We start from the raw sequence: 55,654 nt of genomic DNA on the forward strand, positions 1-55,654 counted from the left end.
GCCAGCGACTCCCGGCAGATCCACGAGGCCGTCCAGCGCGCGGGTGTCATCACGAGCGTCGGGTTCAACTACCGGCACGCACCCGCGATCGAGCGGGCCCGCGAACTCGTCCGCAGCGGCCGCCTCGGCCGTATCACGAACGTGCGCGGGTCGCTGCTCGCCGACTACTCGTCCGACCCCGCGGCGCCGCTGACCTGGCGCTTCGAGCGGGAGCGTGCCGGCTCGGGCGTGCTCGGCGACCTGCTCTCGCACGGCCTCGACCTGGCGCAGTACGTCGTCGGCCGGATCGCCAGCGTGAGCGCACTGGCCGAGACGTTCATCCAGGAGCGCCCGAAGCCGGCCGCGGGCATCGTCGACCGGAGCGCCGCCGCCACCGGCGAGCTCGGCCGCGTCGAGAACGAGGACTACGCAGCCCTGCTCTTCCGCTTCGAGGACGGCGCCGTCGGCACCATGGACTCGAGCCGCGTCATGCGGGGACCGCACGCCGAGTACACGCTCGAGATCTACGGCACCAAGGGTTCGGTGCGGTGGGACTTCCAGCGGCTCAACGAGCTCGAGGTGTACCTCGACGGCCAAGAGGTCGACGGCTACGCCACGCACTACGTCGCCGCGGGTGACGGTGAGTTCGCGCGCTTCCAGCCCGGCGCCGGCACGGCCATGGGCTACGACGACCTGAAGACGATCGAGGCCGCCCAGTTCATCGCGAGCGTCCGCCGCGGGGAGCAGCTCGCCCCGTCCGTCGCCGACGGCCTGGCCGCTGCGTCGATCGTCGAGGCGGCGGAGGCGTCCCTCGCCGACGGCGCGTGGCACGACGTCGCGCGCGTCGACGGCCCGCTCACCTACGCGGCGGCGACCCCGTGCTCTAGGCGGTCGCCGACGACGGACGGGAGGCGCGGTGCCAGCTGGCACCGCGCCTCCCGTCCGTCTGTTCCCGGGTCTCGATCCATGTTAGTTTGTCAGGACAAAGTCCCGAACTGCAGGAGGCACCATGCCGCTCGTCCGTATCGACCTCGCCACCGGCCGCACGCCGCAGGCGGTGCGCGCCATCGCCGACGCGATCCACCAGGCCATCGTCGACGTGTACGCGATCCCCGTGCGCGACCGGTTCCAGGTGATCACCGAACACCCGGCGCAGCAGATCATCGCCGAGGACGCCGGCCTGGGGTTCGAGCGCACCGAGGGCGTCGTCGTGATCCAGGTCTTCACGCAGCGCGGGCGCACCGACGAGGCGAAGACGACGCTGTACGCGGCGATCCACGACGCCCTGGCGGCGATCGGTGTCGCGTCCGAGGACGTCTTCATCGGCTACGTCGAGAACGGCCCGCAGGACTGGTCGTTCGGCTTCGGCCGCGCCCAGTACGTGACCGGCGAGCTCGGCGTGCCCGCCCTCGCCTGAGCGCCCGTGCCAGCCCGCCCGTCCCGTCTGTCTCGTCTGTCCCGAGGTTCCGAAATCTCGGCATCTCGAGGCGTTCGGCGGCCATCCGTGGAACCTCGGCGTCAATCGTGCGGCAGTTCGTGGAACCTCGACGTCAGGCGGACAGCGCGAACCGCCTACTTGTCGACGAGGGTGACCTCGAACGAGTAGCGGTCGGGGCGGTAGCAGTGCACGCCGTACTCGACTGCGCGGCCCGAGGCGTCGTACGCGGTGCGGCTCATGGTGAGCACGGGGTCGCCGTCCTCGATCTCGAGCAGACCGGCCTCTTCGTCGGTCACCGCGCGGGCACCGATCCGCTGCTTCGCCACCCGCATGGTCACTCCACGGCCCCGGAGCAGCTGGTAGAGCCCGTGGTCCTGCAGGTCCTGGTCGGTGATCTCGAGGAACTCCGGCGGCAGGTAGTTCTCGAGGATCGCCATCGGGACGTCCTCGGCGAACCGCACGCGGCGGATGTGCGCCACGGTCGTGCCGGGCTCGATGCTCAGAGCTGCGGCGACCTCGTCCGAGGCAGGGACGTCGTTGCGCTCGAGGAGCTTCGTCGCCGGTGCCTGTGACCCCTGCGCCAGATCGTCGTACAGGCTCGTGAGCTCGACCTTGCGGGTCACCGGGCCGTGCACGACCTGTGTGCCGATGCCGCGGCGGCGGACGAGCAGTCCCTTGTCGACGAGGTCCTGGATCGCCCGGCGGATCGTCGGGCGGGACAGCCCGAGGCGCTCGCCGAGCGCGATCTCGTTCTCGAGACGGGCGCCGGGCGGCATCACACCGGAGCGGATCGACTCCTCGATGCGCGAGGCCACCTGGAAGTAGAGGGGCATGGGACCCGACCGGTCCAGGTCCATGAACAGGTCGGACGGCAGCTGGCCTTTGTTGGTCATCGCGGTCCTTCGGGGGAATTGCGGGTTCGGCAGCGATGCCGAGGGATTGTCGTGACAATACCACCGGGTGCTCTGCTCCCCGGTGTGCCACTCCCGTCAGTGCTCGACCGCGGCCTTGAGCTTGGCGAGGCCCTTCTCGAAGTCGCCGCCGAGGAACTTGTCCATGTTGACGAACACGCCCATCACGCGCGACATGAGGTTCTGCGGGCTCGTCATCGACCAGACGACCCGCGTGCCGCCTGTTCGCTCGAGCTCGTCGAGCTCGTCGAGCTCGTCGAGCTCGTCGAGCCGGAACGCGACCGCGCTCGACGACCGGAACGGTGCGGTGAACTGCAGGTCGACGTCGACCTCGGTGGCATCCACCCGGGTGATCGCCATGGAACCGGCACCGGCCTTGCGGTTGCCCTTCCAGGCGTACGTCGAGCCGACCGTCCCCGGTTCACCGGTGTAGGTCCGCTGCAGCGCGGGATCCTGCCCCTCCCACGGCGACCACTCGACCCAGCGGTGCAGGTCCGCCAGGTACGGGGTGATGTCCGCGGCGCGAGCCGTGATGACGGTCTCGCGTTCGATCGTGGTGGGCGCAGCCAAGCGCCGAGCGTAGCGCTGCGGTGGGGGCTGCGACAGGCGCCATCGGCCCGGCCGGCCCGGCCTGCCCGGCCCGCTCAGTCGGCGAAGACCATCGGGCGGTTCGACAGCCGCGGCTGCGGCGTCGAGGCCTTGGGCTTCTCGGCACGGGCCCGGACCGGAGCGATCGTCACGCGGGTCGCCGCGCCCAGGGCCTCGACCGTGTCGGTGCCGTGGCGGCCCGCAGCGTGGATGACGATGGCGGCACACGCCTCGGCATCGGCGGCGGCGTCGTGGTGCTGGAAGCCCTCGAACCCGGCGGCCATGGCGGCGACCGGCAGTCGGTAGGAGTCGAGCGTGTAGGTCTTGCGGGCCACCGCGAGCGAGCACATCGAGTGGTGCTCGGCGAGGTCGATGCCGGTGGCCGAACACCCACCGGCGATGACGCCCATGTCGAACCGGGCGTTGTGCGCGACCAGGACGTCACCCTCGGCGAAGGCCACGAGGTCGGGGTACTGCTGCTCCCACGTCTTCGCTCGGACGACGTCCTCGGCGACGATCCCGTGGATCCGGGTGTTCCACTCGAGGAACGCGTCGTGTCCCAGGGGCGGGCGGATGAACCACGACGCCCGGTCAACGACCCGGCCCGCGCGGACCTTGACGAGCCCGACGGAGCACGCACTGGCGGGCGAGCTGTTCGCGGTCTCGAAGTCGATCGCGGTGAAGTTCAACGGCACGGTTCCGATCGTCGCACGCGGCGCCGACATCGCCGGAAGCCGCCTCGGCGTTGCGGCCGGACGCTCAGCGGCGTCGTGCCGAGCGGGACCCGCTGCGCCGACGTCGTGCCGTCGCGCGCCACGTCGCCGTCCGGCGGGCTCGTTCGCGCTTCCAGTACGGCGCGAGCAGCGTGCCCACCATCTCGAAGGCCACCGCGACGCCGTCCAGTCGCCAGCGCAGCGGCAGGCTCTCGACGTGTTCGGTGAGTCCGGCGGTCAGGTCGCCGGTGACGACCGGGAACGCGGAGTCCCGGGGAGGGGGATCCCGCGGAACCGGTCCTCTTCGGTGTAGTCGATCGTGTCGTCCTCGGGGTCGTAGACGACCAGGACGTCGGCTTCGAGCTCGGCCATCGCATCGTGCAGCTGCTCGAGCTCAGCGCGAGAGGCCCGCTCGAGGGCGGCGAGGGTCTCCGGTGCGAAGCGCTGCCGGAGCCCCGGCGCTCCCATGCCCACCGAGTGCACACCGCGCTCGTCGCGTTCGAACCACATCGACGTCCTCCTGTCCTGTCGCCCGGTCCGGACGACGGGGTCCACGCTGCCACGACCGGCTTGCGCTGGTTCTGACGGACGGACTGGAGGCCCGGGTCGGTTCCGGCGGGCCGCCGCCGGTAGACTGTTCTTCCGTGGCTCTCACCATCGGAATCGTCGGTCTCCCGAACGTCGGCAAGTCGACCCTGTTCAACGCCCTGACCAAGAACCAGGTCCTCGCCGCGAACTACCCGTTCGCGACGATCGAGCCGAACGTCGGGGTGGTGAACCTGCCCGACTCGCGGCTCGACCAGCTCGCCGAACTCTTCCACTCGGAGAAGACCGTGCCCGCGCCGGTTTCGTTCGTCGACATCGCCGGCATCGTGAAGGGTGCGAGCGAAGGTGAAGGACTCGGCAACAAGTTCCTCGCCAACATCCGCGAGGCCGACGCCATCGCGCAGGTCGTCCGCGGCTTCACCGACGACGACGTCGTGCACGTCGCCAACAAGGTGTCCCCGAAGGACGACCTCGAGGTCATCAACACCGAGCTGATCCTCGCCGACATGGAGACGATCGACAAGGCGCTCCCGCGGTACGAGAAGACCGTGGAAGCTCAAGCAGGCCGAGCCGATCGTGCTCGAGACCGCTCGCGAGGCCCGTGCCGCGCTCGAGCAGGGCACCCTGCTGTCCGCGACGAAGATCGACCTCGCGCCGATCGCCGAGCTCGGACTCCTGTCCGCCAAGCCCTTCATCTTCGTGTTCAACGTCGACGAGGCGATCCTGACCGACGATGCCCGCAAGGCCGAGCTGGCCGCGCTCGTCGCCCCCGCCCAGGCCGTGTTCCTCGACGCGCAAGTCGAGTCGGAACTCATCGACCTCGACCCGTCCGACGCCGCCGAACTGCTCGAATCCACCGGGCAGACCGAGTCCGGCCTCGACCAGCTCGCACGCATCGGCTTCGACACCCTCGGGCTGCAGACCTACCTGACGGCCGGTCCGAAGGAAGCCCGTGCGTGGACGATCGGCAAGGGGTGGAAGGCACCCCAGGCTGCCGGCGTCATCCACACCGACTTCGAGAAGGGCTTCATCAAGGCCGAGGTCATCTCGTTCGACGACCTGGTCGAGACCGGCTCCATCGCCGAGGCCCGCGCTGCCGGCAAGGCCCGGATCGAGGGCAAGGACTACGTCATGCAGGACGGCGACGTGGTGGAGTTCCGCTTCAACAACTGAGACCCCCGGATCTGTGCGGATCTAGAGCGGATCCGCCACTTGGTGCCGCACCAGTGCCGCATTCGTCTCGGAAACCTGGCGCATGAGGCCTGCGGTTGCCGCACGAGTCCGGTCCTCCGCGTCCGGCCATAGGTGCGCGTAGGTGTTCAGCGTGACGGTGGCGGAGTGGTGCCCAAGGCGCGCTGAACGGTCACGACGTCGCAGCCAGCGGCGATCAGGCCTGACGCGAAGAAGTGGCGACAGTCGTGGAGTTTGAAGGGCTGGATGCCGGCAGCGGCAATGGTTTTCGCCCACCAGTAGTAGATGGTGTTGCCGTGCGGAGGGTTGCCCCCGGACCCGACAAAGAACCAGCGCTCATCCCCTCGAACTCCGACTTCTGCCATGTGCCAGGAGAGGGCCGCGGTGAGCTCGTCCGGCACGTACACGTCTCGTTCGAGCCATATTTCGGCGGCGATATTCGAACCTCCCGTCCACCAGCACGCTGCACCTGACGGCGGACCTGCAACCTCCTCTCGAGGAACGCGATGTCGCCGACCTGAACCGCAGAGGCCTCTCCGAGACGGAGCCCAGCGAACGCGCACAGGCGGATGTACGTCTTGAACCAATCGTCCGCGGCATCGATTACGGACGCCAGTTCGGCAGGTGTGGGGATCCGCATTGCCCGCGCAGCGCGTCGGCGTCGGGGAGAACGACGCCCTCTGAAGGGTCGGCTCCGAGATACTTGTCGCGCACCGCGGCACGTAGCACGCTGCGGACGTTGTTCACTCGGGTGTGGATGGTCGACGCAGCCAGGTCCGCGGTCATCGCCTTAACCCTCTGCTCGACGTGCGATCGGCGTAGCTTGTCGAGCCGAACGTTGCGGAACGAGCACTTGTCCACGGCTAGCGTCATCGCCGTCACGGTGGTCGGCTCCCACAGCTGCCGCGGTGCCCACTGCTCAAAGTAGTCCTGCAGCGTGGTAACACCGTGCTTCGGGTCGACCCAGCCGCCTGCCTTCCAGGCAATCCGCTGGTCGTCGAGCCAACGCTGCGCGTCGCCGTTCAGCCGGAACACTTTCGTCTTCTCGCGACGACGATCCTCGTCGTCCCGCCACTCAAAGCGCGCTCGGTAGCTCCCATCTGCGCGCTTGTATACGTCACTCATCGCTTGTCATCCCTTCGTGCCGACCCATAACGGCTTGCGATGCGGAGAGCTGGGTACTTACGTCGTGATCGACGGTCGACGGCACGAGAAGTCCGGAACGTGACGCCCTCGGGAGCAACGAGAAGCTGACGAAGGCGCTCAATGACTTCCTGGTCGACGACAACATCTCCGTGGAAGCGATGCAGGAAGGGCTCGCCGCAATCACTGCTGCCGTCGAGGACTTCAAGGCGCGAGTGTCAGCACGCGACGAAGCAGTGAAGACTTGGGGACGCACCCTGCGCAGCCTCGGGGTGCCGGACACGGGCCTCACGGTGGACGGGCTCGACGTCGCGATCACCCGCAACGGACAGATCACCATCGGCGACCGCACCGTCAACCTGACCGGGGAGTGGACGCGCGGATCCTCGGCGCGCTGCCCGCACGTATCGGTACCACACGGCTTTCAGCCGATTCGCTCGACGCCTTCGACCGACGCCAGAGCAGCACCCACCTCGAGGTGAAGGTCAAGAAGGCCATCGGAGGCAAGAGCGTCGGGGATGTCCTGAGCACTCGTAAGGGCTACGCAGCCAGTCAGCTCGCTCGTATGGTGCACAGCGGGCACGCCGAGGTCACGAGTGGGGGACTGCCCGAGCCGGACCTGACGGAGCAGCAGCTGATTGCCAGCCGCGACGCCGAGCAGGAGCGACAGGCGGAGATCGCAGCAACTCGCATTCCGTAGCGCTCAGCGCGACAGTCAGCCACACCAGCCAGGTGTGCAGCCCGTAGAGTCGGGCCAACCGAAGGTAACCTCAGAACGTGCCTGAGCTTGCTTCTCCAGATGTCCACCGTGCCCTGCATTACTTAGCCGCCCTCAACCGCGCGGGCTACCACCCCAGCGCTCGGGAGCTCGATGCGTACGCGGAGCAGCCCGACCGGTCGTCACGCACCATCGGAGGTATCTCACAGACGCTGATGCAGTCGGGAAACCTGGGGAAAACTTTCAGCAATATATTCGGGAGATCCGAAACCGAGACCTACTCCGATCACTTCGTGCGACTCGCATGGGCGCTGAAGCACTCTAGTGGTCTGATAGTCACGGCTGTAGGTCGCGCGGCTCTCGATGCGTTGGACACAGAATCAAGCGCTACGGACTCAGGGTTTCTTCAAACGGTTCTTGGTGCTGGGGATCCGATCGCTTATGCGAGAGTCCTTGGTCTAATCACGGAACTCGGGCCTGTGATGATCATCGACCCCTATCTCAAGCTCGAACAACTGCCGGACTTATTGCGGCTGCCAAACGTGACCCGCATAATGAGTTCAACCGAGAGAAAAGCCAAGGGGATGAAAGCCACTCCATTCGCCGCAGCGATGACAATGGCTCGGCACGAAGTGGACGTGCGGCTGGTCGAAGGGCAAGACCTCCACGACCGCTACTTCATACCCGACAACGGCGCGGTCCACATGATCAGCACAAGCATGAATGGTGTGGGGCTGCGGGTATCAGTAATCACCCCCTCGACGTTCAAGCAAGCGCCGCAGTCCGATCGGCCCACGAAGCCATTTGGAGCAAGGCGACTGCGGTCAACGTAGATGATGTCAGCCAGGACGAGGACGCGATGGCGCCGGACGGGGACCAGAAGGGGGACTGAGAAACGGGGTGGGGGTGACTCCTTTGTACGCGCACTACAAGACCGTGCGCCGGTACGAAGAGACAGGCGAGTGGCGGTACATGACAGACGGGAAGCGTCTGCCGCTTCCGGCCGACCCGCCTCCGGGCAACACTCCGGTGTAGCACGCTGCCTGCCGGCATCACCCCCGGCGCGACGTACTGAACGAGCGCCTCCCTCTCACTTCAAGGGGCCGCGCGTCTCCCCGCTTTGGGGGCGCGGCACCAGTCTGCGAGCGCTTAGAGTCATCCTCACTATGAACCCGACCAAGCTTCTACGATCGCCCCGCGCGCTAGCCCTAGTCGTCGCGGCGGTGGGCCTCATCGTTGCCATCGCGCTCGGCATCGGATGGGCGTCATCAGCGGCTCAGGCAACCTCTGAAGTCTCCGCGCTCAAAGACCGTCTGCAGGACGCTCACCGGAAGATCTCGAACTACCAGGACAGCGAACAGGCAACCAGCGATGCTGAGGACGCTGCCGACGCTGAACAAGAGCAGTGGCAGAACAAGCAGGAGGAACTGCAGGAGAAGATCGATGCGGTCGACGAGCAGCAGAAGACTCTCGATGCTCGGCAGCAAAAGGTCGAGGCGTCCGAGATGGCCGACGGAGTGCACCTCGTAGGCACAGACACCGCACCCGGGATCTACTCTCTGACCGATTCGTCCGACTGCTACTACGTATGGAAGACCGGCACCGGGTCGGATGCTGACATCGTGGACAACGACATCGTCAGCGGCCCTGCGACCGTCACACTGAAGGCGGGCGAGGTGTTCGAGACCAACGGCTGCGGTGCTTGGACCAAGGTCGGCTAAGTGTCCGTTCTTGATTTGAATGCAACAAAGCGGCCATTCAGTAACCGAGACCTAAGAGTGCTCTCGAACCATCTGCGAGGGGAGAGTGAACCGTCGCGCGCGGGACTCAGTTACGCGGATGTGATGCTCTGGTATAACGAGCTCGCGACATACGTGCAATCGCGGATCTCGGATCAGGACTGGCGGCCACTTCTAGGTGGCTCTCATATAGCACTCGCCTCGCGCCCTAAGACGGTTGATACGCTACGGCAGAAGCTGGTGAGGCTAGGGTCGAACTACCACATCGGATCCTTGCAGGACGTGGCTGGTGTCCGCTTCGAATGCGCAATGACTACTGCTGACCAGGATGCTGTAGTGCAAGCTATTTCCGGACTATTCTCCGACGTTGCCGAAGTTGCAGTGGACGACCTTCGTGAAAGCCCGCATAGCGGATATAGGGCCGTGCACGTGATTCTGAACTTCCCTGCCCGGGGCAAGGTGGAGGTGCAAGTTCGCACCCACCTGCAGGGTCAGTGGGCCAACATGTTCGAGCGAGCAGCCGACGTAGTTGGGCGAGAAATTCGATACGGGGTTTTGCCGGAAGACGATACCTCAGTCGATATTGTAAAGAGTCTGATCTCAATGTCCACCATCGAGATTGCCAATCTAGAGGTGATCCTTCACGGAACGCAGGAGTGGGAATTGATAATGGATGAGATGAAGCAATCGGCGTCGAATCTCGGACTGAATCGTGACCAGAAGTTCATGCATTCAATAGCGCAGCGCGAGGACAGACTGCATGGGTACCAGGAGCGAGCGGCACGTGCCGAGGAAGCTCTCCGTGAGCGCATCGCGGAGGTCAAGGCTATATTTGAGTCGATGCAGGTTCGCCTGCGCGGTGTTGAGGAGTAGTTCGTGTCGGGTTTTCTCATCGAGTACAACCGCCGCTCCGGCGATCGTCGCGTTACGGTCTTCCCTGGTGCAAGCGGATCCCGGGCCGCGCTGTTGCGGCGTCTGCAGCTCGACGCCGAACGCCGTGACCCCAACCTCGAGTACGTCACGTTGACTGGTGAGTCGCTGGAGCAGATCGAAGAGACCCACTCGCGCTACTTCCAGGGCCGCGAGGTCGCGGACGTCGCCTAGCATGCTCACATCGGCCGCCCGTGACCTGGGCAGGTTTCGGCGACAAGCTCTCGTAGGCCGGCTAGCCCAGGTGATTTCTATCGCCCTATAGTGCGCGGCGGAGCGAGCGTCCGGAGCTTGCCAGCGGCCCCTACGTCGAGGGCGGCGGGCTGGTGCAGGGCGACGGCGGGGTGCTCCGGGGAGCCCGCTTGTGCTCGGGCATAGGTCGAGTGTCGGTCGACCGTCCGACACTCGCGCGGCCCGCAGTAGAACTCAGCAGTCCTTGGAATAGTCTCCGATGGTGCCTACCACTCGCCCGCTCTATGTCTTCATCGACGAGTCGGGCAACTTCGATTTCAGCGACTCCGGTACCGACCACTTCGTGATGTCAGCGGTGTGGACAGCCAATCCTGAACGTACAGGGCGCGACCTCGTGAGGCTCAGGTATGAGTTCATGACCACCGACGCGCATGACCAGGTCCCTTTCCACGCGACAAACAACAGCGCTGGCACTCGGAAGCGTGTCATCGATGTGCTCGCTGACCGCGAGGACTTCTGGGTACACACGCTCTGGGCCGACAAGCACTACGCGCACCGCTCAATCCGCGAACCGGAACGGTTCTACGGCATCTTCGGCAAAGCGCTCGGCCGGTACTTGATGACCGCCATCAGGGCCGAGTTCGAACCGATCGTTATGGTCTTCGACGCGGCTCTGTCCGCGAAGCAGCGTGGGGCTTTCCTCAAGACTGTGAAGCCGGCGCTCGCCACGATGGGGCGGCCGTACAAGATCCTCTTTAAGCCGGTCAAGGAAGACGTCAACGGCCAGATCGCGGACTACTACGCGTGGGCGAAGTTCCGTGAGCTCGAGTCCCAGGACGACAGCTGGATCAAGCGACTTCCAGCGAGAACGTCTGAGTTCAACTTGTTCCGCAACGGCTACACACGCTGGTACTGACGCAGACAAACGACCACCCCGCCTAGCCTTACGGCAGAACCCAGGGGTTCTTCTCAGCGGGGTGGAACCTTTGATCAAAGCTTAACACTCCCCACCGTCACGAGCGCCCGCCGTAGGCTGCGACACGGACGTAGGGGAACGGTGGGCGTACCGGACCGGGCGAGGGTCGTCGGCCTTCCACGAGGCACTGGTCCTCGCGGTAGGTGACAAGAGCCCGCCTCGCGTGCGCATCGAGCTGGTCGAGGACCAGTGGCAAGGAGAGCGCCGCTGGGTTTCGCCTGCGCGGCTCGAGGTGCGGTGGGAGGATCGGCGCGCCTACATAGAACTTGATCAGAAGCGGCAAGCTGTAGCCGCGTTTGATCCGTCGGTGGAGCAATGGCGGACCGCGGAGCTCGTGCTGTGGAAGTCGGTCCCGTTCGAGCTGGCGGAGTTCAATCGGGACAGTGCCGGATCAATCACTGTCCACGATGTCCCTGCCCTGGCGCAGTACCTGCGCGTGGATCGACAGGACCTCGAGTCGTCGCCCGCCTATTACGACGGGCCCGATCTCTGTGTGCCCTGGCTCACCACCGAACTGATCGGCCGCACTGCCGCCGCGCTCTACCCGGCCGACATCGTCGACTACATCGAAGAGCAGGAGCGGACGGCCCAAGAGCACGCGCTGCACGGTGACAGCTTCACGAGCATCGTCGATAGGCAGGACTACTACATTGCCCCAGACGACGCACGCAGGCGCTTCATTGAGCGAACACTGCCCGAGCTTGTCCGCCTCCGCGACTGGATCGGTGTCGAGCGAGCGGCCGAGATCGAAGGGCAGCGCATGCTGCTCGATCGACTGGGCCGGGTCACCGTAATCGCTGAACGAGCGCTCGAGGACTTGGAGCCGCGGCATAAGACGTTGGTCCTCAAGCTGCGGAAGGAACTCGCAGCAGCACTCGAGGGCTTGAACACACTTCCACGGAGCTTGCCGGGTCGATCGTCAAAGCCCCGATAGTCCGACGAGGCGTTCGATCTCCTTCGCGTGCCAGGCGATCAGCGCCCGTACGTCGGTCGGGTTCTCCGGGACCTGATTCGAGGCAAGGCACCGCTTGCAGGTCAGCTCTTCGGTCGTCTCCACCGGCCGATTCGCACACGACTTGGGGCCGCAGAACGTGGAGTACGTCTCGTCGGCTGATTCGAGTCGCCAACCGTCGATCAGCACTCCAGCGTGCACGGTGTTCGAATCCAGCTGGCGCAATCGGACCAGGCCGGGGACGGATGACGCGTCGAACGGTTGCCAGCGGCTTACTCGGCGCGCCTCTAGGCCCCAACCGACCGAGGCAGCCTGTCGCAGCCCGCTCAGTTGTTCCATGGCCACCAAGACGGACTGCCCAGCCTCCTTGTTAAACCTCGCCCGGTACTCGAGCCGCTCATCTTCAAGGTTCACGCCGAACACCCTGACAGGCAGCGGCTCCATCCGCCAGCCTTTCGCCGTGCCGCATCGGTGCCGCAAACGGCCCTGAACTCGCCATCTCCCGCCTGCAGACGGCGAACCGTCGATGCCCGTTATTCCGCGTATCTCTGCACTAGCGTCACCTCACGTGAGCTGGGGCACCCGTTCCGCTTCAACAACTGATCGCGCCGTGGGTGCGCCAGGATGAGCGCATGACGAACCCACAGGCAGGTTGGTACGACGACGGCTCCGGCGCCATGCGGTGGTGGGACGGTTCCGCGTGGACGGAGCAGGTGCAGCCGAAGGCACCGGGCGCGGCTGGCATCGGCGGAGTGATCGACCGTATCCAAGCGGAAGCCGCGGCGGGCGGGCAGCCTCGGCCGGCGCAGAACGGCATGAGCTACGTGGTCCTGCAGGTGGTGCTGCGAGAGAAGTTCTTCGGGACGGGATCCGGCAACCTCACTGAACTCGAGAAGGCGATCAACGCACAGGCGGCGCTCGGCTACCGGCTCCACACGATCACCACCGCCTCGTCGGGCAGCACGGGGTTCGGTGGGGGAGACCGGGTGCAGGCCACCATGGTGTTCGAACGGATCAACTGATCCGCTGAGCTCGGCTGACGCCGCGCACGGTCAGAGCGGCACAGCTTCGGCGAGGACCGGTGCGAAGTGCTCGTCGTCTTCGAGGTCGTCGGTGAGGATGTCGACGTCGAACCCGGTGAGGCGCTCGACCACATGGGCGAATCCGCCGAGGTCGAACAGCGAAGCCGCGGGCGTCAGGCTGACCAAGAGGTCGATATCGCTCTGTTCGGTGTCCTGGCCTCGGAGCGCTGATCCGAAGACGCGGACGTTGTCGAGGTGGAACCGTCGCGCCTCCTCGAGGATCGAGTCGGCGAACATCACGAGCGGGATGCTCGGTCGGGTGCGGGCAGCGTTGAGGACGCGCGCGAGGGACTCCGGATCGGGTCGCGTCAGTCCGTTCTCGTAGTCAGAGAGGCTCCGGTAGCTCCATCCCGGCGGCGCCGGCGAGGTCAGCCTGCGAGAAGCCGATGTCCTCACGCGCAGCACGGATCAGTTCCGCGGCGTGGTCGAGTCGCGTCGTCACTTCCTCCACGTTCATCGACTGTAGGGGGACCGCGGCGGCTTCGGGAGGGAGTCGAGGGGCTAGATTCAGACCGTCCGAGCGCCCGAGGAGGCCCCATGTCGTACGTCGTCGACTTCGTGAATGTGTCCACGGTGGGTCTGGAGTCCTCGCCGGTCGCCGACGCACTCGCCGGGCTCCGCGCCAACGAGGCGCGGTACTTCGCGAACAAGTACGACCACGTGTTCACCACGCACGCCGCGGCGGACGTTCCGGACCTGGTGGGGTACGTGCGGCGAGTGCTCGAGGAGGAGCGCGGGCTGGTCATCGCGTCGCCACCGCTCGAAGCGACGGAAGCGCTCGTCGACGGCGTGCGCTGGACGTACGTGTTCTACGAGTCCGGCTTGGCGATCAACGTGCTCTACACGCTCGAACCGGGCGGCAAGCGTGCGGTCGGCTTCAAGCTGTCCGACGGGATGGACGTACCCGAGGAACTCGCCGACAAGTTCAAGTTCGCGCGGCAGAAGTCGAAGCTCGCCGGCACGATCCGCGGCTCGTTCTTCGTGGTGAAGGGCGAGTACTGACGTGGCGAAGCAGCCGTGCATACAAAATGTTTGGTACGGCAGGCAACGCTGATCGACCCTGGTCGCCACGAACCGGTGATAAAGGGCAGGGCATGGGCTTTGACGGCGACTCTGGTGAAGACTGCGGTGATGCACGGCCTGTACGTCGGGTTCACGGGGGACAGCTCCCGAGCGCGGGCGATGCGGGAGCTGTTGAATGAGAAGCGGGCGTCAGCGGCACAGCGGGCGGCAGCCGAGGAGAGGCGGACGCCAACGTCCTCGACATCGCTGCAACGGAGATGTTCAGTGGACCGGTAGCGTCTCCGCGCGTCCTGGCCGAGTACGAGCGGCTCGTTCCGGGAGCGGCCGAGCGGATGATCGGCTGCCACCTCCGCTCCGAAGCGGTCGCTGCTGACGCCGTCGAGCGTCTGAGCAGAGCGGAGGCAGTCGCCGTCCTGACGGGTGTCATCGGTGCGCAGGTGCTCACCGTCGGAGCGCTCGCAGCGATCGTGCCCGGCGTGCTCGGGGCGGCATCGCAAGTCGTCGCTGCGGCCCGTCGAGGTGTGTGACCGTCGCACCGTCGGTCGCAGGTACGACGAAGCGCCGCCGGGGAGCCCGGCGGCGCTTCGCGTTCGTACTGGTGGAGCCTAGGCCGCGAGGGCCATGTCGCCTGCGTGCACGGACTGTGCCTGCAGCAGGGTGCGGCTGGCCTCGCCGGCCCAGGAGCGGCCCGGGACGGTCCAGCCGGCCTCGCCGACGGCGTCCAGACGGGTGCCACGGGTGACGAAGGTCTGCAGGTCGTCGGCCGCGATGCGGACGAGGTACTCGCGCTGCGAGCGGTCGTCACGCACGGGGAACTCGGCGATGCGGTCGGGGGTGATCGTCGGGGCCGCGAGTGCGGTCCCGAACACGGTGATTCGTTCGTTGCTGGTCATGGTGCTGTACTTCCTGGTCATTCGGCGCCAGGGCGACTCGGTGTCGGCGGACGTCTCAGTCCGGCGCGACGCATCGAGTGCGGGGCGCGCACGTCGAGTTTCAACGTGCTGCTGATCCGTTCGGATCGAGCGGTGGTCTCGCTTGGAATGCGACTCGGGTGAGTCGGTGTCGAGACGTTGGTGTGCGCGAGTCAGATGGGTTCGCTGCAGTGCACCAAAGAAACACTATACGGGCCCGATGCCGAGAAGTCCAGCAAACCAGCAAATCCGATCAGGACGCCAGGAACGCGTCCCAACGGGTGCCACCGGCAGTCACGTTCCCGGAGCCGTCGAGTCGTGCAGCGGCGGAGGCCGGCTTGCGCGAAGCCTGCGCGTGGATGAGCTCGTCGAACGAGCCGGAGAACCCGAGGCGGGGCAGTGCGGTGGCGACGGCGTGCAGGTCGTCGGTGGACCACCGGGAGAACCCGGCACCGGAGACGTCGAGCGAGGTGGCGACCTCCAGCAGGTGCCCCTCCGCATCCAGCGCGGGGTCGACGGAGGTCCACATGTGCCGCTCGATGACCTCACCGACGCGTCGAGCGCGGGCTGCGTCCCACCCGGCGCCGAGGGCGAAGACGGAGCCCACGGCGCCGCCGGCGTCTTCGAACGGCACGGCGTGGGCGTCGAACGACGGTGTCACGCCGAGGTCGTGCAGCATCGTCGCGACGAAGAGCAGTTCGCGATCCGGCTCGAGGTCGACGGTCGGGGCGAGCAGGACCGCCCACGCCCACGAGCGCAGGCAGTGGTTCACCAGCGCGGGGAGGACCAGGTGCGGACGACGTCCAACGCCCGTGCGGCGACGGGGGAGGGCGGGGTGAGCAGGGCTTCGACGTCGAGCGACATGGCACGACAGTAGCGGTGCGGCGGAGCCGTAACGGCGCGGAAACGTGCCGGGCCCGAGCCGGAAACAGCGCACCGTTAGCTTTCGGATCACTGAGTACCCGCTCAGCACCCGACCTCCTCCCGAAGGACCTGCACCCATGCAGCACCGCCTCCGGCTGCGCCCCCGCGCGACGATCGTGTCCTCGACACTCGTCGCCGCCGGGGCGATCGGCCTCGCCGCCCTGACCGCCTCGCCGGCCCAGGCAGCACCGACCGCGACGACCGCCACCATCGACGCCCCCACCACCGCGACCGTCGGCACTACATTCGACGTGGACCTGACGATCCCGGCGACGACCGACGTCTACGCGTACGAGATCACGCTCGACGCCGACGCGGACTCCCTCGCGTACGTCGACGACAGCGTCACCGGTCCCGACGGCGGCTTCGACAGCGTCGAGCAGGACGGCGACGCCCTGACGATCGTGCACACCCGCCTCGGGACGTCCCCGGCGCTCAGTGGCGACCTCGCGGCGTCGATCGGCCTGACGCCGACCGCAGCGGGCAGCGCCGACCTGGCGGTCACGAGCATCACGCTCGTCGGCTCCGACGGCACCTCGACGACCCAGACCGACCCGGCGAGCACCACGATCTCGATCGCCGCAGCGGCGACGGCCACGCCGACGCCCACCGGGACGGCCACGCCCACGCCGGGAGCCACCGCCACGGCCGACCCGGGCGCCGGCGCGGGCGACCCCGACCCGACGACCACCTCCGGCCCGAGCGACCCCTCCGACCCGACCAACGGCGCCACCGCCGTGGCCGCAGCGGGTGGCGACCGTCCGACCGGCGGCGAACTCGCCTGGACCGGCGCCGACGTCGCCCCGTGGATCGCCGCATCGCTGGCCCTCCTCGCCGCCGGCGGGACCCTGATCACCCTGCGTGCGCGCCGCGCCCGCCGCGAGCGCACCGGAGCAGCCGAATGACCGCCAAGAAGCCGGCCGCCAGCAAGCAGCTCGCGGCAACGCCCACGACCAGCCGGAAGCGCACCGCCGTCGCCGGCGCCTCGCTCATCGCCCTCGTCGGCACCGTCCTCGCCGCGACCCCCGCGATCACGGCCGCGGCAGCACCGGCATCAGTGGACGCCAGCCCCGCCGCGATGCTCGCGCCGTACTACACGGACCTCGACCTGACCGGCGACGACCAGGTCACGAAGGCCGACCTCGCGGTGCTCACCGAGCACCTCGGCACGACGAGCGCCAGTGCCGACTGGGCGACGGTCAGCGCCGCGGACACCGACGCCGACGGCACGATCACCGTGGCGGACCTCGCCGCGCTGTCCCAGCGGATGATCTACGACGACGGCCCGTTCACCCTCGTCGAGGCGTCCACCATCGACATGCAGGCCGCGATGAACGCCGGGGTCACCACCTCGGTCGCCATCACGCAGGACTACCTCGACCGCATCGCCGCGTACGACCGCACGAAGGTCGACTCCGCGTCGACCGGCCGCGCGCTCAACTCGATCGTCACAACGAACGCCGAGGCCCTCGCCGCGGCGAAGACGGCGGATGCCGAGCGTGCCGAGCACGGCATGACGAGCATGCTGCTGGGCGTGCCGATCGCGGTGAAGGACAACTACGACACCAAGGACATGCCGACCACCGGGGGCTGCGGCTGCTGGGACGACAACCAGACCGACACCGACGCCACGATGGTGGCCGGCCTGCGCGGTGCTGGTGCGGTGATCCTCGCCAAGGCCAGCCTGGACGAGTTCGCCTACGGCTTCGTCTCGGAGTTCTCGTCGAACCAGCCCGCCGGTTCGTCGCTCCTGGTCGCCAGCCCGTACAACACGGCGCAGACCGCCGGTGGCTCCAGCGGTGGTACCGGTGCGGCGATCGCGGCGAACCTGGCCGGCATCGGGTTCGGCACCGACACCGGTGGCTCGATCCGCATCCCGTCGACGTACAACCAGCTCGTCGGCATCCGCCCGACCGTCGGCCTGGCCAGCCGCGACGGCATCATCCCGCTCGCGCTGTCGCAGGACACCGGTGGGCCCATCGCCCGGTCGGTGACCGATGCGGCCGTCGCGCTCGACGCCGTCACCGGCGTGGACGCGGCCGACCCCGTCACGAGCGCGCAGTCCGGCAAGGTGCCCACCTCGTACACGTCGTCGCTCGACGCCGACTCGCTCGAGGGCGCCCGCATCGGTTACGTCACGAGCATGGTCGGCACGAACGCCACGGCCAAGCGGCTGTTCGACGCGTCCGTCGCGAAGCTCGAGGCCGCCGGCGCGACCGTCGTCCCGATCACCGCGACGACGGCGTTCAACCGGGTCCTGTCCGAGGGCAGCGGCAGCACGAACGAGTTCAAGCACGACCTGGACGAGTACGTCGCGAAGCACCTCGACCCCGATGTGACCGCCCGGTCGCTGCAGGGCATCCTGGCCTCGGGCGAGTACGTGCCGAGCCGCAAGTCGACCTACGAGTCCCGCGACCTGATCACCGACGCGCAGTACCAGGCGTGGGCCGGGCCGACGGGGTCGCACACGACGCAGCTCGCCACGGGCAAGCAGCTCGTCACGCAGATGCTCGACGACCAGGACCTCGACTCGCTCATCTACCCGTCGGGCACGCCCTACGGCACGCAGTCGACGAACATGCGTCTCAGCCCGAACACCGGCATGCCGGCGATCACCGTCCCGATGGGGCAGGCGACCGCGGCCGACGGCACGATCACCGGCGCCGGCGTGAACCTCGAGTTCCTCGGCCGCTCGTTCGACGAGAGCACGCTGATCGGCCTCGGCTACGCCTTCGAGCAGGAGACGACGGCGCGCACCACGCCCGCGCTGTACCCGGCGCTCGGCTGAGCTGAGCGGGTCGCGCGACGCGACCGAAAGAAAGACGGGAGGCCCGGTGCCAGCTGGCACCGGGCCTCCCGTCCGTCCGCTCCGTCAGTTCAGGGTCGGGGTGTCCTCCGGCACGACGCCGTCGGCGTACAGGTCGGTCGCCAGGTCGCGGAGCGCCCGCAGCGCGACGCGCTGCGTGAGCGGACCGTAGGAGATGCGGGCCACGCCGAGGGCCTCGTACTCGGCGGCCGGCAGGGCACCCGGCAGGCCGATGACCGACAGCTTGCCGCGACCGAGGCCGGCGACGAGCTGCTCGACGACGTCGCGCTGGATCGCGCCGGGCACGAAGACGAGCGCTGCGCCGTTGTCGAGGAACGCCTTGCCGCGCGCGATGGCGTCCGCGATGCTCTCGTCGAGCGGACGGTCGCCGCCGCGGGCGATCGCGTCGGTGCGGGCGTTCAGCTGGAAGTCGACGCCCTCGGCCTGGGCGGCGGCGGTGATCGCGGCGACACGGGCGACGGCCTCGTCGAAGGGGCGCAGACGGTCCTCGACGTTGGCGCCGACGATGCCCGAGCCGATCGCTCGCCGGATGGTCTCGGCGGGGTCCTCGTACCCGTCGTCGAGGTCAGCGGTGACCGGCAGGTCGGTCGCGGCGGCCACGATCGCGGCACCCGACAGCGCGAGGTCGAGGGGCATCCCGCCGTCCTCGTACCCGTAGGACGCGGCGATCGAGTGTCCGGCGGTGGCGATCGCCTTCGTGCCGGGCAGGTCGCTGACGACCTTCGCGGTGATCGCGTCCCACACGTTCACGACGCGGAGGATCTCCGGGGCTTCGTGCAGCTGCTTGAGGGTGGTGGCCTTGTCGGCGGTGCTCGTGCTCATGGGACCGACAGTAGGCGGGGCGACGCCCCGCGTCCCAGGGTGCGCGGAAGACGACGCTGGATGACAGGCGGGCTCGCGCCGGGCCTCCCGGTCGGTGCATGCTGGGACGCATGGCGAGCGACGAGCAGGACCCGGTCGGCACGCTCCGCGGGGTTCGTACGAGCATCAAGTGGACGCGGTACGCGCCCGACGTGCTGCCCCTGTTCGTCGCCGAGATGGACCACGACGTCGCGCCGGAGATCCGGCAGGCCCTGATCGAGCGCGTGTCGCAGTCCGACCTCGGCTACCTCGACGGACCGGGGCCGCTCGCGCCCGCGTTCGCGCAGTTCGCCCTCGACCGCTGGGGCTGGGAGATCGATCCGTCCCGCATCCACCTGGCCACCGACGTCAGCGTCGGCATCGTCGAGTCGCTGCGGCTCGCGCTGCCCGACGGCGGTCGCGTCGCGATCACGCCGCCGGTGTACCCGCCGTTCTTCGAGCTCGTCGACGAGGCCCGATGTCAGGTGGAAGAGGTGCCGCTACTCGAGCAGTGGGGGCAGTACCGACTCGACCTCGAGGGTCTCGAGCGGGCGTTCGCCGGCGGGGTCGGCGTCTTCCTGCTCTGCAACCCGCACAACCCCGTCGGCCTCGTGCACGACCGGGCCGACCTGCTCGCGATCGCCGAACTCGCGGCGAAGTACGACGTCCTCGTCATCAGCGACGAGATCCACGCACCCCTGACCCACCCCGGCGTGCAGTTCACCCCGTTCGCGGCCGTCGCCGAGCCCGTCGGAGCCCGCAGCGTCTGCGTGACCTCGGCGAGCAAGGGGTGGAACCTCGCGGGCGTGAAGTGCTCGATCATCGTCGCCGGTGACGACCGCACCGCCGCGCTCCTCGACACCCTGTGGGAAGAGGTCGCCTGCCGGACGAGCATCCTCGGGCTGCACGCGAACCTCGCCGCGTTCACCGTCGGGACCACGTGGCTCGACGACGTGGTGTCCCGGATCGTGGCCAACGACCGGCTGCTCGCGAAGCTCCTCGCCGAGCACCTGCCCGGTGTGGTCTACACGCGGCCCCGAGCCGGGTACCTGGCGTGGCTCGACTTCCGGGGATCGGGCTCGGCGACGACCCGGCCGTGCCACTGCGGGAGAACGCCTACGTCGCGCTGAACTCGGGGCTCGGGTTCGGGAGCGAGGGGCGTGGGTTCGTCCGCCTCAACCTGGCGTGCTCACCGGAGACGCTGCGCGAAGCCGTGTTCCGCATCGCCTCGGCGTACCCGTCGAGTGCGCAGGAGGGGCTGGTCTGGCACGTCGCGTGAGCGCGTGGCGGTGATGCGTCGTTGCATTCATGGCTCCGGCGGTGGCGTGGGCAGGCCAGACGTTCGGGTTGGAGTACGGGATCATCATCTCGGGAGTGTTGTACACGGCGGTCGCCCTTCTCGTCGGTTCTGGCAAGGGCTGGCGGCGGATCGAAGTGAAGGAGTCATCGTGAACGGAAGACCCGCGGCTGATTGGCGGCCGATCTTCGCTGCTCTTGCCAATGACGACATGCGACGCGTGTACTCGGAGGTCGTGCTCGAGCGTGAGCCGATCGTGGACCCGACGGTTCAGCAGTCGGCACGGACTCGACGAGCGGTGGAAGCGCTGCGCCGCATCGGGCTCATTGATGAGGAAGGCGGCGTGTTGGTCGCGCGCAGCGATCCCTTCTCGAACGCGCTGCGCGCCCAGGCTCCGGACAGATCGGACGGCATCGGCCGGTTCGTGCGTGATGGGCGGATCGTGCAGTACCCGGCACGCCCGTCAGATCGGATGGAGCTCCTGCGGTGGGTGGCCGACCAGGCGCTGGAAGAGGGAGAGACGCTCAGTGAGCAAGCGGTCAACGCGCGGCTCAGCGCATTCCATGACGACTCTGCGGTACTCCGCCGGTACCTGGTCGACGCCGGGCTCGTCGATCGAGACCGTGCCGGAAGTGCGTACAAGCGTGCCCACGGTGTACGCCAAGGAAGAGGCGACGGTGAGCCGTCACGTCGTCCGTGCTGAACGCGCCGCGAAGTACTGGGTCATCTCGATCGACGGCGTCGTCCGGACACAGGCGAAGCGTGAGCGCGAGATCGAGGTCATGGCCCGAGACTGGCTCGCGTTGATGAACGAGCGCGAGCCTGAGTCGTTCGAGCTTGAGATCGACGTGACGCACGCGCGTGCTGCAGGAGGTCGCTTCTCGCGCTGAGGTCGCCTCGTAGCCTCGTGAGCGCCCGGGTCAGTCGATGTACTGGTTGCGCCCGACGACGCGGATCTGCAGGTCGTCGGTGCGGTCCATCGCCAGGATCTCCCGGGCGACGAAGCCGACGGCCGGCCAGCGGTCGACCTCGGTGACCATGAAGCCGTCGATGAACACCTGCCACGCGCCGCGCTCACGGACCGCCTGCACCTCGTACGTCGCCATGTCGCGAGCGTACCGAAACGGCTCTGCCTTCAGCGCAGTTCGAGCGTCATGTGCACGTCGGCGCGGACGTACGGGCTCGGCACGAGCTCGTCGTCGCGCAGGTGCCGGAAGCCGAACGCCTCGTACAGGTGCACGGCGCTGGCCAGCTGCGCGTTGCTCTCGAGGTCGACCCGCTGCGCACCGAGCTCCCGGGCGCGCTCGAGTGCAGTGGCGATGAGCTTCCGACCGGTGCCGTGCCCCTGGTGGCCCGGAGCGACGGCCATCTTCACGAGCTCGAACACCCCCGGCGTCGTCGGGACGATGCCGATGCACCCGATCACCTGGTCGTCGAGTCGTGCGACGAACACGGCGCCGCCGGGCTCGACGACGTGACCGACGGGGTCGCCGAGGAACTTGCGGTCCTCGTCCTCGAGCGCGAAGAACTGCGTGATCCAGGCCTCGTTGAGGACGCGGAACGCCTCGGCGTCGGCGGGGGTGGCGAGGTCGGCGATGGTGACGGTGGAGGTCGCTTCGGGCATGCGTCCATCCTCCGATCCCGATGAGGTCGCGTCCAATACTCGTTCGCTTCGATCGATAGGCTGCGTGCATGGATCGGGATCCGGATGTCGACCTCCGTCAGCTTCGCGCGTTCCTGGCAGTGGCGGACGAACTGCACTTCGGGCGCGCTGCAGAGCGCCTCCGCATCGCACAGCCCGCGCTGTCCCAGCAGATCCGCCGCACGGAACGCGAACTCGGCGTCGACCTGTTCGTCCGGACGAGCCGCAGCGTCGCCCTCACCGCCGCCGGCCGGGTGCTGCGGGGGCGTGCGCGGTCGTTGCTCGGGCAGGTGCGCCGCGACCTCGACGAGACGGTCCGGGTCGGGCGGGGCGAGGCCGGCCGGCTCGACGTCGGTTTCGTCGTCTCCGCGCTGCCCCTCGGGCCGATCGAGCGGGTGCAGGCGTTCCGCGAGCGGTACCCGCTGGTCCGCGTCGACCTGACCGAGGGCTACTCGTCGACGCTCCTCGCCCGCATCGTGCGAGGCGAGCTGGACCTGGCCGTCGTGCGCGACCCGGATCCGGACCCCGCCGTGCGGCTGCTGCCGTTCCGGACCGAGGCGTTCGTCGCGGCGGTCCCGCGCGGACACCGGCTCGCGGACCGGACGGCGATCCGAGGCCCCGAGCTCGTGGACGAGCCCTTCGTGTTCTTCCCGGCCGTGGCCGGTTCACTCGCGACCGAGCGGAACCTCGCTCCGGTCACCGCCGGTGGTCGACGGCCCGCGGTCGTGCAGGAGGCCACGACCTGGGCCACCGTCCTGCACCTGGTGGGTGCGGGACTCGGCGTGACCGTCGCTCCGGAGAGCGCCGCGCTCGCCGCACCGGACACCGTCGTCCTGCTGCCGCTGACCGACAGCGACCACCGCAGCGAGCTGTCGTGGGCGATGCGCGCCGACGACGACCGCGAGATCCTGCGGAACTTCGTCGAAGCCGACTGAGCGACGCCCAGCGGGAAGCGCTCCGCTCAGCCGAGCGCGAGCACCGGCGCCCGGTGGTCGCCGAGCTCGTCGACGTGCCACGGCCGTGCACCCCGCAGGGTCAGCCCGAGCTGCACGAGCACGAACCCGACGTGGGGTTCGACGTCGGGGTCCCACGGCCCTTCGACCCCGAGGCCGAACGCACCGAGTTCGTCGTCGGCCTCGTCACGCAGGGTGAGGCGCCAGCGGCCGTCACCGAGTTCCTCGACCACGGCCCAGCGGGCGGTGCCGAAGCGGCTCACGCCGACTTCATGATGTCCGCGGTGAAGTTCTGCACGCGCTGCAGCAGCGAGGCGCCGCGCATCGCGATCGTCGCCGGCGGGTTGAGGTGCGGAGGAGCGGTGCGGATGAGCATCGAGCACCCGAGGTCCTCGCAGATGTAGGTGCCGATCGTGTTGCCGTTGCGCCCGGCCTCGCCCGCACGGGGTGCCGAGAACAGCCGCACCTGCGTCGCCGGCTGCGGGGAGTGGCAGAACGAGCACATCGCGGCGATGCCGGCGCGCAGGGAGCCGCCCGCGGCACGGACGATGATGCCCACGGGGCGGTCGTCGATCCAGGACACGATGTACCCGCGGCGGGCGGCCTGCGGGTCGCGCCAGCCCAGGAACTCGCGCTCGTCCCAGAGCATCTCGTGCAGGCCGGGGATCGGCAGCTGCTCGAGCCTCGTCGGGGGTGGCGTTGACGAACGAGGATCGGATGTCGGCTTCGGTCAGTGGCTTCACGGTCCGATCACCATATGCCTCGCCTCCGACACGTGCTCGCTCAGGAGAGACGGGAGGCCCGGATCGCCCCGAGCGCGCTGCTCTCGTCCGCCACCAGGACGGCCCGGCGCAGCGCGTCGCGTCCGACGCGTCGGGCTGCGGCGTCGTCGGCGGCGAACTCCACGAGGACGCGCGTCGAGCGCGCCATGGCGCGCGCACCGGGCACCCACGGGACCGCACGCTCGATCGATTCCGCGACCGCGACCGCCGCCGCGTGGTGCTGGGTCAGGTGGGCGCGTTCGTGGGCGACCACGGCCTCCAGTTCGTCCGTCCGCAACCGGTCTGCCAAGCCGGTGCTGACCAGCACACCGCCGCTCCGTCCGGGCACCGCGCAGGCCAGGGCGTGTTCCGCGTCGACGACGGCCACCGGGGTGCCGTCGATCTCGCGGTGCGGCGCGACGCCGGAGCGCATGGCCTGGCGGACGGCCTCGTGCTCGGGTCCGGGGCGGACGCGGACGGCGACGACGAACGCGATGACCGCGAGCAGTGCGACACCGACGTTGAAGCCGTGCGTGGGGGAACCGTCCCCGCCGAGGAGCTCGCTCAGCGGGCGATCGGCGAGCACGACGAGCGCGATGCCGGCGACGAAGCCGACGACGCCGAGCAGCACCGCGAGTGACCAGCACACCAGTGCGGTGCGCGGCCGGTCGATGGTCCAGGCGGACCGGGTCAGCACCCTCGGGGCGAACACGACCACCAGCAGGGCGAGGACGATGAGCGCGATGCCGGCGACGACCACGGAGCGGCCCCGGTCAGGAACGTGCGCGGGCGTCGAGGGCGCGGCGGAGGGCTTCGAGGTCGTCGGAGGCGAGCGAGCCGGTGAACTGCAGCAACGCTGCTTCACGGTCGGCCGAGGCGGCGAGCGCGCTCGACATGAGGGACGCGGTCTGTTCGTCGCGACTGTGCACGGCGCGGAAGCTCAGCGGGGCGTCGTCGTGCTCCTGCCGCTCCACCTGGCCCTTGCGTCCGAGCCGGTCGAGGACGGTGAGCACCGTGGTCAGCGCCGGCCGGGGCTCCGGGAACGCATCGAGCACCTGCCGTGCGGTGAGGCCGTCGGTCACGGAGCGGAGCGCGTCGAGCACCGCTTGCTCGAGCTGCCCCCTGGGGCGTGATCGCTGTCCGGCCATCCCCGCATTCTACGAGATGTCGAAGGCCGGCACACGACACACGTTCGTAACGCGGTCTCGGTATGCTCGGCGCGGACAACTGAACACACCGGCCGCTCATCCGTCGCGGGAGACGCCGTGCAGTGCCCACGGGTACATCGTGCCCTCGGGCACACCGCGCCCTCGGGCGCACGCACGGCACCGAAGGAGCAAACCCCCGTCAATCTCTCAGGTCCCACACCGCAGCGGACAGGCCACTCTGAAAAGCAGACGCTCAGTCGTCTCGCCCACGGTGAAAGCCGCCGGACCTCACGGGCCGCGGTGAAACTCTCAGGCCCATGACAGAGGGGGAGTTCCACCCGGCGATCGTCGCCGGGTCCTGCTGATGCCAGGAGAACTCCGCCATGAGTCCGACGCCACTGCGTTCGTCCCCGCTCGAACCCGCGCACGAAGCCGCCGGTGCGACCTTCACCGACTTCGCCGGGTACCGCATGCCCGTGCGCTACTCGTCCGACCTCGCCGAGCACCACGCGGTGCGCCAGTCGGCCGGGGTCTTCGACCTGTCGCACATGGCCGAGATCGGCGTCACCGGTCCGGACGCCGTCGCGTTCCTCGACCACGCGCTCGCCGGGTCGTTCGGTGCGATGCCGCTCGGCCGCGCGAAGTACTCCCTGCTGCTGGCCGAGGACGGCGGGATCCTCGACGACCTCGTCGTGTACCGCACCGACGACGACGTGTTCCTCGTCGTCGCGAACGCCTCGAACCGCGAGGTCGCCGTCGCCGCGCTGTCCGCGCGCACCGACGGCTTCGACGTCGCGGTGTCGGACGACTCGGACAGCACCGCACTCGTCGCGATCCAGGGCCCCGCGGCCGCCGGCACGCTCGACGCCCTCGTCGTCGCCGACCGCCTGCAGCCGGAGAGCCCGCTCGACGACCTCGGCTACTACCGCGCCCTGCACGCCGTGTTCGACGGCTCCGAGGTGCTCGTCGCCCGCACCGGGTACACCGGCGAGGACGGCTTCGAGCTGTACAGCGCACCCGAGGTCGCCCCGGCGATCTGGGACGCGCTGCTCGAGGCCGGCGCCGACCGCGGTGTCGTCCCCGCCGGGCTCGCGGCGCGCGACACCCTGCGGCTCGAGGCCGGCATGCCCCTGTACGGGCACGAGCTCAGCACCGACGTGCGACCCGCCCAGGCAGGGCTCGGCCGCGTGGTCGCCAAGACCGGTGACTTCGTCGGTGCTGCCGGGGTCGCGCCGTCGGACGACGCCCGCGTGCTCGTCGGGCTCGTCACCGAGGGTCGCCGCGCCCCGCGTGCCGGCTACGACGTGGTGCACGACGGCACGGTCGTCGGCACCGTCACCTCGGGTGCCCTCTCGCCGACGCTCGGCCACCCCGTCGCGATGGCCTTCGTCGACCCCGCGCTCGCCGCCGAGGGACAAGTCCTGCACATCGACGTCCGCGGGACGGCCATCCCCAGCACCGTCACCGCGTTCCCCTTCTACCGCCGCCCCTCGAAAGGCTGATGTCATGACCGACCAGACCGCACTCCAGTACACGGCCGACCACGAGTGGCTCCTCGTCGAGGGCGACACCGTCACCGTCGGCATCACCGACCACGCCGCCGAGCAACTCGGTGACGTCGTCTACGTCGAGCTCCCCGCCGTCGGCACCGCCACCACCGCGGGCGAGCAGATCGGCGAGATCGAGTCCACCAAGAGCGTCGGCGAGCTCTTCGCGCCGATCGAGGGCGAGGTCGTCGCGGTCAACGACGCCGTGGTCGACGCCCCCGACACCGTCAACCAGGACCCGTTCGGCACCGGCTGGCTCGTCAAGATCAAGGTCGACGGCACCTCGTTCCCCGAGGACCTGATGGACCACGACGCGTACCGGGCGTCCATCGCATGACCGGCCCCGACGACCAGCAGGTGTTCCAGAACCTGCAGACCTCGTTCGCCGACCGCCACATCGGCACCACCCCGGCCGACCAGCAGACGATGCTCGACACCGTCGGCCGGCCGTCGCTCGACGCCCTGGTCCGCGCCGCGATCCCGGAGTCGATCCACGCGGCACCCGTCACCGACTCGGTGATCCCTGCCGCCGTCGGCGAGACCGAGGCGCTCGCCGAACTCCGCGCCAAGGCCGGGCGCAACACCGTCCGCCGCGCCATGATCGGGCTCGGGTACCACGGCACCCACACCCCCGCCGTGATCCAGCGGAACGTGCTCGAGAACCCGAGCTGGTACACGGCCTACACGCCGTACCAGCCGGAGATCTCCCAGGGCCGGCTCGAGGCGCTCATCAACTTCCAGACGATGGTCTCCGACCTGACGGGCATGGCCACCGCCGGCGCCTCGATGCTCGACGAGGGCACCGCCGTGGTCGAGGGCATGCTCCTCGCCCGCCGCGCCTCCAAGGTGAAGGGCGACGCGTTCCTGGTCGACGACGACCTGCTGCCGCAGACCCGCGCGCTGCTCGACCACCGCGCCGACGCCGTCGGCATCACGCTGCGTGCGTTCGACCCCGTCGCCGGGCCGACCGACGAGCAGCTCGACGGCGCCTTCGGCGTGATCATGCAGTACCCCGGTGCCTCCGGCCGGATCGTCGACCCGTCGTCGATCATCGAGCGCGTCCACGCCGGCGGCGGCATCGCCGTCGTCGCGGCCGACCTGCTCGCCATGACCCTGCTCGCCAGCCCCGGTGACCTGGGTGCCGACGTCGCCGTGGGGACGAGCCAGCGCTTCGGCGTCCCGCTCGGCTTCGGCGGCCCGCACGCCGGCTACCTCGCCGTCCGCGCCGGGCTCGAACGCCAGCTGCCCGGTCGCCTGGTCGGGGTGTCCTTCGATGCCGACGGTGCGATGGCCTACCGCCTCAGCCTGCAGACCCGCGAGCAGCACATCCGCCGCGAGAAGGCGACGAGCAACATCTGCACCGCGCAGGTCCTGCTCGCCGTGATGGCCTCGATGTACGCCGTCTACCACGGGCCCGAGGGGCTGCGCTTCATCGCGGACCGGGTCGCCCGGACGACGTCGGCGCTCGCCGCGGTCGCCCGTGACGCCGGGCTCCAGGTCGTGCACGACGCCTTCTTCGACACGCTCACCCTGCGGGCCACGGGTCGCGCCGGGGCGGTCGTCGCCGCGGCACAGGACGCCGACTTCCTGCTGCACCAGGTGGACGAGGACGTGTTCCAGCTCTCCGTCGACGAGACGACCACGCCCGACGACGTCACCCGACTGGCGGGCGTGTTCGGGGCCGTGGACGTGACCGTCCCTGCGACCGAGGCAGCCGTCCGTGACGCGGCCGCGGGCCTCCCGGCCGGTCTGGTGCGCACGAGTGAGTACCTGACGCACCCCGTCTTCAGCGCACACCGCAGCGAGACCCGCATGATGCGGTACCTCAAGCACCTGGCGGACAAGGACTACGCGCTCGACCGCGGCATGATCCCGCTCGGCAGCTGCACGATGAAGCTCAACGCGGCGACCGAGATGGCCGCGGTGACGTGGCCGGAGTTCGCGAACATCCACCCGTTCGCGCCGCGCGGCGACGTCGAGGGCTACCTCGACATGATCGGTGACCTGGAGTCCTGGCTGGCCGAGGTCACCGGGTACGACACCGTGTCCCTGCAGCCCAACGCGGGCAGCCAGGGCGAGCTCGCCGGACTCCTCGCGATCCGCGGCTACCACCTGGCGAACGGCGGCACCGAGCGCACCGTCTGCCTGATCCCGTCGAGCGCGCACGGCACGAACGCGGCCTCGGCGGTCCTCGCCGGCATGAAGGTCGTCGTGGTCGCCTGCGACGAGAACGGCAACGTCGACCTCGCCGACCTCCGCGCGAAGACGGAACAGCACGCCGACACGCTCGCGGCGCTGATGATCACGTACCCGTCGACCCACGGCGTGTACGAGCACGACATCCGCGAGATCTGCGACGCCGTGCACGACGTCGGCGGCCAGGTCTACGTCGACGGCGCGAACCTCAACGCACTGCTCGGCCACGCCCGCTTCGGCGACTTCGGCGGCGACGTCTCGCACCTCAACCTGCACAAGACCTTCTGCATCCCGCACGGCGGCGGCGGACCCGGTGTCGGTCCGGTCGCGGCGAAGGCACACCTGGCGCCGTACCTGCCGGGGCACCCGTTCGCCCAGCAGGCCGACCGACGGCCCGGATCGACCGCGGCCGAGGCCGACGACCGCCTGGCGCACGCCGGCGGGCCGGTCAGCGCGGCACCGTACGGCAGCCCGAGCATCCTGCCCATCACGTGGACCTACGTCCGGATGATGGGGCTCGAGGGCCTCACCCGCGCGACCGAGGCAGCCGTGCTCGGGGCGAACTACATCGCGGCCCGACTGCGCGACGCGTTCCCGGTGCTCTACACGGGCGAGGACGGCCTCGTGGCGCACGAGTGCATCCTCGATCTGCGTCCGCTGCGCGACACCACCGGCATCACCGTCGACGACGTCGCGAAGCGCCTGGTCGACTACGGCTTCCACGCCCCGACCATGTCGTTCCCGGTCGCCGGCACCCTGATGGTCGAGCCGACCGAGAGCGAGGACCTGGCGGAGCTCGACCGCTTCGTCGACGCGATGCTCGCCATCCGTGCCGAGGCCTCGGCGGTGGAGCGCGGGGAGTGGCCGGCGGACGACAACCCGCTCGTGCACGCCCCGCACACGGCGTCGTCGGTGATCTCGGGAGAGTGGGAGCACGCCTACACCCGCGAGCAGGCCGTCTACCCGCTGCCGGGCATCAGCGGCCGCAAGTACTGGCCGCCGGTGCGCCGGATCGACCAGGCCTACGGCGACCGCAACCTGGTGTGCGCGTGCCCGCCGGTGGAGGCGTTCGCCTAGCGAACCGCGTCCTCGACGCACCAACGAGATGACGGGAGGCCCGTGGCGGACCCGCCACGGGCCTCCCGTCCGTCGTCAGCCCGGTCAGGCGACCGGCGTGACGGGCAGGTGCTCCGCCCACCACGCGAGGACGTGCTCGAACCGCTGCACACGGTGCCACGGCGTGCCGGAGCGGGAGAGCTCGTGGCCCTCGCCCGGGAACACGAGGAACGACGCGTCGACCCCCGCGCGCCGGAGGGCCACGAACTGGCGCTGCCCCTGCTCGATCGGGCAGCGCCAGTCCGCTTCCGAGTGCGCGACCATGAACGGGATGGTGACCTGCGCGGCGTACGTCAGCGGGCTCCGGCGACGCTGCTCCTCGGGGTCGGCACCGACGTAGGCGTCGGCGAAGTACCAACCGATGTCGGAGCTGCCCGCGAACGAGTCCCACGCGTTCACGGCGCGCTCGCTCCACGCGGCGACGAACCGCTCGCCGTGGTGCGCGGCGACCCAGCTCGTCATGAACCCGCCGTAGGAGCCACCCATGATGCCGACGCGTGCCGCGTCGAGGTCCGGGCGCTCGAGCGCTGCGTCGAGCAGGGCGAGCACGTCGTCGACGTCGACGGTGCCCATCGCCCCGATGACCGCGCGGCCGTGGTCGAGGCCGTACCCGCCGGATCCGCGCGGATTGCCGATGACGACGGCGTACCCGGCACTGGCGTACACCTGCGCCTCGTCGAAGAACGCCCAGGTGTCCTGGCCGAACGGTCCGCCGTGCACGACGCGGAGGACGGGGTGCGGCCCCTCGCCCTCGGGCAGGACGACCCAGCCGTGCACCGGGGTGCCGTCGGGAGCGGTGCCGGTGAGCTCCTCGATGCGGCGGACCCCGGGGGCCGATGCCTCGGACCGGAGCGGCGCCGCGTAGTCGGTGACGACCGTGGGGACGGCGTCCTCGGATGCGGTCAGGTCGACCACGTGCACCTCGCCGGGCGAGTCCGTCGTGGCAGCCGTGGCGACCAGGACGTCCCCGTCGACGTCGAAGCCCGAGACGACCAGACGGCCCCCGAGGACGACCCCGAGTTCGTCGAGCCGAAGCGGAGCCGTCGTGCCGGTGGGGACCCGACGGACGCTGACGGTGCCTCGGTCGAGCACCGTCACGAGGACGTCGTCGCGGTGGAACACCGGCGTGCCGGTGACGTCGACGGTTTCACGGGCGGTGAGCCGTACCGGATCGGAGCCGTCCGCCGCGACCCAGAGTCCTTCGGGTTCGCCGACCAGCTGCCCGTCGCGGTGCGACGCCCCGACGTAGTGGACGGTACGGTCCGGGGCGATCGCGATCGAGCTGACCGAGCCCTCGGTCCGGATCGCCAGCGCCATCGTGCCGTCGGACGCGTCGACGCGGTACAGGTCGTCGTCGTGGGTCTCACGCTCGCCGAGGTCCCGCGGGGCGGCGACGAGGAGCGCGCTGCCGTCCGGGTACCAGGCCGGCGCGGAGACCGAGCAGGGCGCGCTCGTGAGCGGGGAGTCCACCGGTGCCGCTGCGGGGTCGGTGACGTCGACGACCACGATCTGCTGCGGCTTGTCGAGCAGGTACCCCGTGCCGTCGACGTGGAAGTCGAGCCGGGACACGAGCCGCGGCGCCTCGGCGTCCGCTGCCGGACGACGGTCGCCGCCGGGGACCTCGGAGCCGTAGCGTCCGGGTTCGGGGAAACGTGCGGCCACGGCGACGCGTGTCGAGTCGGGCGACCAGACCGGGGTGCCGGCGCCGAGCGGCAGGGCGGTGACGACGCGGGCCTCGCCGCCGTGCACCGGCGCCACGGCGAGCTGCGGGTGTGCGACGCCGTGGTCGTCCTGGACGGACCGGAGGAAGGCGAGCGAGCGACCGTCGGGGGACAGGGCTGGCGACGAGTCGCGGTCGCCGGACGTCCAGCGGACCGCGCCCTCGGTGGTCACACGTTCGATGGTGCTCTGGTACGCGTCCTGCTCGAGGTCCGGACGGGAGACCGCGACGAAGGCCGCTCCGCCGTCCCCGGGATCGCCGCTGACGGTGGGGGAGGAGGGGACGTGGAGATGGGGGATGTCGTTCGCGAGCACGTGTTCACGGTACGGCTGGTGCGGCACGGATGCCCGGGTCCTGAGGCGGCCTCGGAACACGTCTTCCTTTGCACAGAACTGTGTCGCAGTGCAACGAATTTCATGCAGATGCAACAAAAGCGCGAGGGCGTTCAGCAAGCGCGCGAATCTTGCATCTTCTCGCAAGGATCGTGCAAGTTGGTTACCGGCTTGTAACCGTTCGCTCCAGGGTTTGGAGGCTGCTGTCCACCTTGCCTACAGTGCAGATGTCAAACGCGCCCGGGTGACACCGCTGTGCCCTTGCGCGTCCCATGCACCAGGAGGAACCTTGATCAAGAAGCGCGCCGGGCTCACAGCCCTCGCCGTGCTCGGGGCCACAGCACTCGCCCTGACCGCCTGCTCCAGCAACAGCAACAGTGGGGGTGGCTCGGGCTCGTCCAACGCCTCGGGCATCGTCACGACCAACGGCAGCGAGCCGCAGAACCCGCTGATCCCGTCGAACACCACCGAGACCGGTGGCGGCAAGATCATCGACTCGCTCTTCGAGGGCCTCGTGTCCTACGACGCCGACGGCAAGTCCGTCAACGAGGTCGCGAAGAGCATCGACACCGATGACTCGAAGACCTTCGACATCAAGCTGAACACGAACTACACGTTCACGAACGGCGAGAAGGTCACCGCGGAGTCCTTCACCAAGGCCTGGAACTGGGCCGCGCAGAAGTCGAACGCCCAGGGCGCCAGCTACTTCTTCGAGAACATCGAGGGCTACGACGCCGACAAGGACTCGGAGCTCACGGGCCTCAAGGTCGTCGACGACGACGAGTTCACCGTCACGCTGAAGTCGGCCCAGTCGGACTTCCCGCTGTCGCTCGGCTACTCGGCGTTCGTGCCGCTGCCGTCCTCGTTCTACGACGACACCAAGGCGTTCGGTGAGAACCCGATCGGCAACGGTCCGTACAAGCTCGACGGCAAGAAGGCCTGGACGCACAACCAGTCCATCAAGCTCGTCACCAACAAGGACTACGAGGGCAAGCGCAAGCCGAAGAACGGTGGTCTGACGATCACGTTCTACGCCTCGCAGGACACCGCGTACTCCGACGCGCAGGGCGGCAACCTCGACGTCCTCGACGCCGTGCCGGACAGCGCCTTCAAGACGTACAAGTCGGACTTCCCGGACTCGAACGTCAACCAGCCGGCCGCCATCTTCCAGGCGATCTACCTGCCGTACTACCTCGACCACTGGAAGGGCGAGGAAGGCACGCTGCGTCGTGAGGCCGTCTCGATGGCCATCAACCGCAAGCAGATCACCGACAAGATCTTCGACGGCACGCGCACCCCGGCGAAGGACTTCACGTCGCCGGTCATCGCTGGTTGGAACGACGACCTCGAGGGCTCCGACGTCCTGGACTACAACGAGTCCGAGGCGAAGAAGCTGTGGGCCGAGGCCGACAAGATCTCGAAGTACGACGACACCCTCACCATCACGTACAACGCCGACGGTGGGCACGAGGCGTGGGTGACCGCGGTCACGAACTCGATCTCGAACACGCTCGGCATCAAGGCCGAGGGCAACGCGATCCCGACGTTCCAGGAGGCCCTCGACCTCCAGACGAACGACAAGCTCACGGGCGGCAGCCGCACCGGTTGGCAGGCCGACTACCCGTCGCTGTACAACTTCCTCGGCCCGACCATGGGTGAGGGCTCGTCGAACAACTACTCGCGGTACGACTCCAAGGAGTACAACGAGCTGCTCGCCGAGGGCCGTTCGGCCGCCACGGTCGAAGAGGGCAACAAGGCCTTCGACCAGGCCCAGGAGCTCCTGTTCAAGGACCTCCCGGAGATCCCGCTCTGGTACTCGAACGTCACCGGTGTCTGGAACGCCGACAACGTGTCCAACGTGAAGTTCGGTTGGAACTCGGTGCCGCTGTACTACGACATCGAGGTCAAGAAGTAACACCGCTCTCCTCGAGAGCACCGCGTGGGCAGGTATCCTGCCTCGCGACCACCGGACGGGGGTTCGGGGACCACAACGGTCCCCGAACCCCCGTACCACGGCGGCAACACCTTCCCCCACCACATCGGGCGCCGTCGCCCGAACCGGACATCCGTGCCGACCCTCGGAACGTCCACCCCTCACCACAATGAACCTGATCGACATCGCTCCGGACCGGGCAGGGATCTGATGCTCTGGTACCTCGGCAAGCGCCTCCTGCAACTCATCCCCGTGTTCTTCGGGGCCACGTTCCTCATCTACTTCATGGTGTTCTCGCTGCCCGGCGACCCCATCGCAGCGCTGTTCGGCGACCGCCAGCCGTCGCCGCAGGTCATCGAGACCCTGCGCCAGCAGTACAACCTGGACAAGCCGTTCATCGTCCAGTACCTGCTCTGGATCGGCGGCGTGTTCCGCGGCGACCTCGGCGTGACCTACTCCGGTCTGCCGGTCAGCCAGCAGCTCGCCTCCGCGTTCCCGATCACCGCTCGTCTCGCGATCCTCGCGCTCGTGTTCGAGGCCGTCGCCGGCATCGTCGTCGGTGTCATCGCGGGTCTGCGCAAGGGCAAGCTGTTCGACGCCACCGCGCTCGTCGTCTCGCTGCTGCTCATCTCGGTGCCGACCTTCGTCGTCGGGTTCGTGCTGCAGTACGTGTTCGGCATCAAGCTCGGGTTGTTCCGGGTCACGGTGTCCGGGCAAGCGCCGTGGGACGAACTGGTCCTGCCGGCGATCGTCCTGGCGTCCGTGTCGTTCGCCTACATCGTGCGGCTCACCCGTGCGAGCGTGGCCGAGAACACCACGGCGGACTTCGTGCGCACCGCCACCGCCAAGGGCCTGCCCCGCCGTCGTGTGGTCGGCGTGCACATCTTCCGGAACTCGCTCATCCCCGTGGTGACCTACCTGGGTGTCGACATCGGCAACCTGATGGTCGGTGCGATCGTCACCGAGGGCATCTTCAACATCAACGGTGTCGGCGGCACGGTGTTCCGCGCCGTCAAGCTCGGTGAGGGCCCGACGGTGGTCTCCTTCGTCGCCGTGATGGTCATCATCTTCATGCTCGCCAACCTCCTGGTGGACCTGCTCTACGCCGTCCTGGACCCGAGGATCCGCTATGCCAAGTAACGCCGCACCCCGCTCGGCGACGCACTTCGTCGCCCCGCTCGAGGAAACGCCCCTGCAGGCGATCGACCAGGTCAACGAGGACGAGAAGACCCGTTCCCTCTGGACCGACGCCTGGGAGTCCATGCGGACCCGCCCGACGTTCTGGATCTCCTCGATCCTGATCCTGCTGATCATCGTCGTCGCGGTCTTCCCGGGGCTCTTCGCCCACGTCGACCCGCGTGCGTCGAACCTCGACAACAGCGACGGCGGACCCGAGGCCGGGCACATCCTCGGCTTCACGCGTCAGGGCTCCGACGTCTACGCCCGCGTGATCTGGGGCGCCCAGAACTCGCTCATCGTCGGCATCGTCGCGACCGTCCTGGTGTCGCTCGTCGGCATCGTGATCGGTGCGCTGGCCGGGTTCTACGGCGGCTGGCTCGACACGATCGTGTCCCGCATCGGTGACATCTTCTTCTCGATCCCCACCGTCCTCGGTGCGATCGTGATCATGTCGGTCATCCCGGCGCGGAACGCGATCACCGTCGCGCTCGTGCTCGCCGCGTTCGCCTGGCCGCAGATCGCCCGCATCATGCGCGGTGCCGTCCTGAGCGCCAAGCAGGCGGACTACGTCATGGCGTCGGCGGCCCTGGGCGTCAGCCGGTTCAAGACGCTCGTGCGCCACGTCATCCCGAACTCGCTGGCTCCGGTCATCGTGGTCGCGACCGTCTCGCTCGGCACGTTCATCGTGGCCGAGGCGACCCTGTCGTTCCTCGGCATCGGACTGCCGCCGTCGGCCCTCAGCTGGGGTCTCGACATCGGTACGGCACAGACCTCGATCCGCACCAACCCGTCGACGATCTTCTGGCCGTCGGCCGCGCTGTCCATCACCGTGCTCGCGTTCCTGCTCCTCGGTGACGTGGTGCGCGACGCGCTCGACCCGAAGGCGAGGGCCCGCCGATGAGCGAGACGCTGACCAACCCCACCGGCCGACGCACCAACGCCGACGGCGCCCCGCTGCTCGAGATCCGCGACCTGCAGGTCGGCTTCAAGACGCAGTCCGGTCTCGTGCAGGCCGTGCGCAGCGTCGACCTCACCCTCGAGCAGGGTGAGCGTCTGGCCATCGTCGGCGAGTCCGGCTCCGGCAAGTCGACGAGCGCCCAGGCCATCATCAAGCTGCTGCCCGGCACCGGCCAGGTCACCGGCGGGTCGATCAAGTTCAACGGGCGCGAGGCTCGTCGGGCTGAGCGACAAGGAGATGTCCGAGATCCGCGGGAAGGAGATCGGCTACGTCCCGCAGGACCCGATGTCGAACCTCAACCCGCTGTGGTCGATCGGTTTCCAGGTCGAGGAGGCGATCCGTGCGAACGGCATGGCCACCGGCAAGAAGGCCGTCCGCGACCGCGCGATCGAGGTCCTGAAGGAAGCGGGCCTCGGCGACGCCGCGAACCGCCTCAAGCAGTACCCGCACGAGTTCTCCGGCGGTATGCGGCAGCGCGTGCTCATCGGCATCGGTCTGTCGAGCCGCCCGCAGCTGCTCATCGCCGACGAGCCGACGAGCGCGCTCGACGTCACCGTCCAGCGCGTCATCCTCGACCACCTCGAGAGCCTGACCCGCGACTTCGGCACCTCGGTGCTGTTCATCACGCACGACCTCGGCCTCGCGGCTGAGCGCGCCGAGAAGCTCGTCGTGATGTACAAGGGCCAGGTCGTCGAGGCCGGTCCCTCGAAGGAGATCCTGGCCAACCCGCAGCACCCGTACACGCAGCGCCTGGTCGCCGCGGCGCCCTCGCTCGCGAGCCGTCGCATCCAGTCGAAGGTGCAGCACGAGCGCATCGAGATCGCCGACGCCGGCAGCGACGACGCCGAGCTCATCGCCCGGGCGCAGGAGCGCGAGCACCGCCCCGCCGAGGACCTCATCGTGGTGAAGAACCTCGAGAAGATCTACAAGCTGCGTGGCAAGAGCCTCGCCACCCGCGAGCTCAAGGCCGTCGACGACGTGTCGTTCGCGATCCCGAAGGGCACCACCACGGCGCTCGTCGGCGAGTCCGGTTCGGGCAAGTCGACCGTCGCCAAGCTGGTGCTGCAGCTCGAGAGCATCTCGAGCGGCACCGTGCAGTTCGACGGCATCGACATCGGCGCGCTGAAGGGCAAGGACCTCTTCGACTTCCGCCGTCGCGTGCAGCCGGTGTTCCAGGACCCGTACGGCTCCCTGGACCCGATGTACAACGTCGGGAACACGATCGCTGAGCCGCTCGCCACGCACAAGGTGGGCGACAAGGCATCGCGTCGGGCCCGCGTGCTCGAGCTGCTCGATCAGGTCGCGCTGCCGAAGTCGATGGTCAACCGCTACCCGAACGAGCTCTCGGGTGGGCAGCGGCAGCGCATCGCCGTCGCCCGCGCGCTCGCGCTCAAGCCGGAGGTCATCGTCCTCGACGAGGCCGTCTCCGCGCTCGACGTGCTCGTGCAGGGGCAGATCCTCGACCTGCTGACGGAGCTGCAGACCGAACTCGGCCTGACCTACCTGTTCATCACGCACGACCTGGCGGTCGTCCGCCTGGTCGCGGACAACGTGTGCGTCATGCGCCAGGGCAAGATCGTCGAGAAGGCGACGACCGACGAGGTCTTCGCCGCCCCGAAGGAGCAGTACACGAAGGACCTCCTGGCCGCCATCCCCGGCGCCGGGTTCGAGTTCGGACGCTGATCCTGCTGGACACGAACGAGGCCGGACGTCCCGTCGTCCTCCGCGCTGGTCGCGGAGGCGCCGTGGCGGCCGGCCTCGTCGCCGTCCTGGGCCTCTTCCTGCTGGTCGACGCGGCGGTTCGCGGCAGCTGGATCGTGGTGCTCGACGCCGTCGGACCGATCGCCGTGCTCGTCTGGGTCCTGTGGGTGCTCACGTACCGCCCGTGCATCCGCATCGACGACACGGCCGTCACCGTCGTCAACCCGCTCCGCCGTACCGTGGTGCCGTGGCACGCGGTCGCCGACGTCAAGCTCCGCTGGCAGATCGTCATCGAGACGGTCGCCGGGCGTCGCGTGCAGTGCTGGGGCGGTCCGTCGCTGCCCCGGCCGAAGCCCGCCCGGCGCGGTGAGCGTGCCGTGCTGCGCCAGCCGGACGAGATGACCGTGCTGCTCGACCGTTGGGCGGAGCAGCGTGCCGTCGCCGGTGACGGCGACGCCGTGCGCGGCTGGGACCGACCTGCCGTCGTCGTCGGCGCGGTCGCGCTGACGCTCCTCGTGGTCTCGCTGCTGAGCCTGTCGCTGGGCGGCTGACGCGGCTCGCGATCGCGACCACAAGACGGACGGGAGGCCCGGCGCAGGACGTGCGCCGGGCCTCCCGTCCGTCTGCTGGTCACGTCCACCACGTGACCCGCGTCGTCAGACGACCGCGCCGACCCGCTCGGTGAGCAGGTGCTCCTGGTCGGTCTGGATGCACGCGACGCCGCGGCCGTGCACGTCCTGCAGGCGCGGGTCCACGGTGCGGCACTGCTCCTGCCGGCCCTCGTCGAGGAGCTGGTAGAGCGGGCAGCGGGTGCGGAACCGGCAGCCGTCGATGCGCTCCGTGGGCGAGGGCAGGTCGCCGTCGAGCAGGATCCGACCGCGGGCGGCCTCGGCGGACGGGTCCGGCACCGGTACTGCCGACAGCAGCGCCCGCGTGTACGGGTGCTGCGGGTCGGAGAACACCTTGTCGCCGTCGCCGTACTCGACGATCCGCCCGAGGTACATGACCGCGACGTCGTCGGCGATGTGCCGGACGACGGACAGGTCGTGGGCGACGAAGAGGTACGACAGGCCGAGACGGTGCTTCAGGTCCTCGAGCAGGTTGATCACGCCGGCCTGCACCGAGACGTCGAGCGCCGAGACGGGCTCGTCGAGCACCAGGATCTTCGGCTCGACGATGAGCGCGCGGGCGATGCCGATGCGCTGCCGCTGGCCGCCGGAGAACTCGTGCGGGTACCGGTCGATGTAGCTCGGCTCGAGCCCGACGAGCTCGAGGACCTCGCGGACCCGGCGGCGGATCTCGTCCTTCGCGACGCCGTGCACCGTCAGCGGTTCACCGATCACCGAACCGATGTCGAGCCGGGGGTCGATCGACGCCATCGGGTCCTGGAACACGACCTGGATGTCGCGGCGGATCGCCAGGCGGTCCTTCTTCGACAGCGACGCGGTGTCGACGCCGTTCACCCGGATGGTGCCCTGCTGGGCGCCGGCGAGCTCGAGGATCTCCATGATCGTTGTTGTCTTGCCGCAGCCGGACTCACCGACCAGCCCGAGCACCTGCCCGCGCTTGAGCGTCAGGGAGATGCCGTCGACCGCGTGCACCTCGCCGATCTGCCGGCGGAAGAGCGCGCCCTTGGTGAGCGGGAACGTCTTGACGACGTCGGTGAGCTCGAGGACGACGTCGTCGCCGTGGTCGACCGCCGCCTCGGGGATGTCCTCGGGGCGGGGAAGATCTCCGACCGCTCGAGGGTGCCCGCGGCGATCTCGTCGCGACGGATGCACGCGGCGGTGTGGTCGGCGAGCAGCGTGCCGTTGCCGATCGTCGGGACGGTCCCGGTCAGGACCGGGTTGTCGCCGCTCTGCGGGACGGTCGGCTCGACCAGCGCGGGTTCGCCGTCGCGGCAGGCGTCGATCACGGCGGGGCAGCGGTCGGCGAACGGGCAGCCGGTCGGCTTCTGCGTGAGCAGGGGCGGGCGGCCCTCGAGCGGGACGAGCCGTTCGGTGCGGGCCGCGGTCATGTTCGGCATCGAGCGGAGGAGCCCGATCGTGTACGGCATGACGGGCTCGCGGAAGAGCGGCTCGACCGGAGCCGTCTCGACGATGCGGCCCGCGTACATCACGGCGACGCGGTCCGCGTTGCCGGCCACGACACCGAGGTCGTGCGTGATGAGGACCACGGCGGCGCCGGTCATGTCCTTCGCCGTCTGCAGCACGTCGAGGATCTGCGCCTGGATCGTGACGTCGAGCGCGGTGGTCGGCTCGTCGGCGATGATCAGCTTCGGGTCGTTCGCGATGGCGATGGCGATCATCGCGCGCTGCCGCATGCCGCCCGAGAACTCGTGCGGGAACGCGTCGAGGCGCCGAGCGGGGTTCGGGATGCCGACGACGCGCAGCAGCTCCTCGGCGCGGGTGCGGGCGGCGTGCTGGCTGAGGGAGCGGTCGTGCAGTCGCAGCCCCTCGATGATCTGCTGGCCGATCGTGTACACGGGCGTCAGGGCGGACAGCGGGTCCTGGAACACCATCGCGATGTCGCCGCCGCGCAGGCGGGACATCTCGCGGTCGTTCTTGCCGAGCAGTTCCTGGCCGTCGAAGCGGATGCTGCCCTCGACGTGGGCGGACGACGGGAGCAGACCCATCACGGCCATCGAGGACACCGACTTGCCGGAGCCGGACTCGCCGACGATCCCGAGGAACTCGCCGGGGGCCACCGTGTAGTCGACCCCGCGGACGGCGTAGACGGGCTTGGTCTTCGGGTTGAACGTGACCGACAGGTCGGACACGGTCAGCAGCGGCTCAGTCACGGTTGGCTCCGGAGGTGGGGTCGATGGCGTCGCGCAGGGCGTCGCCGAGCAGGCTGGTCGAGAGCACGGTCGCGACGAGGGTCGCGGCGGGCAGGACGAACAGCCACGGGCGGGTGACGGCGGACTGGCTGCCGGCGGCGAGCAGGGTGCCGAGCGAGACGTCGGGGATCTGGATGCCGAAGCCGAAGAAGCTCAGCGAGCTCTCCGCCAGGATCGCGGCCCCGACGCCGAGCGTCGCGTCGATGATGAGCAGGGACGCCACGTTCGGCAGGATGTGGCGTCGGATGATCGTGAACGCCGGGACACCCATGAAGCGGGCGGCCTTGACGTAGTCGCGTTCGCGCAGGGACATCGTCTGGCCGCGGATCACGCGGGCCATCACCATCCAGCTGAACACCGCGAGGCCGACGATGAGCGCCACCCACGTCAGGTTCTTGAACACCGGGCTGAGGAGCACGAGCGCGTAGAACGAGGGGATCACGAGCAGCAGGTCGATGACCCACACGAGCACGCGGTCCACGGTGCCGCCGAAGTAGCCGGCGATCGCACCGACGATGCCGGCGATCAGCGTCGCGGCCGGACCGGCGATGAGGCCGATGAGCAGCGACTTCTGCAGGCCGACGAGCGTCTGCGCGTAGATGTCCTGGCCGATGTCGTTCGTGCCGAACCAGTGCGCGGCGCTCGGCGGCATGCCGAACGCCAGGCCGTCGGAGTCGACGGCGTTCCAGTGGTACAGGTGCGGGCCGACGAAGGCCCACAGCAGGATGAGCAGCAGGGCGCCGCCACCGATGCGGGCACGCCAGGTGCCGAACACCTTGCGCCAGAGCGGCGTGCGGCCGCCCTTGACCTCGATGACGTGCGCCGGGGTGCCGGCGTTGCCGTCACCGGGGTCACCGGCGGTGGTCGTGGTCGTGGGGTCGAGAACAGACACGGGTCACACCCTCACTCGCGGGTCGAGCGCGGCGTAGAGCAGGTCCGCGAGGGTTCCTGCGATGAGCACGAGGATCGCCGTGAAGAGGATCGTGCCCGAGGCCGCGTTGATGTCGTTGTTGGTGATGCCCTGGACGAAGTACTCGCCCATGCCGTGCCAGCTGAAGACCAGCTCGGTGATGCTCGCGCCGGTCAGGATCAGGCCGAACGAGTACGCGAAGAACGTCGACATCGGGATGAGGGCGACGCGGACGCCGTGGCGCATGATGGCCGATCCGCGGGTCCGGCCCTTCGACCGCGCGGTGCGGATGAAGTCGTTCGACAGCACGTCGAGCATCGCGGAGCGCTGGTACCGCGAGTACGTGGCGACGGCGCCGATGGTCAGCGAGATCGTGGGTAACAACAGGTGGATCAGCCGGTCGCCGAGCACCGGGAAGAACCCGTTCACCCCCGGCGTGTACTCACCCGTGAACCGGATCACCTGGGTGCCGAGCCCCTGGTTCATCGCGGTCGCGAGGATCATCAGGACGACCGCGATGACGAAGGTCGGGGTGGCGAGCACGGCGAACGACAGGTACGTCGAGACCTGGTCCGACGTGCGGTACTGGCGGACGGCGTTCCACACGCCGAGCAGCACCCCGAGGATCGCGCCGAGCAGCGTGCCGATGACCAGCAAGCGCAGGCTCGTGCCGGAGCGGGCGACGATGTCGGCCGTGACCTCGGTGCCGCGGGTGCTCATGCCGAGCGACCCGTGCGTGACGAGGTTCGACCACCAGGTCCACGTCCGGACGATGAGCGGGGTGTCCGGATCGGCACCGAGCTTCTGCAGGGACGCGTCGATCGTGCCCTGCGGCACGGCCGGGTTGCGGCCCAGGAACCGGGCAGCCGGGTTCAGCGTGCTGCTGGCGAGGATGTAACCGAGGGTCGTCGCGACGATCGTCAGGACGATGTAGTTGACGATCCGCTTTGCGATGAAGGCAAGCATGTACTGGGACCTCGTGGGGTGCGGCCATCCGTCCGGACGGCGTTGTCGGTGGCGACAGGTTAGCCGCTCGCGGCGGAGGGATGGGACTTGGCGTTGTGACGCTATGCAACATTCGTTACGAGCATGTTTCGATTCCCCACACCAACCCTTGTGGAGCCTTCGGATGTGACTAGGGTTCTCAACCAACAGGCGTGGCGGCGGGGGTCGTCGCGTTCCAGCGCGAACTGCGCGAACCACAACGAAAGGGAATCCTCGCCATGCGAAAGAGGATCAAGGGCATCGCCGTGCTGGCCACCGCTGCGGCCGCGGCCGTCGTGCTGGCCGGCTGCTCCGGCGGTGGGCAGGCGGGCAACAGCAGCTCCGCAGTCGCCGAATCGTCGCTGAAGTCGACCGGCTGGACCGTCGCGGACCGCGCGGACGTCAAGGACGGCGGGTCGATCACCCTGCCGATCGACTCCGCTCCGGCCAACTGGCAGCTCGCCAACCTGGACTCCGGGACGGTGGACGACACCACGATCTCGCAGACCTACCTGCCGGGCTTCATCCAGTTCAAGGAGAACGGCGAGTGGGAGGCGAACAAGGACTACGCGACCTCGGTCGAGCTGACCAAGGACTCGCCCCAGACCGTCGAGATCAAGATCAACCCGAAGGCCGTGTGGTCTGACGGCACCCCGATCAGCGCGAAGGACGTCATCGCGAACTGGAAGGCGCTGAACGGCACGAACAAGGCGTTCGCGCCCCTCGCCACCAACGTGTGGGAGGATGTCGACTCGGTCAAGCAGGGCTCGGACGAGCGGGACGTCATCATGACGTTCTCGAAGACCAACGCCGACTGGGCGAGCGTCCTTGGCGCCATCTACCCGTACTGGGCCGTCGACACCCCCGACCACTTCAACACCGCCTGGGCCAAGGGCCCGTACGCCGCTGACGGCAAGACCTACGTCTCCGGTGGCCCGTACATCCTGAAGTCCTTCGACGCCAACGGCGGCGTCGTCACGTTCGAGAAGAACTCGAAGTGGTGGGGCGACGAGGGCAAGCTCGACACCATCGTCTTCAAGACGGTCTCGCGCGACGGCGTCGCGCAGGCCTACGGCAACAAGGAGCTCGACGCGTTCAACCTGAACGGCAGCGCCGACAACCTCAAGACGGCGAACTCGCGCTCCGACTCGAAGATCGAGCGCTCGCTCGGCACCACGCAGCGGCAGATCACGCTGAACGGCACCTCGGACGTCTTCAAGGACCAGGACGTGCGCCAGGCGTTCGCCCAGGCGATCAACCGCAAGGTCCTCGCCCAGGCGATCCTGTCGCCGGTGAAGAGCCCGGGCGACGTGCTCAACAACCTCGTCTACCTGCCCGGTCAGGAGGGGTACAAGGACGACGTGTCGAGCGTCTACGGCTACAGCACGGACAAGGCGAAGTCGAAGCTCGAGGACGCCGGCTGGAAGATCGGGTCGGACGGCTACGCGACCAAGGGCGGCAAGGAACTCGACGTCCGCTTCGTGATCCCGTCGGACAACCCGAACTCGGCGAACATCGCGCAGCTCGTGCAGCAGCAGACGAAGCTCGCCGGCTTCAAGGTGACCATCGACACCGTGCCGACCGACGACTTCTTCACGAAGTACATCACCACCGACGGCCGTGACTTCGACGCCACGTACTTCGCGTGGCAGGGCACGCCGTTCCCGATCTCGTCGCTCAAGTCGATCTACTACCCCGCCGATGCCGGTCAGAACTACACCGGTGTGACGGACGACTCGCTCGGCGCGGCATGGGACAAGGCGAACGCCGAGCTCGACCCCGATGCCCGCATCAAGGACGCGCAGGCGATCGACAAGAAGATCGTCGCCGTCGCCGGCACCATCCCGTTGTTCGCCGAGCCGTACGCCTGGGGTGTGCGCAAGGACCTCGTGAACTACGGGCCCGCGCAGTTCCAGCAGTCCTCGGTCAAGTGGCAGGACGTGGGCTACACCAAGTAGACCCGCGGTCGCACGACCCACGACGACACCCTCGACGTCGCACGACGTCGGGGGTGTCGTTCTGCGTCGGCGGGCGAGTGGACGTCGGGCACGCTAGAGCCGGGCCGCCGCGAGCGACGCCGCGATCCCGAGGACGACGAACGCCAGGACCGTCCACCCGTGCACCCGGTGGGTGATCGGCGCCGCCGTCACGGTCGCGGGCGGCGGGCCGTCCTGCGGAGCCGAGGCGGGCACGAAGGTCAGCATCCGCGCGGCCGCAGCGTCGACGTCGAGGTGATCCGGGCCTCCCGGTCGGCCCTGCACCCGCGCGGTGAGCCGCGCGGTCGGGCGCGTCGCGATCCAGACGCGGCGGACGCCCTCGCTCGTGACGACCTCGATGCCGTACTTCGTCCGCACCTCGGTGACGCGCGACCACGTGTAGGTGCTGGTGCGGCGGACGTCCACGATCCGCAGGTGCTCGGGCGTCAGCTCGATGCGCGGACGCCAGAGCGCGGCCCATGCCACGAACGCGATGCAGATGCTCGGGACGGGGACGAGCCACGGGGTGCTGCCACCGAGCAGTGCCAGGGGGACGAGCGCCACCGCGACGACCCAGAGGACGACGGCGAGACGACGGAGACCCGGGGCGACGATGGTGGTGTGCACCGGACGAGGTTACGAGATGCCTCCCCGGAGACGCCCGGGGAGCGGGTGTGACACACCAGCGCGTATCTCCGGACGACCCGATTCCCCGGGGAGGCAGATCCTGAGTGGACCTCTCGTGCCGACAATGGTCGTCGCCCCCAGTTCGGGTGTCAATACCCCACCGCGACGGATTCCGGGATTGCCCACGCCGGGAACGGCGGGAGCCGCGGTATCCGGCTACGAGACGAGCAGTTCGATCTGTTCACGGATGGTCTCGGCCGTCGGGAACCGGAGACCGACCAGGCCGACGTGCCGCCACCGCACGACCCCGTCGGGACCGATCACGAACACCGACCGACGCAGTCCGATCCCCGGCGCACGCACGCCGTAGTCGCGGATCACCGAGCCGGCCGTGTCGCTCAGCAGGGGGAACGTGAGCGAGGAGCCGCGCGCGAAGGTCTCGTGCGAGTCGAGGGCCTGCGGGCTGACGCCCCACACCACGGCGCCGAGGTCGTCGAACTCGTCGAGTTCCGCCTGGTAGCTGCAGAGCTGCGCGGTGCAGACGGCCGTCGCGTCGCCGGGGTAGAAGGCGAGCACCACGGTCCGGCCGATCTCCGACGACAGGTCGTACTCGTCGTCGGTGCGGACCCCGTCGCGGACGACCATGCCCGGCAGGGTGAACGTCGGCGCGGACTCGCCGACCTCGGGGATGCTCATGTGCTCACGCTACGAGAACAACCCGGGGAAGGCGTTCGCGACCCAGGGGTAGCCGATGAACACCGCGGCGTCCAGCAGGCAGTGCGTGATGATCAGGGGCATCAGGCGGCCCCACTTCGTGTAGATCCAGCCGAACACGATGCCCATCACGGCGTTGCCGACGAACGCGCCGAAGCCCTGGTACAGGTGGTAGCTCCCGCGCAGCAGTGCCGTCGACAGGATCACCTGCCACCGACCCCACCCGAGGTCACCGAGCCGGGCGTAGAGGTACCCGATCACGATCACCTCCTCCTGCAGGCCGGAGCGGATCGCGGACAGCAGCAGGACCGGCACCGTCCACCAGTAGGAGTTCAGGGCAGCGGGGTCCACGTTCACCGTGATGCCGAGGGCGCGCCCGGCGAAGTACAGGGCGAGCCCCGGGATCCCGATGCAGAGCGCGATGAGCGCCGGACCACCGAGGTCGGGCTTCACCCGGAACCGGTCGATGCCGAGCCGGGACAGGTGCGGGCGGGACGTGCTCCACAGCAGGAAGCAGACGAGCGCGACCGGTGCCAGGTCCACCGCGATGCCGAGCAGCTGGCGGGCCAGGTCGACGTACTGCACCGTCGTCGACGACGTGTTGAGCGCCGTGGACTGCTCGCCGAGCGGGGTCGTCTGCGACAGGTCGTCGATGATCTGGAGGATCGAGTACAGCGCGCTCGCGCCCAGTGAGAGCAGCAGCACGATGGTGATCTCGACCCACGTTCGCCGACGGCTCATCTGCTGTTACTCCTGACGGTTGCGAACTACCGGTAGACTGGCGTGTCGGGCGTTCTGCCCGCGGGTGCGGTGCCGACAAATCACTGGCCCGACACTCTCCCAGAAATTGAAGGATGTCCTGTATGGCGCTCGCCACCCGGTCCGACCTGCGCAACGTCGCCATCGTGGCACACGTCGACCACGGCAAGACCACCCTCGTCGACGCGATGCTCACGCAGACCAACTCGTTCGACGCCCACTTCGAGGGCGAAGACCGCATGATGGACTCGAACGACCTCGAGCGCGAGAAGGGCATCACGATCCTCGCGAAGAACACGTCGGTGCTCTACAACGGCAAGCACGCGACCGAGTTCGGCGCGGACGGCCCCATCACGATCAACGTGATCGACACCCCGGGTCACGCCGACTTCGGTGGAGAGGTCGAGCGCGGCCTGTCCATGGTCGACGGCGTCGTGCTGCTGGTCGACGCGTCCGAGGGCCCGCTGCCCCAGACGCGCTTCGTGCTCCGCAAGGCGCTCGCCGCCAAGCTCCCGGTGATCCTGCTCGTCAACAAGACGGACCGCCCCGACTCCCGCATCGACGAGGTCGTCTCCGAGTCGCAGGACCTGCTCCTCGGCCTGGCATCCGACCTGTCGGACGAGGTCGACGACCTCGACCTCGACGCGATCCTCGACGTCCCCGTGGTCTACGCCTCGGGCCGTGCCGGTGCCGCGTCGCGCAACAAGCCGGCCGACGGCTCGCTGCCCGACAACGACGACCTCGAGCCGCTGTTCGAAGCGATCCTGCAGCACGTCCCCGCGCCGAAGTACGACGACCAGCACCCGCTGCAGGCCCACGTCACCAACCTCGACGCGTCGCCGTTCCTCGGTCGTCTCGCGCTGCTGCGCATCTTCCACGGCACGATGAAGAAGGGCCAGACGGTCGCGTGGGTCAAGCACGACGGCACCGTCGTGAACGCCCGCATCACCGAGCTCCTCATCACCAAGGCCCTCGAGCGCTACCCGGCCGAGTCGGCGGGCCCCGGTGACATCGTCGCCGTCGCCGGCTTCGACACGATCACCATCGGTGAGACGCTGACCGACCCCGAGGACGTCCGCCCGCTGCCGACCATCACGGTCGACGACCCGGCGATCTCGATGACGATCGGCACGAACACCAGCCCGCTCGTCGGCAAGGTCAAGGGCCACAAGCTGACCGCCCGCATGGTCAAGGAACGCCTCGACCGCGAGCTCATCGGCAACGTCTCGCTCAAGGTCCTCGACATCGGTCGCCCCGATGCCTGGGAGGTCCAGGGCCGTGGTGAGCCTCGCGCTCGCCATCCTGGTCGAGCAGATGCGTCGTGAGGGCTTCGAGCTCACCGTCGGCAAGCCGCAGGTCGTCACGAAGCGTGACGAGAACGGCAAGTTGCAGGAGCCGTACGAGCACATGACGATCGACACGCCGGAGGAGTACCTCGGCGCGATCACGCAGCTCATGGCCGCTCGCAAGGGCCGCATGGAGAACATGACGAACCACGGCACCGGCTGGGTGCGCATGGAGTTCATCGTCCCGTCGCGCGGCCTGATCGGCTTCCGCACGTCGTTCCTGACCGAGACCCGCGGTACCGGCATCGCCAACGCGATCTCGCACGGCTACGACGAGTGGGCCGGCCCGATCCAGACCCGCATCAACGGCTCGATCGTGTCCGACCGTTCGGGTGTCGTCACGCCGTTCGCCATCACGAACCTGCAGGAGCGGATGACGTTCTTCGTCAACCCCACCGAGGAGGTCTACGAGGGCATGGTCATCGGCGAGAACTCGCGCGCCGACGACATGGACGTCAACATCACGAAGGAGAAGAAGCTCACGAACATGCGTTCGGCGAACGCCGACTCCTTCGAGTCGATGACGCCGTCGCGCCAGCTCTCCCTCGAGGAGTGCCTGGAGTTCGCGCGCGAGGACGAGTGCGTCGAGGTCACCCCGGCCGTCGTCCGCATCCGCAAGGTCGAGCTCGACGCGCAGGCCCGCCAGCGCTCGTACGCCCGCCTGAAGCGTCAGGACGCGTAAGCACGAAGCGACGCGTCGCGTCAGCAAGAGCACGACCTGAGGAGGTCGGGGGTTACGGTGGATGCCGTGACCCTCGACCTCCTCTCGCTGTACCAGGACCTGCACGCCCACCCCGAGCTCGGTTTCCAGGAGCACCGCACTGCGGGCATCGTGGCCGACCGGCTCGCCGAGTTCGGTGGCATCGAGGTGACCACCGGCGTCGGTGGCACCGGTGTCGTCGGCGTCCTGTCGAACGGCGAGGGCCCGGTCGTGTGGCTCCGCGCCGACATGGACGGCCTGCCGGTCCAGGAGCGCACGGGTCTGCCCTACGCCAGCCAGCACCGCGGCACCGACGAGGACGGCAACGACGTCCCGACGATGCACGCGTGCGGCCACGACATCCACGTCACCTGGTTGCTCGGCACGCTCGAGCGCCTCGTCGCCACCAGGGACCAGTGGAGCGGCACGGTGGTCGGCGTCTTCCAGCCGGCGGAGGAGGTCATCTCCGGCGCCCGCGCCATGGTCGAGGACGGCCTGGTCGACCGGTTCCCGAAGCCCGACGTGGTGCTCGGCCAGCACTCGGCTCCGGCCCCGGTCGGCATCGTCGCGATCGGCTCCGGCCCGGTGATGGCCTCGAGCGACCGGCTCACGGTAACCTTCAACGGTCGCGGTGCGCACGGCTCCGCGCCGCAGGCATCCCTCGACCCGGTCGTCACCGCGGCGTCCGCCGTCGTCCGGCTGCAGACCGTCGTCTCGCGCGAGGTCTCGCCGAGCGACGCCGGTGTCGTCACCGTCGGAAGCTTCCACGCCGGCACCCGCGCCAACATCATCCCCGACCAAGCCGTCATCGAGATCTCGACGCGTGCCCGCAACGAGGAGACCCGTGCGCGGATCATCGCGTCGATCGAGCGGATCGTCCGTGCCGAGAGCGACGCCGGTGGCCTGCCCGAGCCGACGATCGTGCGGTCGCCCGGTGCCGAGGTGACCGTGAACGACGCGGAGTCCGCAGCCCGGGTGCTCGCGGCCGTCAGCGCCGCCGTGCCGGGCGCGCGCGAGCTGGAGATCGGGCTCGCGATGGCGTCGGAGGACGTCGGGCAGCTCGCGACGGCGGCGGGCGTCCCGCTCGTCTACTGGTTCACGGGGATCACCGACCCGGAGCTGTTCCGCCGTGGCGAGGACATCCCGAGCAACCACTCGCCGTTCTACGCGCCGCAGGCCGAGACCGCGATCCCGGTGGGCGTCGACGCCCTGGTGGCCGCGACGCGCGCCTACGTCGCCTGACGGGCGGACGGGAGGCGCGGGGCGGCCCCGCCGCGCGGGTGACCGTCCCGGGGACAGGACGTTCACAGCCAACTCGCGCCGTGCCTCCCGGCTCACCCGTTACCGTCGGCGCATGCGTTCCCTCCGTACCCCGCTGATCGCCGCCGTCGCCGCCGGCATCGCCCTGGCCGGACTCACCGGCTGCTCGTCCGACTCCGTGAAGCAGGCGACGGACCTCGGGTCCTCGGTGGCCTCGACGGTCGCGGACGGCGTCGCGGGCATCGACGGCAAGGCGATCCAGGACGGCATGTCCTCGGTCGCGGGCGGCATAGACGGGGCGCTCGACACGGCGCTCAAGGGCGCGAACGTGACCTCCGACGGCAAGGTCCCCGACGGGTTCCCCTCGTCCGACGTGCCGCTCGTCGACGGCACGGTGCTCGGCGGGGGAGCGGGACCGAACGGCTCCGGGTGGGTCGTGCAGGTGCGCGCCGGGTCGGTCGACGACTTCGCCTCCGCCGCGCAGCAGCTCGCCGACGCGGGCTACACCGAGTCGGCGAAGCGTGCCGACTCGTCCAGTGCGTTCGGGATGTTCCGCAGCGACGGGTACCGCGTCGTGCTCACGTTCTCGGACGGCGACGGCGGCGTCACCGCGACCTACATCGTCACGGCCCGCTAGTCCCGTACCCTTGGGGGCGATGTCGAAGGCCTCCGTCACGCGCCCCGAGCGCGTCCTGTTCGTGCACGCCCACCCCGACGACGAGACCCTGTCGTCCGGTGGGACGATCGCGACCCTGCTCGAGCTCGGCGCCGAGGTCACCGTGCTGACGGCGACCCGCGGTGAGCGCGGCGAGATGCTCACCGAGCGGCTCGCCCCCTGGCCGGCGATGCGCAGCGGGTCGCCGCGCACCGCGAGATTGAGATCGACGCGGCGCTCGCGGCCCTCGGCGGCCCGGCGCACCTGTGGCTCGGCGGTCGCGGTGCGCGGCCCACCGACCTGCCGGAACGCCGGTACGTCGACTCCGGCATGCAGTGGGGGCCCGACGGCCGGGCGACCGCCGCCGACGACGCCCCCGTCGACTCGCTGACCGCCGCCGACCTCGGCGAGGTCGTCGACGACGTCCGTGCCGCGATCCGCTCCACCGGTGCGGACGCGGTCGTGAGCTACGCCGACGACGGCGGGTACGGCCACCCCGACCACGTGCGCGTGCACCACGCCGCCCGGTACGCGGCCCGGGCGGAAGAGGTCGCGTTCTCGATGATCGTCGCCCCGGACACCGGGGACGCCGACGTCACCGTCGACGTCCTGCCGGTGCGGGCGAAGGTGCGGGCCGCGGTCGAGCAGTACCGCTCGCAGGTCACCGTCGACCCGGTCGATCCCGCCGCCCCGACCGCGCTGTCGTGGGTGATGCCGCACGGCGTCCGCGAGCACGCCCCCGCGGTCGAGGCCTTCCGGCACGACGCCGACCCGCAGCCCCCGGCGCCGCAGACCTACGCCGAGATGTCCGGCCAGGGCAAGGTCGCCGCGGTCGCCGTCGCGCTCGTGCTCGGGCTCGTCACCGGCGGTCTCGGCACCGTGACGCACCAGCAGACCGTCGGCGCCGCCGCGTTCCCGATCGGCATGGTGATCACCACGCTGCTCGTGGTCGGGCTGACCGTGGGCATCCGGTTGCTCTACCGGTCGCGGGCGATGGTCGCCGCGATCGGCATCGGCATCCTCGTCGCCACGCAGGTGCTCGTCTCCGTCGGTGGCCAGGGCTCCCCGCTCGTGCTGGCGAACGCGGCCGGGTACGTGTGGACGTTCGCCCCCGCCGTCATCGCCGCCCTGGTGCTCGCGTGGCCGGACCTGTCGGGGCTGCGGTCCCGGACGGCCCCGGGCCGCGAGTAGACTCGAACCCGCTCGTCGAAGGGAGCACCCGAACCGTGACCTACGTGATCGCCCAGCCCTGTGTCGACGTCAAGGACCGTGCCTGCATCGACGAATGCCCCGTCGACTGCATCTACGAGGGCGACCGCTCGCTGTACATCCACCCCGATGAGTGCGTCGACTGCGGTGCGTGCGAGCCGGTGTGCCCGGTCGAGGCCATCTACTACGAGGACGACCTGCCCGACGAGTGGGCCGACTACTACAAGGCCAACGTCGAGTTCTTCCAGGAAGTCGGCTCGCCCGGTGGCGCTGCGAAGGTCGGAGTGATCCACAAGGACCACCCGGTCGTCATGGCCGAACCGCCCCGCGGCTGAGCCGGACACGCACGTGGCGCTCGACCTGCCCGACTTCCCCTGGGACCAGCTCGTCCCGTTCAAGCAGCGCGCGGCCGGGTACGAAGGCGGCATCGTCGACCTGAGCGTCGGTTCGCCCGTCGACCCCACCCCCGAGGTCGTCCGCCGCGCCCTCGCCGACGCCACCGACGCGCACGCCTACCCGCAGGTGGCCGGTACCCCGGCTCTGCGGCAGGCCATCGCCGACTGGTACGGCCGACGGCACGGGGTGCAGCTGACCGAGGCGCACACCCTGCCGACGATCGGGTCGAAGGAGTTCATCGCCGGCCTGGCGCTCTGGCTCGGCATCGGCGCCGGCGACACCGTGGTGTTCCCGGCCGCTGCGTACCCCACCTACGAGCTCGGCGCGGCCCTGGTCGGCGCGGACGCCCTCGCCTCGGACGACCCAGCGGCGTGGCCGGCGACGACGAAGCTGGTGTGGCTGAACTCGCCCGGCAACCCCGACGGCCGCGTGCTCTCGATCGACGACCTGCGCGTCGCGGTCGCCCGTGCCCGAGAACTCGGCGCCGTCATCGTCGGTGACGAGTGCTACGCCGAGCTCGGCTGGGACCCCGAGTACGCCACCACGCCCACCCCCACGATCCTCGACCCCCGCGTCGTCGGCGACTCGGTCGACGGTGTGCTCAGCGTGTACTCGCTGTCGAAGCAGTCGAACCTGGCCGGGTACCGCGCGGCGTTCGTCGCCGGTGACGCCCGGGTCCTCGCCGACGTGCTCGCGGTCCGGAAGCACGCGGGGCTCATGCCGCCGCTGCCGGTGCAGGAGGCGATGATCGTCGCGCTGGCGGACCAGACCCACGTGCAGCAGCAGAAGGCCCGTTACCGGGCACGCCGGAACATGCTCCGACGGGCACTCGAGGACGCCGGCTTCCGCGTCGACCTCAGCGAGGCCGGCCTGTACCTCTGGGCGACCCGTGGTGAGCCCGCGCTCGACACGGTGTCGTGGCTGGCCGATCGCGGGATCCTGGTCGCACCGGGCACGTTCTACGGCACGGCGGGCGGGGAGCACGTCCGGGTGGCCCTCACCGCGACCGACGAGCGCATCGCCGCGGCGGCCCAGCGGCTGGCCAGCAGCCGTCGGCTCGGCACCGCGTAGCCCGCAGCGCAATCGGGGGTTCCCACCAAGTCGTGACCTCCGAGGTGTGCACGAGCGACAGACGCCGCGATTAGGCTGTCACCGTGACTGACACTGCCAACGACGCTCAGAAGACGGCCACACCGCCCACGACGCCCGTGCCCGTGAGTCCCGCCGCCGAACAGACGGGCGAGACCGCGACGCTGACGTACCCGGGCGGCAGCGCGGAGTTCCCGATCCTGCCGAGCGTCGACGGCGCGTCCACCATGGACATCTCGACGTTCAAGAAGCAGACCGGGATGAACACGCTCGACTACGGGTTCGTGAACACCGGGTCGACCAAGAGCGCGATCACCTACATCGACGGCGACGAGGGCATCCTGCGGTACCGCGGGTACCCGATCGACCAGGTCGCGTCGAACTGCACCTTCCTCGAGGTCGCGTGGCTCCTGATCTACGGCGAGCTGCCCGACGAGTCCGAACTCGCCGACTTCGACGCCCGCATCCGTCGGCACACCCTGCTGCACGAGGACCTGCGGCGCCTGTTCGACGCGCTCCCGCACTCCGCGCACCCGATGTCCGTGCTGTCCAGTGCCGTCAGCGCCCTGTCGACGTACTACGAGGACGACATGGACGTCGACGACCCGGAGAAGGTCGAGCTGCAGACCGTGCGGCTGCTCGCCAAGCTGCCGGTCATCGCCGCCTACGCGCACAAGAAGTCCATCGGGCAGGCGTTCCTGTACCCGGACAACGGGCTGTCGTTCGTCGACAACTTCCTGCGCCTGAACTTCGGCACCATGGCCGAGACGTACCAGCCGAACCCGGTGCTGTCGAAGGCCCTCGACCGGCTCCTCATCCTGCACGAGGACCACGAGCAGAACGCCTCCACCGCGACGGTCCGCCTGGTCGGCTCGACGAAGGCGAACATGTTCGCCTCGATCTCGGCCGGCATCAACGCCCTGTACGGGCCGCTGCACGGTGGCGCGAACGAGGCCGTGCTCGAGATGCTGCAGCAGATCAAGGACTCCGGCGAGCCCGTGCAGCGCTTCGTCGAACGGGTGAAGAACAAGGAGCGCGGCGTGAAGCTCATGGGCTTCGGACACCGCGTCTACAAGAACTACGACCCCCGTGCAAAGCTCGTCAAGGAGTCGGCGGACGAGGTGCTCGAGTCCCTCGGCGTGCAGGACGACCTGCTCGACATCGCGAAGGAGCTCGAGCAGATCGCGCTGAGCGACCAGTACTTCATCGACCGCAAGCTCTACCCGAACGTCGACTTCTACACGGGCATCATCTACAAGGCGATGGGCTTCCCGCCGCGCATGTTCACGGTGCTGTTCGCGATCGGCCGCCTGCCCGGCTGGATCGCGCAGTGGCGCGAGCTGAACAACGACCCGCTCAACAAGATCGGTCGCCCGCAGCAGCTCTACGTGGGTGCGCCGAAGCGGGACCTCCCTGCGCGCTGACGCGCGTTCTCACCCGCGAAAGCGACAGAGTCCCGCGAACAGTTCGCGGGACTCTGTCGCCTTCGCGGAGCCAGGCCTACGCGTGGAGCGCGGTGTTGAGCTGGATGCCCTCGCCCTTGCGTTGCAGGGCCTCGACCGCGCCGGACAGGCTGTTGCGCCGGAACAGGACGTTCGGTGTGCCGGACAGCTTGGCGGCCTTGACGGTCTTCGGCGTGCCGTCCGGGTTCGGGGCGGCGCCGACCAGGACGACCTTCGTGCCGGCCGTGACGTACAGGCCGGCCTCGATGACGGAGTCGTCGCCGAGGGAGATGCCGAGACCCGCGTTCGCCCCGAGCAGCGCGCGCTCGCCCAGGGAGACCCGGTGCGTGCCGCCGCCGGAGAGCGTGCCCATGATGGACGCGCCACCGCCGATGTCGGTGCCGTTGCCGACGACGACGCCCTGCGAGACGCGGCCCTCGATCATGGCGTCGCCGAGGGTGCCGGCGTTGAAGTTCACGAAGCCCTCGTGCATGACGGTCGTGCCCGGCGCCAGGTGCGCACCGAGGCGGACGCGGTTGGCGTCACCGATGCGGACGCGGTCCGGCACGACGTAGTCGACCAGGCGCGGGAACTTGTCGATCGCGTGCACGGCGATGCCCGCCCGCTGCAGCGACGGGCGCA

Annotated in this window: 58 protein-coding genes, 6 pseudogenes and 2 riboswitches (2 of these 66 only partly in view); of the genes and pseudogenes, 38 read left to right on the forward strand and 26 right to left on the reverse strand. The window is 69.2% G+C overall.

Features of this window, described 5'->3' with window-relative positions; all coding sequences use genetic code 11:
- Both JN350_RS07375 and JN350_RS07380 read left to right on the forward strand, forming a co-directional pair.
- Positions 1–747, forward strand: a pseudogene (locus tag JN350_RS07375) (Gfo/Idh/MocA family protein) (its annotated part extends 288 nt beyond the left edge of the window); the annotation flags it as partial.
- 241 nt (positions 748–988) lie between these two features.
- Positions 989–1,396: a tautomerase family protein gene (locus JN350_RS07380; RefSeq protein ID WP_132099569.1), complete on the forward strand. Its 408-nt coding sequence runs from the start codon at positions 989–991 to the stop codon at positions 1,394–1,396.
- Between the two features lie 155 nt (positions 1,397–1,551).
- Here JN350_RS07380 and JN350_RS07385 read toward each other — a convergent pair whose 3' ends face one another.
- The 4 genes from JN350_RS07385 to JN350_RS07400 all read right to left on the reverse strand — a co-directional run bounded on the left by JN350_RS07385 (position 1,552) and on the right by JN350_RS07400 (position 4,139).
- Complete coding sequence (locus JN350_RS07385) at positions 1,552–2,310, reverse strand: GntR family transcriptional regulator (RefSeq protein ID WP_205464092.1); 759 nt, start codon at positions 2,308–2,310, stop codon at positions 1,552–1,554.
- Positions 2,311–2,406: 96 nt separating this feature from the next.
- Complete coding sequence (locus tag JN350_RS07390) at positions 2,407–2,898, reverse strand: SRPBCC family protein (protein WP_205464093.1); 492 nt, start codon at positions 2,896–2,898, stop codon at positions 2,407–2,409.
- Positions 2,899–2,972: 74 nt separating this feature from the next.
- Positions 2,973–3,611, reverse strand: a complete 639-nt coding sequence (locus JN350_RS07395) for an exonuclease domain-containing protein (RefSeq protein ID WP_240347606.1) — start codon at positions 3,609–3,611, stop codon at positions 2,973–2,975.
- A 255-nt stretch (positions 3,612–3,866) separates the two neighbouring features.
- Entirely contained in the window at positions 3,867–4,139 is a 273-nt protein-coding gene (locus JN350_RS07400; RefSeq protein ID WP_205464095.1) for a class-II aminoacyl-tRNA synthetase family protein, read from the reverse strand.
- A 134-nt stretch (positions 4,140–4,273) separates the two neighbouring features.
- On the opposite strand from JN350_RS07400, the pseudogene ychF reads away from it, so the two are divergent.
- A pseudogene (ychF, locus tag JN350_RS07405) lies at positions 4,274–5,348 on the forward strand (redox-regulated ATPase YchF).
- Positions 5,349–5,494: 146 nt separating this feature from the next.
- Here ychF and JN350_RS07410 read toward each other — a convergent pair.
- Positions 5,495–5,767, reverse strand: a complete 273-nt coding sequence (locus JN350_RS07410; RefSeq protein ID WP_205464096.1) for a tyrosine-type recombinase/integrase — start codon at positions 5,765–5,767, stop codon at positions 5,495–5,497.
- Between the two features lie 202 nt (positions 5,768–5,969).
- Complete coding sequence (locus JN350_RS07415) at positions 5,970–6,491, reverse strand: hypothetical protein (RefSeq protein WP_205464097.1); 522 nt, start codon at positions 6,489–6,491, stop codon at positions 5,970–5,972.
- A 170-nt stretch (positions 6,492–6,661) separates the two neighbouring features.
- Here JN350_RS07415 and JN350_RS07420 point away from each other — a divergent pair, with 170 nt between their 5' ends.
- The 8 genes from JN350_RS07420 (at position 6,662) to JN350_RS07455 (ending at position 11,998) form a co-directional block, all read left to right on the forward strand.
- Positions 6,662–6,991 (forward strand): hypothetical protein, encoded by a 330-nt coding sequence (locus JN350_RS07420; protein ID WP_205464098.1) that lies wholly within the window; start codon positions 6,662–6,664, stop codon positions 6,989–6,991.
- Positions 6,988–7,209, forward strand: coding sequence for a hypothetical protein (locus JN350_RS07425; RefSeq protein WP_205464099.1), 222 nt, complete (start codon positions 6,988–6,990; stop codon positions 7,207–7,209). The genes JN350_RS07420 and JN350_RS07425 overlap by 4 nt, the downstream gene beginning before the upstream one ends.
- A gap of 77 nt (positions 7,210–7,286) precedes the next feature.
- Positions 7,287–8,060 carry a hypothetical protein gene (locus JN350_RS07430; protein WP_205464100.1) on the forward strand — a complete coding sequence of 258 codons (774 nt, stop codon included), beginning with the start codon at positions 7,287–7,289 and terminating at the stop codon, positions 8,058–8,060.
- A gap of 333 nt (positions 8,061–8,393) precedes the next feature.
- Positions 8,394–8,948, forward strand: a complete 555-nt coding sequence (locus tag JN350_RS07435; protein WP_205464101.1) for a hypothetical protein — start codon at positions 8,394–8,396, stop codon at positions 8,946–8,948.
- Between the two features lie 123 nt (positions 8,949–9,071).
- Positions 9,072–9,839 carry a RelA/SpoT domain-containing protein gene (locus JN350_RS07440; protein WP_205464102.1) on the forward strand — a complete coding sequence of 256 codons (768 nt, stop codon included), beginning with the start codon at positions 9,072–9,074 and terminating at the stop codon, positions 9,837–9,839.
- 3 nt (positions 9,840–9,842) lie between these two features.
- A complete protein-coding gene (locus tag JN350_RS07445) occupies positions 9,843–10,070 on the forward strand; it encodes a hypothetical protein (protein ID WP_205464103.1) in 228 nt (75 codons plus the stop codon).
- Between the two features lie 280 nt (positions 10,071–10,350).
- Positions 10,351–11,004 (forward strand): DUF3800 domain-containing protein, encoded by a 654-nt coding sequence (locus JN350_RS07450; RefSeq protein ID WP_205464104.1) that lies wholly within the window; start codon positions 10,351–10,353, stop codon positions 11,002–11,004.
- Positions 11,005–11,227: 223 nt separating this feature from the next.
- Positions 11,228–11,998: a hypothetical protein gene (locus tag JN350_RS07455; protein WP_205464105.1), complete on the forward strand. Its 771-nt coding sequence runs from the start codon at positions 11,228–11,230 to the stop codon at positions 11,996–11,998.
- On the opposite strand, the gene JN350_RS07460 is transcribed toward JN350_RS07455, so the two are convergent.
- Positions 11,984–12,460: a hypothetical protein gene (locus tag JN350_RS07460; protein WP_205464106.1), complete on the reverse strand. Its 477-nt coding sequence runs from the start codon at positions 12,458–12,460 to the stop codon at positions 11,984–11,986. The two genes, JN350_RS07455 and JN350_RS07460, sit on opposite strands and share 15 nt — an antisense overlap.
- A 188-nt stretch (positions 12,461–12,648) precedes the next feature.
- On the opposite strand from JN350_RS07460, the gene JN350_RS07465 reads away from it, so the two are divergent.
- Positions 12,649–13,038 carry a DUF2510 domain-containing protein gene (locus JN350_RS07465; protein WP_205464107.1) on the forward strand — a complete coding sequence of 130 codons (390 nt, stop codon included), beginning with the start codon at positions 12,649–12,651 and terminating at the stop codon, positions 13,036–13,038.
- Between the two features lie 30 nt (positions 13,039–13,068).
- Here JN350_RS07465 and JN350_RS07470 read toward each other — a convergent pair whose 3' ends face one another.
- Both JN350_RS07470 and JN350_RS20105 read right to left on the reverse strand, forming a co-directional pair.
- Positions 13,069–13,335: a nucleotidyltransferase family protein gene (locus JN350_RS07470; RefSeq protein WP_205464392.1), complete on the reverse strand. Its 267-nt coding sequence runs from the start codon at positions 13,333–13,335 to the stop codon at positions 13,069–13,071.
- Between the two features lie 88 nt (positions 13,336–13,423).
- The gene (locus JN350_RS20105) at positions 13,424–13,549 is read right to left on the reverse strand and encodes a hypothetical protein (RefSeq protein ID WP_275898022.1); all 126 of its coding nucleotides are present in this window, start codon (positions 13,547–13,549) and stop codon (positions 13,424–13,426) included.
- 86 nt (positions 13,550–13,635) lie between these two features.
- On the opposite strand from JN350_RS20105, the gene JN350_RS07475 reads away from it, so the two are divergent.
- Positions 13,636–14,100, forward strand: a complete 465-nt coding sequence (locus JN350_RS07475; RefSeq protein WP_123673080.1) for a phage tail protein — start codon at positions 13,636–13,638, stop codon at positions 14,098–14,100.
- Positions 14,101–14,378: 278 nt separating this feature from the next.
- Complete coding sequence (locus JN350_RS07480) at positions 14,379–14,648, forward strand: hypothetical protein (RefSeq protein ID WP_205464108.1); 270 nt, start codon at positions 14,379–14,381, stop codon at positions 14,646–14,648.
- Between the two features lie 78 nt (positions 14,649–14,726).
- On the opposite strand, the gene JN350_RS07485 is transcribed toward JN350_RS07480, so the two are convergent.
- Together JN350_RS07485 and JN350_RS07490 are read right to left on the reverse strand one after the other, a co-directional pair.
- On the reverse strand, positions 14,727–15,014 hold the full coding sequence (locus JN350_RS07485) for a hypothetical protein (protein WP_111084949.1): 288 nt from the start codon (positions 15,012–15,014) through the stop codon (positions 14,727–14,729).
- A 271-nt stretch (positions 15,015–15,285) separates the two neighbouring features.
- Positions 15,286–15,804, reverse strand: coding sequence for an HD domain-containing protein (locus JN350_RS07490; RefSeq protein WP_205464109.1), 519 nt, complete (start codon positions 15,802–15,804; stop codon positions 15,286–15,288).
- Between the two features lie 229 nt (positions 15,805–16,033).
- Here JN350_RS07490 and JN350_RS07495 point away from each other — a divergent pair, with 229 nt between their 5' ends.
- On the forward strand, positions 16,034–16,861 hold the full coding sequence (locus JN350_RS07495; RefSeq protein WP_205464110.1) for a cohesin domain-containing protein: 828 nt from the start codon (positions 16,034–16,036) through the stop codon (positions 16,859–16,861).
- The gene (locus JN350_RS07500) at positions 16,858–18,744 is read left to right on the forward strand and encodes an amidase family protein (RefSeq protein WP_205464111.1); all 1,887 of its coding nucleotides are present in this window, start codon (positions 16,858–16,860) and stop codon (positions 18,742–18,744) included. The genes JN350_RS07495 and JN350_RS07500 overlap by 4 nt, the downstream gene beginning before the upstream one ends.
- An 84-nt stretch (positions 18,745–18,828) precedes the next feature.
- Here JN350_RS07500 and JN350_RS07505 read toward each other — a convergent pair whose 3' ends face one another.
- The gene (locus tag JN350_RS07505; RefSeq protein WP_205464112.1) at positions 18,829–19,605 is read right to left on the reverse strand and encodes an isocitrate lyase/PEP mutase family protein; all 777 of its coding nucleotides are present in this window, start codon (positions 19,603–19,605) and stop codon (positions 18,829–18,831) included.
- Between the two features lie 110 nt (positions 19,606–19,715).
- Here JN350_RS07505 and JN350_RS07510 point away from each other — a divergent pair, with 110 nt between their 5' ends.
- From JN350_RS07510 to JN350_RS07520, 4 genes are all read left to right on the forward strand, one after another.
- Positions 19,716–20,753: a MalY/PatB family protein gene (locus JN350_RS07510; protein WP_461964183.1), complete on the forward strand. Its 1,038-nt coding sequence runs from the start codon at positions 19,716–19,718 to the stop codon at positions 20,751–20,753.
- A complete protein-coding gene (locus tag JN350_RS20695) occupies positions 20,720–20,902 on the forward strand; it encodes a hypothetical protein (protein WP_461964185.1) in 183 nt (60 codons plus the stop codon). The genes JN350_RS07510 and JN350_RS20695 overlap by 34 nt, the downstream gene beginning before the upstream one ends.
- Positions 20,903–21,071: 169 nt before the next feature.
- Positions 21,072–21,623, forward strand: a complete 552-nt coding sequence (locus JN350_RS07515) for a DUF2087 domain-containing protein (protein WP_205464113.1) — start codon at positions 21,072–21,074, stop codon at positions 21,621–21,623.
- Positions 21,598–21,810 carry a hypothetical protein gene (locus JN350_RS07520; RefSeq protein ID WP_205464114.1) on the forward strand — a complete coding sequence of 71 codons (213 nt, stop codon included), beginning with the start codon at positions 21,598–21,600 and terminating at the stop codon, positions 21,808–21,810. Before JN350_RS07515 ends, JN350_RS07520 begins: the two co-directional genes overlap by 26 nt.
- Positions 21,811–21,840: 30 nt before the next feature.
- Here JN350_RS07520 and JN350_RS07525 read toward each other — a convergent pair whose 3' ends face one another.
- Positions 21,841–22,026: a hypothetical protein gene (locus JN350_RS07525; RefSeq protein ID WP_123313312.1), complete on the reverse strand. Its 186-nt coding sequence runs from the start codon at positions 22,024–22,026 to the stop codon at positions 21,841–21,843.
- A gap of 29 nt (positions 22,027–22,055) precedes the next feature.
- A complete protein-coding gene (locus JN350_RS07530) occupies positions 22,056–22,544 on the reverse strand; it encodes a GNAT family N-acetyltransferase (protein ID WP_205464115.1) in 489 nt (162 codons plus the stop codon).
- Between the two features lie 68 nt (positions 22,545–22,612).
- Between JN350_RS07530 and JN350_RS07535 the strand changes: the two genes are divergently transcribed.
- Entirely contained in the window at positions 22,613–23,497 is an 885-nt protein-coding gene (locus JN350_RS07535; RefSeq protein ID WP_205464116.1) for a LysR substrate-binding domain-containing protein, read from the forward strand.
- Between the two features lie 26 nt (positions 23,498–23,523).
- Here JN350_RS07535 and JN350_RS07540 read toward each other — a convergent pair whose 3' ends face one another.
- The 4 genes from JN350_RS07540 to JN350_RS07555 form a co-directional block, all read right to left on the reverse strand.
- A complete protein-coding gene (locus JN350_RS07540) occupies positions 23,524–23,778 on the reverse strand; it encodes a hypothetical protein (protein WP_111084959.1) in 255 nt (84 codons plus the stop codon).
- Positions 23,775–24,188 (reverse strand): FBP domain-containing protein, encoded by a 414-nt coding sequence (locus JN350_RS07545; RefSeq protein ID WP_461964383.1) that lies wholly within the window; start codon positions 24,186–24,188, stop codon positions 23,775–23,777. Before JN350_RS07545 ends, JN350_RS07540 begins: the two co-directional genes overlap by 4 nt.
- Positions 24,189–24,298: 110 nt before the next feature.
- Entirely contained in the window at positions 24,299–25,036 is a 738-nt protein-coding gene (locus JN350_RS07550; RefSeq protein WP_205464118.1) for a M48 family metalloprotease, read from the reverse strand.
- Between the two features lie 13 nt (positions 25,037–25,049).
- Entirely contained in the window at positions 25,050–25,424 is a 375-nt protein-coding gene (locus JN350_RS07555; RefSeq protein WP_111084962.1) for a BlaI/MecI/CopY family transcriptional regulator, read from the reverse strand.
- Between the two features lie 96 nt (positions 25,425–25,520).
- Positions 25,521–25,656, forward strand: a riboswitch (glycine riboswitch).
- Positions 25,657–25,758: riboswitch (glycine riboswitch) on the forward strand.
- A gap of 49 nt (positions 25,759–25,807) precedes the next feature.
- Between JN350_RS07555 and gcvT the strand changes: the two genes are divergently transcribed.
- The 3 genes from gcvT to gcvP are packed head-to-tail and all read left to right on the forward strand — an operon-like array spanning position 25,808 to position 30,244.
- Positions 25,808–26,926, forward strand: a complete 1,119-nt coding sequence (gene gcvT / locus JN350_RS07560; protein ID WP_205464119.1) for a glycine cleavage system aminomethyltransferase GcvT — start codon at positions 25,808–25,810, stop codon at positions 26,924–26,926.
- A 4-nt stretch (positions 26,927–26,930) separates the two neighbouring features.
- Complete coding sequence (gene gcvH / locus JN350_RS07565; protein WP_111084964.1) at positions 26,931–27,308, forward strand: glycine cleavage system protein GcvH; 378 nt, start codon at positions 26,931–26,933, stop codon at positions 27,306–27,308.
- The gene (gcvP, locus tag JN350_RS07570) at positions 27,305–30,244 is read left to right on the forward strand and encodes an aminomethyl-transferring glycine dehydrogenase (RefSeq protein ID WP_240347607.1); all 2,940 of its coding nucleotides are present in this window, start codon (positions 27,305–27,307) and stop codon (positions 30,242–30,244) included. The genes gcvH and gcvP overlap by 4 nt, the downstream gene beginning before the upstream one ends.
- A gap of 84 nt (positions 30,245–30,328) precedes the next feature.
- Here gcvP and JN350_RS07575 read toward each other — a convergent pair whose 3' ends face one another.
- On the reverse strand, positions 30,329–32,317 hold the full coding sequence (locus JN350_RS07575) for an alpha/beta hydrolase family protein (protein WP_240347608.1): 1,989 nt from the start codon (positions 32,315–32,317) through the stop codon (positions 30,329–30,331).
- A gap of 307 nt (positions 32,318–32,624) precedes the next feature.
- On the opposite strand from JN350_RS07575, the gene JN350_RS07580 reads away from it, so the two are divergent.
- The 5 genes and pseudogenes from JN350_RS07580 (at position 32,625) to JN350_RS07600 (ending at position 38,657) form a co-directional block, all read left to right on the forward strand.
- The gene (locus tag JN350_RS07580) at positions 32,625–34,250 is read left to right on the forward strand and encodes a peptide ABC transporter substrate-binding protein (protein ID WP_205464120.1); all 1,626 of its coding nucleotides are present in this window, start codon (positions 32,625–32,627) and stop codon (positions 34,248–34,250) included.
- A gap of 228 nt (positions 34,251–34,478) precedes the next feature.
- Positions 34,479–35,408: an ABC transporter permease gene (locus JN350_RS07585; protein WP_123313322.1), complete on the forward strand. Its 930-nt coding sequence runs from the start codon at positions 34,479–34,481 to the stop codon at positions 35,406–35,408.
- Entirely contained in the window at positions 35,398–36,348 is a 951-nt protein-coding gene (locus JN350_RS07590) for an ABC transporter permease (RefSeq protein ID WP_111084969.1), read from the forward strand. The genes JN350_RS07585 and JN350_RS07590 overlap by 11 nt, the downstream gene beginning before the upstream one ends.
- A pseudogene (locus JN350_RS07595) lies at positions 36,345–38,088 on the forward strand (dipeptide ABC transporter ATP-binding protein). The gene JN350_RS07590 and the pseudogene JN350_RS07595 overlap by 4 nt, the downstream one beginning before the upstream one ends.
- A 62-nt stretch (positions 38,089–38,150) precedes the next feature.
- Positions 38,151–38,657, forward strand: coding sequence for a PH domain-containing protein (locus JN350_RS07600; protein ID WP_205464121.1), 507 nt, complete (start codon positions 38,151–38,153; stop codon positions 38,655–38,657).
- Between the two features lie 105 nt (positions 38,658–38,762).
- On the opposite strand, the pseudogene JN350_RS07605 reads toward JN350_RS07600, so the two are convergent.
- The 3 genes and pseudogenes from JN350_RS07605 to JN350_RS07615 all read right to left on the reverse strand — a co-directional run bounded on the left by JN350_RS07605 (position 38,763) and on the right by JN350_RS07615 (position 42,821).
- A pseudogene (locus JN350_RS07605) lies at positions 38,763–40,906 on the reverse strand (dipeptide ABC transporter ATP-binding protein).
- Positions 40,899–41,837 (reverse strand): ABC transporter permease, encoded by a 939-nt coding sequence (locus JN350_RS07610; RefSeq protein WP_123340697.1) that lies wholly within the window; start codon positions 41,835–41,837, stop codon positions 40,899–40,901. Before JN350_RS07610 ends, JN350_RS07605 begins: the two are co-directional and overlap by 8 nt.
- A gap of 3 nt (positions 41,838–41,840) precedes the next feature.
- Positions 41,841–42,821: an ABC transporter permease gene (locus JN350_RS07615; RefSeq protein WP_205464122.1), complete on the reverse strand. Its 981-nt coding sequence runs from the start codon at positions 42,819–42,821 to the stop codon at positions 41,841–41,843.
- Positions 42,822–43,078: 257 nt separating this feature from the next.
- On the opposite strand from JN350_RS07615, the gene JN350_RS07620 reads away from it, so the two are divergent.
- Positions 43,079–44,797: an ABC transporter family substrate-binding protein gene (locus tag JN350_RS07620; protein ID WP_205464123.1), complete on the forward strand. Its 1,719-nt coding sequence runs from the start codon at positions 43,079–43,081 to the stop codon at positions 44,795–44,797.
- Between the two features lie 93 nt (positions 44,798–44,890).
- Here JN350_RS07620 and JN350_RS07625 read toward each other — a convergent pair whose 3' ends face one another.
- The 3 genes from JN350_RS07625 to JN350_RS07635 all read right to left on the reverse strand — a co-directional run bounded on the left by JN350_RS07625 (position 44,891) and on the right by JN350_RS07635 (position 46,897).
- Entirely contained in the window at positions 44,891–45,442 is a 552-nt protein-coding gene (locus JN350_RS07625; RefSeq protein ID WP_205464124.1) for a PH domain-containing protein, read from the reverse strand.
- A 216-nt stretch (positions 45,443–45,658) separates the two neighbouring features.
- Positions 45,659–46,138: a peroxiredoxin gene (locus JN350_RS07630; protein ID WP_205464125.1), complete on the reverse strand. Its 480-nt coding sequence runs from the start codon at positions 46,136–46,138 to the stop codon at positions 45,659–45,661.
- Positions 46,139–46,147: 9 nt separating this feature from the next.
- Positions 46,148–46,897, reverse strand: coding sequence for a CPBP family intramembrane glutamic endopeptidase (locus tag JN350_RS07635; protein ID WP_205464126.1), 750 nt, complete (start codon positions 46,895–46,897; stop codon positions 46,148–46,150).
- A gap of 122 nt (positions 46,898–47,019) precedes the next feature.
- On the opposite strand from JN350_RS07635, the pseudogene typA reads away from it, so the two are divergent.
- The 8 genes and pseudogenes from typA (at position 47,020) to JN350_RS07675 (ending at position 54,994) form a co-directional block, all read left to right on the forward strand.
- Positions 47,020–48,943: pseudogene (gene typA / locus JN350_RS07640) on the forward strand (translational GTPase TypA).
- Positions 48,944–49,009: 66 nt separating this feature from the next.
- Positions 49,010–50,203, forward strand: coding sequence for an amidohydrolase (locus JN350_RS07645; RefSeq protein WP_205464127.1), 1,194 nt, complete (start codon positions 49,010–49,012; stop codon positions 50,201–50,203).
- A gap of 112 nt (positions 50,204–50,315) precedes the next feature.
- A complete protein-coding gene (locus JN350_RS07650) occupies positions 50,316–50,858 on the forward strand; it encodes a hypothetical protein (RefSeq protein WP_205464128.1) in 543 nt (180 codons plus the stop codon).
- A 19-nt stretch (positions 50,859–50,877) separates the two neighbouring features.
- Positions 50,878–51,036, forward strand: a pseudogene (locus JN350_RS20110) (PIG-L deacetylase family protein); the annotation flags it as partial.
- Positions 51,037–51,101: 65 nt separating this feature from the next.
- Positions 51,102–52,067: a PIG-L family deacetylase gene (locus JN350_RS07660; RefSeq protein WP_275898032.1), complete on the forward strand. Its 966-nt coding sequence runs from the start codon at positions 51,102–51,104 to the stop codon at positions 52,065–52,067.
- Between the two features lie 35 nt (positions 52,068–52,102).
- Positions 52,103–52,420 (forward strand): ferredoxin, encoded by a 318-nt coding sequence (fdxA, locus tag JN350_RS07665; RefSeq protein WP_069711637.1) that lies wholly within the window; start codon positions 52,103–52,105, stop codon positions 52,418–52,420.
- A gap of 13 nt (positions 52,421–52,433) precedes the next feature.
- Positions 52,434–53,552, forward strand: a complete 1,119-nt coding sequence (gene dapC / locus JN350_RS07670; RefSeq protein ID WP_205464131.1) for a succinyldiaminopimelate transaminase — start codon at positions 52,434–52,436, stop codon at positions 53,550–53,552.
- A gap of 143 nt (positions 53,553–53,695) precedes the next feature.
- A complete protein-coding gene (locus JN350_RS07675) occupies positions 53,696–54,994 on the forward strand; it encodes a citrate synthase (protein ID WP_123340789.1) in 1,299 nt (432 codons plus the stop codon).
- A 76-nt stretch (positions 54,995–55,070) separates the two neighbouring features.
- On the opposite strand, the gene dapD is transcribed toward JN350_RS07675, so the two are convergent.
- Positions 55,071–55,654, reverse strand: the 3' portion of a protein-coding gene (gene dapD / locus JN350_RS07680) for a 2,3,4,5-tetrahydropyridine-2,6-dicarboxylate N-succinyltransferase (RefSeq protein WP_205464132.1). Its footprint extends 403 nt past the window's final position; 584 of the gene's 987 nt are visible here — the last part of the coding sequence; its start codon lies off the right edge, out of view; the stop codon is at positions 55,071–55,073.

This window comes from Curtobacterium sp. 24E2, from assembly GCF_016925595.1.
Taxonomy (GTDB): domain Bacteria; phylum Actinomycetota; class Actinomycetes; order Actinomycetales; family Microbacteriaceae; genus Curtobacterium.

What these genes read in the sequence shown, in the direction of transcription:
- JN350_RS07380 (WP_132099569.1), top strand. Translation starts at nt 989, where the DNA reads ATGCCGCTCGTCCGTATCGACCTCGCCACCGGCCGCACGCCGCAGGCG.
- JN350_RS07385 (WP_205464092.1), bottom strand. Translation starts at nt 2,310, where the DNA reads ATGACCAACAAAGGCCAGCTGCCGTCCGACCTGTTCATGGACCTGGAC.
- JN350_RS07400 (WP_205464095.1), bottom strand. Translation starts at nt 4,139, where the DNA reads ATGTGGTTCGAACGCGACGAGCGCGGTGTGCACTCGGTGGGCATGGGA.
- JN350_RS07415 (WP_205464097.1), bottom strand. Translation starts at nt 6,491, where the DNA reads ATGAGTGACGTATACAAGCGCGCAGATGGGAGCTACCGAGCGCGCTTT.
- JN350_RS07435 (WP_205464101.1), top strand. Translation starts at nt 8,394, where the DNA reads ATGAACCCGACCAAGCTTCTACGATCGCCCCGCGCGCTAGCCCTAGTC.
- JN350_RS07440 (WP_205464102.1), top strand. Translation starts at nt 9,072, where the DNA reads ATGCTCTGGTATAACGAGCTCGCGACATACGTGCAATCGCGGATCTCG.
- JN350_RS07460 (WP_205464106.1), bottom strand. Translation starts at nt 12,460, where the DNA reads ATGGAGCCGCTGCCTGTCAGGGTGTTCGGCGTGAACCTTGAAGATGAG.
- JN350_RS07465 (WP_205464107.1), top strand. Translation starts at nt 12,649, where the DNA reads ATGACGAACCCACAGGCAGGTTGGTACGACGACGGCTCCGGCGCCATG.
- JN350_RS07470 (WP_205464392.1), bottom strand. Translation starts at nt 13,335, where the DNA reads ATGTTCGCCGACTCGATCCTCGAGGAGGCGCGACGGTTCCACCTCGAC.
- JN350_RS07475 (WP_123673080.1), top strand. Translation starts at nt 13,636, where the DNA reads ATGTCGTACGTCGTCGACTTCGTGAATGTGTCCACGGTGGGTCTGGAG.
- JN350_RS07480 (WP_205464108.1), top strand. Translation starts at nt 14,379, where the DNA reads ATGTTCAGTGGACCGGTAGCGTCTCCGCGCGTCCTGGCCGAGTACGAG.
- JN350_RS07485 (WP_111084949.1), bottom strand. Translation starts at nt 15,014, where the DNA reads ATGACCAGCAACGAACGAATCACCGTGTTCGGGACCGCACTCGCGGCC.
- JN350_RS07495 (WP_205464110.1), top strand. Translation starts at nt 16,034, where the DNA reads ATGCAGCACCGCCTCCGGCTGCGCCCCCGCGCGACGATCGTGTCCTCG.
- JN350_RS07500 (WP_205464111.1), top strand. Translation starts at nt 16,858, where the DNA reads ATGACCGCCAAGAAGCCGGCCGCCAGCAAGCAGCTCGCGGCAACGCCC.
- JN350_RS07505 (WP_205464112.1), bottom strand. Translation starts at nt 19,605, where the DNA reads ATGAGCACGAGCACCGCCGACAAGGCCACCACCCTCAAGCAGCTGCAC.
- JN350_RS07510 (WP_461964183.1), top strand. Translation starts at nt 19,716, where the DNA reads ATGGCGAGCGACGAGCAGGACCCGGTCGGCACGCTCCGCGGGGTTCGT.
- JN350_RS07525 (WP_123313312.1), bottom strand. Translation starts at nt 22,026, where the DNA reads ATGGCGACGTACGAGGTGCAGGCGGTCCGTGAGCGCGGCGCGTGGCAG.
- JN350_RS07530 (WP_205464115.1), bottom strand. Translation starts at nt 22,544, where the DNA reads ATGCCCGAAGCGACCTCCACCGTCACCATCGCCGACCTCGCCACCCCC.
- JN350_RS07535 (WP_205464116.1), top strand. Translation starts at nt 22,613, where the DNA reads ATGGATCGGGATCCGGATGTCGACCTCCGTCAGCTTCGCGCGTTCCTG.
- JN350_RS07555 (WP_111084962.1), bottom strand. Translation starts at nt 25,424, where the DNA reads ATGGCCGGACAGCGATCACGCCCCAGGGGGCAGCTCGAGCAAGCGGTG.
- gcvT (WP_205464119.1), top strand. Translation starts at nt 25,808, where the DNA reads ATGAGTCCGACGCCACTGCGTTCGTCCCCGCTCGAACCCGCGCACGAA.
- gcvH (WP_111084964.1), top strand. Translation starts at nt 26,931, where the DNA reads ATGACCGACCAGACCGCACTCCAGTACACGGCCGACCACGAGTGGCTC.
- gcvP (WP_240347607.1), top strand. Translation starts at nt 27,305, where the DNA reads ATGACCGGCCCCGACGACCAGCAGGTGTTCCAGAACCTGCAGACCTCG.
- JN350_RS07585 (WP_123313322.1), top strand. Translation starts at nt 34,479, where the DNA reads ATGCTCTGGTACCTCGGCAAGCGCCTCCTGCAACTCATCCCCGTGTTC.
- JN350_RS07590 (WP_111084969.1), top strand. Translation starts at nt 35,398, where the DNA reads ATGCCAAGTAACGCCGCACCCCGCTCGGCGACGCACTTCGTCGCCCCG.
- JN350_RS07615 (WP_205464122.1), bottom strand. Translation starts at nt 42,821, where the DNA reads ATGCTTGCCTTCATCGCAAAGCGGATCGTCAACTACATCGTCCTGACG.
- JN350_RS07620 (WP_205464123.1), top strand. Translation starts at nt 43,079, where the DNA reads ATGCGAAAGAGGATCAAGGGCATCGCCGTGCTGGCCACCGCTGCGGCC.
- JN350_RS07630 (WP_205464125.1), bottom strand. Translation starts at nt 46,138, where the DNA reads ATGAGCATCCCCGAGGTCGGCGAGTCCGCGCCGACGTTCACCCTGCCG.
- JN350_RS07635 (WP_205464126.1), bottom strand. Translation starts at nt 46,897, where the DNA reads ATGAGCCGTCGGCGAACGTGGGTCGAGATCACCATCGTGCTGCTGCTC.
- JN350_RS07650 (WP_205464128.1), top strand. Translation starts at nt 50,316, where the DNA reads ATGCGTTCCCTCCGTACCCCGCTGATCGCCGCCGTCGCCGCCGGCATC.